Genomic DNA, 57671 nt, shown 5'->3' with positions numbered 1-57671 from the left:
TCTGGTCAGTATTTTAGTGGTCGTTTTGTTAGCGGAATGGGTTGTTGTTCGCGTACGCAAAAAATTAATCTAATCTGAATAGGGGGAGATGATAACTTCCCCCTTAAAAGAACAGAACATCGATTAATACAGGAACGGTCCAATGATTTTGAGAAACCAATATTATGTACTGCGTCACGGTCACAGTTTAGCCAACCAACAAAAGATCATCGTTAGTGATATTCAGCATGGGCAACATGCCTATGGTTTATCTCCGGTAGGTATCAATCAGGTTATCCAGACTCTGGAAAACTGGCCCTATCCCATTCCGGATCTCATTTTTCACTCCGACTTTAAACGTGCAGCAGAAACCGCCGGGATTGTCGCCGATTATTTTAATCGTCAGGCTAAATCTACCGCGGCACTGCGTGAACGCCATTTCGGCGAGTTTGAACTGCGGGATGACAGTCACTATCCACTCGTCTGGAAACAGGACGAAGAAAATCTGACGGATTCATTCGCTCAGGTAGAACAGCTCAGCGCCGTTTGTGAGCGTGAAATGGCGTTTATCCATGCGTTGGAACAACAATACGCTCAGAAAAAGATTTTGCTGGTTGGTCATGGCGATCCCTTACAGATTCTGCTGACCCACTTCCAACAGAAGCCTTTGAGCCAACACCGGGATTTAGCCCCACTTATGACCGCAGAAGTCAGGAAGTTAAACGGAGAATTACAATCACAGGCTGCATTGAGTAATGCCTGACAGGACCGGATTAAATTAACAGTGATGGTAATAAAGCAATCAGGGTGATGAAAAGTTAACGCTCTTCACCACCCTAAAATTTCATTAAATCAAACTGCTAACCAATAAATTCCGTCGTTGCCTAGCGCCCGTAGCGTTCAAAAATCTCTTTAGCCGCAGCATCATAGGCCTGAGCTTTCAGTTCCATTATCTGTTTCAGATCTTTTGAATCCCGATTATAGCGACCGCTAACCGATGAGTTTTCAAATACTTCCGGCGTAAATGTCACCCAACGTCCGCTCAGCACATCAATCAATGCGACCCGCAGCACAATGCGCATATGTTGCGTTTCATCTGGCAGCACCCCACCCACAAACGGTACCCAGGAAACCACTTTAGTCACTTCGTTCTCTGAACCGCTTTCTAACTGCCCCCAGTAAACGATGATCTTATCCTGCCCACCGTTGGCTGCGGTTAAACGCAGCAGGCGTGGATAATCCGTCGTCTCTTCCGTTACCGGCTGAGCGTTGTAACCACGATAACGTTGAGAATTTGGTGGAATCCCGGAGAATACCGCCACTGAATAATACTCTTTTAGCGCTTTTTGCATTTCAGCATCCGGCGTCATGGCCCCAGACTGAATCAGTAAAATGGAGGAGTCTTTCGGCAAACGGAAGGTATAGCGAGAATTATTCAGTGCAGTTTTAATATCTGCATCGCTGATACCCTGCTTTGGCATTGCACCCAGTACATCCTGATCCGATAACTCACCGGCATAAAACTGGTTACGCCCATTATCTGCATTAGAAATAGAGCGCACCGAACATCCTGACACTATCAGCGAACCTAAAACCACCAGCATCAATAAGCGACACTGTTGTGTTATCCATTGTTTCATTGTTATCCCTAATTGTCTTTTTTATAGCCAAAAATAATTGAGCTCAGAGGAAGTTTCGTCCACAAACAGTCTCGTGTATGAATAAACCTTAGCGCAGGTGGCCGAGCAGGAGGCGCTAAGGCGAGCGCCTCCTGCACCTCCGCGCCTTCGCACACGAATCCAGGTCGCTACGCGACTTCCCTCCGCCATCGTTCGGGCTTACGCACCGGCGCAGAGCCGCTCCCGGCGTCGCTGCGCCTCGACTGGCCTCCATGCCAGTCGTGCTACCATCTCTCAGTTGTCGGCTGAATTCCAGTGCTCAATGGAAAGGTCAAAACCAAACGACACGACCTTCAATTCAAAATACTTATTTCCTCGCGGCAAGCGATCTCAACAATACCCCAATGGTGGTTCCATTATGCAACAGGGCACTCAATGTCGGGGATAGTCGTCCCATCGCTGCTGCTAACATAATGGCGCTGTTAATCCACTCGGTTAGCTTAATGTTGCTGTTCACCAGCTTCATTGCATCAACGGCCAGCTCACGGGCCGTTACTACACCGTGCAGAGAGTCTTGCAACAGTACCGCATCCGCCGCCTGTTGAGCTAGTTCTGTGCTTTGGTTCATCGCCAGACCAACATCTGCCTGAGTCAGTACCGGTGCATCATTAACGCCATCGCCAACGAACATCACGCGACAGCCCTGTTCCTGCAATGACTGAACCACGCTAACTTTACTTTCCGGCGTTGCTTCAGCGAAGAACTGGTCAATGCCGAGATCTTTAGCCATTTGCTCGGCTTTGTGCTGTTTATCGCCGGTTAACAAAATAACATTCTTAATGCCTAACTCACGCAGTTGGCTGATGACCTGTGCAGCTTCATCGCGCACATTATCCTGCAGACCAATCATACCCACCAATTGCTCATTAAGACTAATAAACAACAGATGGCGGCCCTGCTCTTCCAACTCTTCGATTTGAGTCTGGAACGGAGAGAAATCAATATGGTAATGCTCTCGCAGGAAATGACGACTGCCGATCACCATGCGGTTACCATCAAGCTCGGAAATTAATCCGTGAGCAATCACATACTCCACTTCGCCGTGATTAATATGCGGCAGCTCGTGTTCCTGCGCCGCGCTTACTACCGCGCGCGCCAGAGGGTGATTGCTGTGTTCTTCTACCGACGCGGCGATTGCCAATAGCCGTTTAGCCCAGGTATGTTTCGGGTCAAAACTAACTACATCAGTTACCAGCATATCCCCGTATGTCAGGGTACCGGTTTTATCGAACACCACGGTATCGATATCTGCCAGTTGCTCAATGGCACGGCCTCCTTTGAGCAATAGCCCGGAGGTTGCCGCTTTGTACATTACCGATTTAAACGCAATTGGCGTACTCAGTTTTAAAGCGCAGGAGTAGTCGACTAAGAATACCGAGGCCAGACGATTCCAGTCGCGAGTCAGTGCAAATACGCCAGCACCCGCCCCCAGAGTAATAGCCACTCGGCGATCGGCCATTCTTTGGGTAACCTGTTGAGTTTCACTGCGCTGACCGAGTGATTCGGTAATAAAACGACGAATATTTGCCGTTGAAGACTCGTCCCCTACTCGCTCAGCACGTACCGCAATGTTACCGTCCTGAACCTGAGTTCCGGCAAATACCCAGGCACCGGCTTCACGGCGTACCGGCACGCTTTCTCCGGTCATGGATGCCTGATTAATTAAACCAATACCGCGCAATACGCTACCATCTGCAGGAATATTATCGCCAGGCCCCAGCAGCATGACATCGCCGTTTACCAGCTCTTCTGCATTGATTTCCTGACTTTCACCATCGCGTTCAACCCAAACCGAGTGATACTGCGGCTGCATCAGCTCAGACAGTAGTTCATCAGAATGACGGCTGGTTTCTTGCTCAAAATATTCCCCCAGCGTCAGCAACGACTGCGTCAACATTGCCGTTCGGTAATCACCGCGAGCAATCGACAGGCTAAGCGCCAGCGCATCCAGTACTTCAACCTTTAGTTCACGCTGGCACAGTGACTCAACGCCTTCGGCAATGGTGGGCGCCATTAATGCCATTGCTGGCAGTGCAGACCAGCGCTTAGGTAAAAACTGGGTTGCGGCCAAACCGGCCAGATTTAGCAAATTATCACCACCGCAATATTCCGCTTCGTACTCACTGTCAGTGGCTGAATCCCAATCAATGGCATTCAACTGTGCTAACAGCTTTTCCGCATCAGTTTTACTGGTGTGATAAGTTAATACGGCAGAAGCCGCTGCCGGGCGCAGGCGCACCATTTTCACTCCAGTGAAAGAGAGCAGATGGGTTTTAAGCCATCCGGCAACGTCCGGTTGCTCTCGCAACTGAACAATGCGCACTCTCAGTCGACCAGGTAGTTGGTGGACTGGCTTAACGGTATATGAATGGGTCATCGGGCAGTTACTCGCTGTCCTGATCTTTTTCGCGATAGTAATCCAGCTCTGCCTGAACATCCGCCAGACGCTCTTTCAGCTCTTCTACTTCACCACGAACCGCGCCCCAGGCTTTGTTAGCCGTTGCGCCAATGCTCTTTTGTACATTGCGGTTAGACAGCAGATAAGCAATCGCAGCACCGGCGACGATACCGGTAATCAGATGAGCCCGACTATTGTCCGCCCGATAAGGGGTTTGCGGTGCTGACTGGTCCATCGGATAAGGCGCGTAAGGATTGTAGTAAGGGTTATAGTAGTAAGGATTATTCGGCTGTTTCATCTGCGCCTCGCTTATTCATTGAGTCTAATAGGTACAGTCCGGCAGCACCTGCGCTGAGTACCGTCAATAATGTCAGTACCGGGCGGCCTGCGGTAGCGTTGGCTACCGTCATAGCAGCGCCACTGACCAAACCGGCTTTAGTGGCATCAATCAGAACTTTACTGGTTGCCTGTTCCAGCGTCTTCTCACCGCGCTGATACTGACGCCACTGCTCCACACCGGAAGCCGTTGCGCCAACCAGAGCACCGGCGATTAACGCCCGGCTGGCTGGGTTCATGCGATCGCTATTATTACTCATCCGCTTTCTCCTGCTCACGATGGCGTTCTACCGACTCCTGAAAGCCTTCTTTGCCAGCCTGAACCGTATCACGGAAAATAGCACCGCTGGTCATTACGCTCTCTTTCACGCTTTCAGCGGTGGTTTCCGCCTTCTCTTTCACTTTACTACCGCCGCTTTTCAGCATGTCGCCAGCATTAGCAAAAGTTTGCAGCAGCGTATTACGTACGCTTTCATTACCTAAAATCAGCGCTGCGGCAGCACCAATCATGGCACCTTTCCAAAACTCTTTATCATCAACACCAATGGTACTAATGATATTTTTGAATAATCCTGCTTGCTCTCCCATCAAGCCTTCAACCATACCTTGCGCCTGTCCACTCCAGTCAAAACCGGGGGCCATTTGCTGCGGGGCTGGCTGTTGGAACTGAGGTGGAAACTGTTGGTATTGTGGCGGCATGGGATAGCCCATTGGTGGCTGACCGCACATTGGATGCCACATTGGGGGATGAGGAGGCCACATCATCTGCTGAGGCATTGGTTGCCCCTGCTGCTGAGGATAGGGAGGATAATAAGGATAACCGTAAGGTCCGTAGGGTGGCATCCCTTGATATTCAGGGATCTCCTGATCGTTACTCTTTTTGTCTTTTCCCATCTTCAGTTCCTCACTTAATTAGATTCTGGCGGAGAGATAATTGGCAGAATTTCAGTCAACGCTTGCTCGGCAATCCGATCGTCATCACCAAATAGCTGTTCCAGTAATTTTGGCGGCAAACGTTTAGCGTCATACTCTAATAATAGACTTCCGGTTGCACTATTAAGGGTATAGCTGCGTAAACAATTATCTTTGCCACAAAGTTCTTCTAATGCAGATAACTTACTTTTACTCAGCCCGGCCACCAGCTTATTGGTAAAGCGCAGCCTGATGCGGCCAGGGATATGGTGGGCAAGCTCAACAAAACGGCGCAGCGCCATTAACCCACTAAAACTATCAGAACTCATTTCACATCCTAAAAAAATCAACCGTTCTGCCGGGGCAGAACGAAGGAGCCATATTAGTTACAGCTATCATATGATGTGACCTGATGATTTAAAACACTTAAACACACTTGTTTGGAAGTAAATCAGATTTATGCCGGGAAATAGAAAAACCGTAGCATCAAGAAGTAGAGATATTACGCAGAAATTGGTTAATAACAGTACTGGACAGTGCACAAAGCTTAATGTAAATTATTCTCGTTATCTTTATCATTCAGGTGGCCGCCATGAGTAGTCCATATGTTCATCAGACACAAAACCGTGTTCGCATTCGTTCTGATTATATTCAACAGCATGCTGCTGAAGTGACAGATTTGATTGCAAAACTGGAGTTAGTGCCGGGAATCACAGAGATTCAATACCGTCGCTACGCGGGTTCTGTGGCAATTCGTTTCGACAGCAAAGTGATCAGTGCCGCGGCCCTGTTGGAAACGGTAGAAAGCTATGGCTGGCTGGAAAACAGCGAAGAGCGCGATTTCATCAATAATGCAGTACGCCTGGGGGCTAAAACCTTGCTGAAAGGTATTGCCTTAACCACGTTGAAGCGCACACTAGGTGGTTCACTGGTTAGCGCTGTTGCCGCTATTGCCAGATAAAACGCGGTATTCTGCTGCTCCTGTTATATAGAAGGTCCATATTGATAAATGTGGGCCCTTTTAGTTAGCGCCCTTTTCGTTGCCACATGGCTAACCCAACAAAACTGTCCACGAATTCGTCTCCCTCCTATTTCTCTCTATCTCCACTTATCCTGTTTTCAGATATTAGATAAAGAAACTGCGCCTCCCGACACAGTCCTTTCCTGAACAGGAGGATATAATCGAGACCTACGTATTAATAACTCCCAACGATTTGAAAAATAAGAAGGATAAAATATGAAAGTAGGCGTTATCGGTGCTGGCGCAATGGGTGCGGGCATTGCTCAGGTGTTTGCTGCTGCGGAAGGCTTCACTGTGGTTCTCGCTGATATTAAGCAAGAATTTGCAGAGAAGGGAAAAAACAACATCGTCACCTCACTGAATAAACTGGTGGATAAAGATAAAATCGCAGCAGACCGTGCTAAAGCGATTGCCTCCAACATTGCTCCCGGTTTGCCAGAAGATGTTTCCGACTGTGATCTCATCATCGAAGCGATCGTCGAAAATATTGATGTTAAACGCCAGCTGTTTAACAACCTGAAAAACATCTGCCGACCTGACGCCATTTTCGCCTCTAATACCTCTTCACTGTCCATTACTGAACTGAGCGCCGGAGTGGATCGTCAGGTTATCGGACTGCACTTTTTCAACCCGGCCCCCGTAATGGCACTGGTAGAAATTGTCGTAGGTTTAGGTACCACCGATGAGATGGTGACCAAAATGCAGGAGATCGTCCAGCAGGTTGGTAAAGTTGCCGTTATCTCTAAAGATGCGCCGGGATTTATCGTTAATCGGGTGCTGATTCCTATGGTTAATGAAGCCATTGGCATCTATGCCGATGGTACCGCCAGCGCAGAGGATATTGATACCGCGATGAAGCTGGGAGCCAATCACCCTATGGGACCACTGGCGCTGGGCGATTTAATCGGTCTGGATGTCTGTCTTGCTATTATGGAAGTACTTTACTCAGAAACTGGCGACTCAAAATATCGCCCTCACATTCTGCTGCGTAAGATGGTCAGAGGTGGAGCATTGGGGAGAAAGAGTAAGAAAGGATTCTATAGCTACGCCTGATATTAAACTCCGGCATTCGTAGGCCTGATTGTAACGACAGTCGGGCCTTTGTGCTTTTATAGCGGTATTATCTTAATGCAGCTCGCATCAGTAAAAGCTATCCACATTAAGCAAAACGTTTAGCAGCACACTGACAAATACCACCACTTTTAGCCGGACAGCGCTTACAGGGTGGAGATTTAAAAGGTAAGCGTAAAATTGCCGGAGGTGCAATGGAATTGGGCTGAATGCGCATATTACCAGTGCTTCCGTTTCTCACTGGCTGGCGTGGTGTTGGGACGTTATAGCCGCCATGATCAAACCAGTCCAGCAGTGGCTTCAAAGGTTTTGATACTTCAACCAGCATGCTACCCATCACTTGCTGAGAGAGTTCACTCCAGATTGAATCAGAGGGTTCTGATTGAGTGCTGCGGGGGTGAGAACCCGGTAAAACCGCAGGACGGACAAGATTCTGAAGCGCACGATCCCCCGCCTTATTTTTGCTTCCTTGCTTAGACGCTTTTTTGTGTAACTTTTTCAGTGCCTTAAGGGCTGATGACATAAAATGGTGCGCCCGCAAACAATAATGAGAATGATTATCTATATTATTAAGCAGTTTTCAATACTTTTCCACCAACAGATGCTCACGTCTGACGCAATACTTTGCTAACATATGCCCAAATTTTAATTGTCACATATATCGACACGGGACTAGTTATGAACAATATCGATTTTCCAACCAACGCGACACCGGAAGAAATGGCCAGAGAGATTTCCGGTCTGAAAGCCATTCTGACGTTAATGCTGATCACTATGGGTCAGGCGGACGCAGGAAAAGTGATTCTAAAGATGGAAAGACTGATTGCCGATCATCCGGATATGGCGGAAGCCGAAGCCTTTAAAGGTATCGTTCAGCAAATGCGACAGGCATATCGTCAAGAGAAGTGCTGATAGGTTTTTTGGGTTTGAGAGCCCCGCGTTAGGTCTAACGCGGGGCTTTTTGTTGTTGATGAGTAGATTTTTTATATGAAATCGACCTCTGAGAATATTCCGGCCGTAAAGGCAATCGGCCCATATTATCATTGTGCTCGGCCGGTAGGCCATTGGTACTTGAGACCAAAGAGCGCCGAGCCTGAGTTGACTACGGGCAATTACAAAACACCGAAGGTGTTTTGACCTTCAGGCCAGCGCTAGCGCTGTTCAAACAGGCTTTGCCTGTTTGTCGTTGGCTTACGCCAAGTCGCCCCCACGGCACCCTCTCCCGACGATTAACTTTCTAATGTTTTGACCTTTATCTTTTGACCTTTATCTTTTGACCTTCAAGAGCACTGGAATTCAGCTGACGACTGAGAGAGGCCAGCACGACCCGCATGGATGCGGGTCGAGGCGCAGCGACGTCGGGAGCGGCTCTGCGCCGGTGCGTTAAGGCTGAACGAAGGAGGAAGGCAGTCGCCATCAGGCGACCTGGATTCGTGTGCAAAGGCGCGGGGGGGCATTCGCCCTAATGCCCCCCTGCTCGGCCACTCGTACAAATGCTAATCCAAACGCTGCACTATTTAGTGGACGAAACCAACACTAAACTCAATGCTTTTCATTACGTTGGCGATCATCCTCAAGAATATCATTCCTATAATTCACCCACCCATTAACCCCCAACGTCACCGCCAAAATCCCCCCTACCGTCCCCAACGAAACCGCAATCGGAATATGGTAGAAATCAACAATCAGCATCTTAATACCAATAAATACCAGAATCACCGCCAGACCATACTTCAACATAGTGAATCGTTCCGCTACGTTAACCAACAGGAAGTACATTGCCCGCAGGCCCAGAATGGCGAACAGGTTTGAGGTAAGTACAATAAAGGGATCGGTAGTCACTGCGAAGATCGCCGGAATACTGTCCACGGCAAAAACGACATCACTGATTTCTACCAGAATCAGCACCAGAAACAGCGGTGTGGCAAACAGTACGCCGTTGCGGCGGGTAAAGAAACGCTCACCTTCCATATTATCGGTCATGCGAATATGGCTGCGGATCCATTTCACCAGCGGTTTATCGCCAATGCTGGATTCATCATCCTCTTTCACCAGCGCCATCTTGATGCCGGTGAACAACAGGAAGGCACCAAACACATACAATATCCAGCTAAATTCAGAAATCAGCCAGCTACCGGTAAAGATCATGATGGCACGCAGGACAATAGCGCCTAACACGCCATATACCAATACCCATCGCTGTATGGCTACAGGAACAGAGAAGTAGCTAAATATCATCAGCCAGACGAACACATTATCTACCGCCAGCGCTTTTTCAATCAAATAGCCAGTGATAAAAGCCAAAGCCTGAGTATCAGCCACCTGCTGACCAGCAGTGTCTTTCAGATACCACCATAAACCAAGTGCAAATAGTAAAGAGAGCGTAATCCAAACGAACGACCAGGCCGCAGCCTGTTTAAAAGACATCGCTCCGCCTTTCTTTTTGCCCTGCCCAAACAGGTCAATCATTAGCATCACGATAACGATAAGTGTAAAACTTCCCCACAGTAACGGGGTTCCAATAGTATTCATTTGGGGTCTCCTCTGGCCTCTTATCTCAGCCTGCTGTTTAAAACTATAGTTGTTTTAAACAGCGTGACTAACAGATACAGAAACCTAACCTTCAGACATAAAAAAACGGCAACGTCGGAAGACGCAGCCGCTGTTTTAGCTAGCTATAAGCGCACCTCGCCTTCCGGCAAGGTCTCACTTACAACCGAAGGTTGCCTGGTAACCGGATGTATATGCATACATCGTATTGACGATTAGCCAGCTTGGAAGTTACTCCCCTTTGCAAAGCAAAAGATACGTATTCTCGTTACCAGAGTCAAGAGGGTGGAAAACTTAAATGATGCTAAGGTGAATAAAACTATCCATTGGGTTGGTGAAAAATGAACTGATAACCTGATGAATCATATTTTCTTATTTAATTATATTATTTATTTGCACTTATTTTCTTATTGGTTCTATAATAAATATATCCGATGGAAATATAATAAAGTATCAACAATGAGCCGTTAGGAAATTAAAAATATTAAATATCACTTTTGATTCTTTATATTTTTATAGTCAAATAAAATCCTCATGAAAAGTATCATTACTGGTCTGTAACCCCTCCCCTTAAAATAAAATATCAATTCTGATTCTTTAAAACTTTTTATTCAAAAATGGTTTTGTGATCGAGATTGAGCATTATTTTATTTTAATTTGTTAAAGTTCCTGCCGTGACGAACCCACGCATTATTTCTTAATAAAAAGTTAGTTTATCACCGGTATTAATTCAATGCCGCGGGACCATTTTAATAAAAATTTACTTTGGGGTATTTATGGACACTACTCAAACCACAACAACCACAGCAAGTATTGCGCCTGCTTCCAGTTTAGGCTGGCGTAAATCTGACACCATGTGGATGCTGGGCCTGTACGGCACAGCTATTGGTGCAGGCGTATTATTTTTACCAATTAACGCAGGTATTGGCGGTCTTATTCCATTAATTATTATGGCACTTATCGCTTTTCCTATGACCTATTTTTCTCACCGTGGATTAACGCGCTTTGTTCTTTCCGGTAAAAATCCTGGTGAAGATATTACCGAAGTAGTAGAAGAACATTTTGGTGTTGGCGCAGGTAAATTAATTACCCTGCTATATTTCTTTGCAATATATCCAATCCTGTTGGTTTATAGTGTTGCGATTACGAATACTGTAGACAGTTTTATTGTTCACCAATTAAATTTACCATCACCTCCGCGTGCTATTTTATCTTTAATTCTTATCGTGGGATTAATGACTATAGTTCGCTTTGGTGAGCAATTCATTGTTAAAGCAATGAGTATTCTGGTATTCCCATTTGTTGCCGTTCTGATGTTATTAGCTTTATATCTGATTCCAAACTGGACCGGTGCAATATTCGAAACAGCCAGCTTATCATCTACCGCTTCTGCAACCGGCAATGGTCTGTTAATGACCCTGTGGCTGGCAATTCCGGTAATGGTGTTCTCTTTCAACCACTCACCGATTATCTCTGCATTTGCCGTAGCTAAACGTGAAGAGTATGGTCAAAACGCAGAACGTAAATGTTCGCAAATTCTGGCTCGCAGCCACATCATGATGGTTCTGACCGTTATGTTCTTCGTATTCAGCTGCGTACTGAGCCTGTCTCCTGCGGATCTGGCGGCAGCGAAGGCACAGAATATCTCGATTCTGTCTTACCTGGCTAACCACTTTAATACTCCAGTCATTGCTTATATTGCTCCAGTGATTGCTTTCATCGCGATTACCAAATCATTCCTGGGCCACTATCTGGGCGCTCGTGAAGGTTTCAACGGTATGGTCATTAAATCTCTTCGCGGTAAAGGCAAGAGCATCGAACTGAGCAAACTGAACCGCATCACTGCCCTGTTCATGTTAATTACTACCTGGATCGTGGCAACACTGAACCCTAGCATCCTGGGTATGATTGAAACTCTGGGTGGCCCAATCATCGCAATGTTACTGTTCCTGATGCCGATGTACGCCATTCATAAAGTTCCCGCTATGCGTAAATACAGCGGTCACATCAGCAACGTGTTCGTCGTACTGATGGGTCTGATTTCCATGTCAGCCATTGTTTACAGCCTTATCAGCTAACAGTCGTCCAACATGATGTTGTAAGGAGATTCCATGATTAGCGTATTTGAAATTTTTAAAATTGGTATAGGTCCTTCCAGTTCCCATACAGTGGGTCCGATGGTAGCCGGTATCCGGTTTATTGAAGACCTGAAAAGTAAACAACTGGACAATCTGACCACCGATATTGTTGTTGATATCTACGGTTCTCTGTCACTGACAGGCAAAGGGCACCATACCGATATCGCCATCATCATGGGTCTGGCTGGCAACAAACCGGACACGGTAGAAGTCGATTCCATCCCTGGCTTTATTCAGCAGGTACATGACACCGGTACTTTACCTATCCGCTGTGCTGACAACTCGCTGCGTCGTGTTGGACTGACATTGAATTTCTCAGATAAGACGTTGCCCCTGCATGAGAATGGTCTGACATTCCATGCTTACGACAACAATATTCTGCTCAGCAGCAAAACCTACTACTCTACCGGCGGCGGTTTCGTGGTAGATGAAGAGAACTTCGGTAAGGAATCCACCGCTGAGGTAACGGTTCCTTACCCATTCTATTCAGCTAAAAACCTGCTTCGTCACTGCAAAGACAACTGTTTGTCCCTCTCTGCGGTGATGATGAAAAACGAAATTGCTCTGCACGGTAGAGAAGAGGTGGAGCGTTACATGGCACTGGTATGGGAAACCATGAAAGGTGCTATCCATCGTGGTATGAGTACTGAGGGTGTGTTGCCCGGTCCATTAAAGGTTCCGCGCCGGGCTTCTGCCCTGCACCGCATACTGCAAACTCATGACCGCTTATCCACCGATCCAATGACAGCGATGGACTGGGTGAACATGTTCGCCATGGCCGTCAGTGAAGAGAACGCCGCCGGTGGCCGCGTGGTTACTGCGCCAACCAATGGTGCTTGTGGCATCATTCCAGCGGTTCTGGCTTACTATGACCACTTTATTCAACCGGTGACACCCGAAGCTTATACCCGTTATTTCCTGGCGGCAGGTGCCGTAGGATTACTGTATAAGATGAACGCTTCTATCTCTGGTGCTGAAGTGGGTTGTCAGGGGGAGATTGGCGTTGCCTGTTCAATGGCGTCCGCCGGTCTGGCTGAACTACGGGGGGGTAGCCCGGAGAAAGTGTGTAATGCCGCAGAAATCGGTATGGAGCACAATCTGGGTTTAACCTGCGATCCGGTTGCCGGTCAGGTTCAGGTTCCTTGTATTGAGCGTAATGCCATTGCCGCCGTCAAAGCGATTAACTCTGCCAGCATGGCGATTCTGCGTACCAGCGAACCGCGTGTCTCTCTGGATAAAGTTATCGAAACCATGTACGAGACCGGTAAAGATATGAACGCCAAATACCGTGAGACCTCTCGCGGTGGATTAGCGATTAAGGTCGCGCTGTGTGAGTCCTGATAAAGACTAAATATTGATAATAAATATCCCCTATCCGGCATCACCGTACAGGGGATATTTTTTTGTCTGCTAACATGTTCTGAAGTAACGTGCTATTTCTTTTCCGGCTTAAACCACGGCCAGACTACATTACTTTTCGCTGCCAGGGTATACCAGTTGCTGTCGTCCTGTGGCACGTTTGACTCCAGTCCGGCGGGGTTTTTATCCCCTTCCCCTTCACTTTCGCCGCTCTTTTTGCGGATGCGTACCGGGGCTTTTTCCGCATCAGGGGTGATCTGAGCGTTAAACGCCCTGACTTCAGAATCAAATAAGATCCCTTCCAGCTGATGCAGGCGATCTAAACCACGAAGGATACCAATCAACGTACTTAACGTGACGGCTTCCCCCATTTCTACGCGCTTAATGGTAGCGATACCCACTTGCGCTCGTTCTGCCAGCTCAATCTGAGATAACCGCATGGCAATACGCGTCTCTTTAATTCTGCGGCAAAGCTCAGAAATGATTTCGCTATCGGATACGGTATTAAATTTCATGGCTGTACCTGATGTGTTGCAATTGTCTGTTGCTATTATACCTACTAACTGTGGTGTTATATAAAATGAATTAAATGAATGTGATCTTCCCCCTGCAGGAATGCTATTTCCCGGGAAATAACACAGCCTCACTACAGAGGAAAAATCACCGCTAACAACAATAATTATAGTTCACGACAGGCTTTCAGGCTTAGCTTTTGCTTACCGTTGCTGTCAAAGTTAGCTTCACTCAGCCAGCGCTCCATACCCGCTTTAATTACCGGCCATTCGCTATCCAGAATGGAGAACCATGCGGTATCACGGGTACGTTGTTTATAGACCACCGCCTGACGGAAAATGCCCTCGAAGGTAAAGCCTAAGCGTTGCGCTGCCGCACGAGAAGGGGCATTGAGGTTATCGCATTTCCACTCATAGCGACGGTATCCCAACTTGTCAAAGGCATAACACATCAGTAAATACTGTGCTTCAGTGGCAATTCGAGTTTGTTTCAGCAATGGAGAAAAGGTAACGTGCCCCACTTCCATCACACCGCTCACTTTATCGATACGCATCAAAGCAATAGTCCCTACCGCACGGTTAGTCGCCTGATCGACAATGGCAAAATGCAACGGATCGGTGGTGCCGGAAGCCTGCTCGACGTGTTGAAAATACAGCGCCTGATCCTCAAACGGACCATAGGCCATATAGGTCCAGTCACGACCATCAGGAGCCTGACTAAAAGCATAGAACAGGTCTTCTGCATGACGTGCTGCCTGTAGCGGCTCCAGACGGCAATATTCGCCAACGAGCTCAATACGCTGTGGGTGCTGGCGCGGTTGCCAGTCCGTAAGCGTTTCACCAACAGGTTGTTGATACTGATTCAAAGTGTGGGACACTGAAAGACTCCTTCGGTGTGAATTGGTGTTTTTATTACTTTAACCTCAGGTGATGACAATAGTAAGAGCCGATGAGTGAATTTTTAAACCATTATTTTATTCAAAACAAAACCGCCAGCATCAGAAAATGCTGGCGGTTAACCGATGAAGCAACAGTGAATCATTAACTGTCAGAGCTTTACAGCGTCACTCCACTTTTAAAGATAGCCAGCTCACGGAAATCATTCACTTCATTACAGGTTAACTTACCGTTGACCACGCTAACGGTGTAATCAATAAATTGACTTAACAGTTCGTCCATCGATACACCATACAACAGCTGTCCGGCATCAAAATCAATCCAGTGAGGCTTTTTCTTCGCCAACTCGCTGTTGGTTGCCAGCTTCATGGTAGGAACAAAACCACCATAAGGGGTGCCGCGACCGGTAGAAAACAGCACCATATTGCAGCCAGCACCGGCCAAAGCGCTGGTGGCTACCGCATCATTCCCCGGAGCGCTAAGCAGGTTTAAACCCGACGCTTTCAGGCGTTCGCCGTACTTAAGCACATCAACCACCTGACTGCTGCCTGCTTTTTGAGTACAACCCAGCGATTTCTCCTCCAGGGTAGAAATCCCACCGGCTTTATTTCCCGGCGATGGGTTTTCATAAATCGGCTGCTGATGGGCAATAAAATAGCTTTTGAAATCGTTAATCATACTCACGGTTTTCTCAAAGGTCTGCTGGTTGCGGCAATGATTCATCAAAGCCTGCTCGGCACCAAACATCTCCGGCACTTCGGTTAACACCGTGGTTCCACCGTGAGCAATCAGAAAGTCAGAAAAACGCCCCAGCAGAGGATTAGCGGTGATACCTGACAATCCATCAGAACCACCGCACTCCAGACCAAAGCGGACTTCACTCAGCTTGCCCGGTTGACGGCGGTCATGGCGCATCGCCTGATACAGCTCATTCAGGTATTCAACGCCCGCTTCCACTTCATCGTCATATTTTTGGCACACCATAAAACGGGTTCGTGATTCATCCACTTCACCCAGAGTACGGCGAAACTCATCGACCTGATTGTTTTCACACCCTAACCCAATCACCAAAACCGCACCGGCATTTGGATGGCGCACCATGTTCTGCAACATGGTGCGGGTATTTTGATGGTCATCACCGAGCTGAGAACAGCCAAAAGGATGGTTAAACAGGTAAACACCATCAATATCGTTTAAATTCGCATGTTGCTGTTTAAAACGCTGAAGGATCTGACGGGCAATACCGTTTACACAACCAACCGTTGGAATAATCCACAGCTCATTGCGGATCCCTGTCAGACCGTTGTTACGACGGTAAATCGCTACTTCAGGATCCGCCAGCGGAGAAGCGAGTGAAACCGCTACCGGATGGTACTGATAATTATCCAGCTCACCTAAGTTGGTTTTAAGATTTTGCGAATGTACATGCTCACCGGCAGCAATCGGTTGTAAAGCATGGCCAATAGGCAGGCCATACTTTATCACCTGCCCGTCAGCGGCAATCGCTTCAAGAGCAAACTTGTGTCCCCGGCTAATCGGCTGTTTAAGCACCAGCGATTGCCCGTCGACCTCAACGATGGCCCCATCCATTAAATCCTGTAGCGCTACGGCAACATTATCAGCAGGATGAATTTTTATCATGTGTTTCATAGTTGATCCTGACTGTCGTTCATTGGCTAAAACAGTACTGATTTAGCGCTGCTCTCATGCCGTTTTCCTGAATTGCCTGTAGCTGTTCAGCCACTAATGACACCAGCCCCGGAATAGCCGTTAAATCCTGTTCCCAGTGGGTGGTTTGAGACAACACATCAGTCACCAGATCGATTAGCAAAATCTGGCCGCTTTGCTGTTGTGACCAGAGGCTGGCATAGCGCGTTAACCAGATGTCGTCATCCTGTAATGGTGTTATCTCATCACCGCGTTTGCCGGTATAGAAAGCAATCAGCGCCGCCAGCGCAAAGGTCAGATGCGTTGGTAATTTTCCATATTGACGCTGATATTCCACCAGTTGAGGCAAAATACGGGTACGGTACTTAGTCATCCCATTCAGGGAGATAGACAGTAGTTGATGCTGAATAAAAGGATTCCGGAAGCGGCTAATTACCGCATGTGCAAATGAGTTCAGTTCATCTTTTGGCAGTGACAGCACCGGAACAATTTCATTAAAAATGGTTTGTTCCACAAAGCGATTGATCTGTTCGTCATCCATCGCCTGACCGACATAATCAAGACCAGCCAGATAAGCAACCGGCACCAGAGCCGTATGGGCACCGTTCAGAATCGCGACTTTGCGCTCTTTGTAAGGTTTAATGTCGTCGACAATCAGAATATTCAGCTTCAGCTTATCCAGACACAGCGTCTGTTCCAGCCAGCGAGGGCCCTGAATCACAAACAGGTAGAAATACTCGGCAGTATCCAAAAAGGTATCCTGATAGCCCAGCTCTTGCTGCAAAGCATCGACTTCATTACGCGGATAGCCGGTAACAATCCGGTCAACCAGCGTTGAACAGAAAGTATTGTGTTGTTCAAGCCAGGTCACAAATGCTGTCGGCAGTTGCCACAGGGTCGCATAACGCAATACTAATTCGCGTAGGGCATCACCGTTGTAATCAATCAGTTCGCAAGGGATCAAAATCCAACCCTTATCTGCCGCACCGTTAAAATGGACGAAACGCTCATACAGCAAACGGGTCAACTTGGCCGGATAGCTGGCTGGTGGTGCATCATCCAGTTTATCGTTCGGATTAAAGCTGATGCCCGCTTCGGTAGTATTAGAGAAGACGATGCGGATGTTTTCATCCTGCGCCAGCGCCAGATAGTCATTGAACTGCTGATAAACATTAATTTCACGGTTAACTGAACGAATTAAACGGGTTTCCCGAACGGTTTCCCCTTGCTCATTCAACCCACGAATAATCGTGGTATACAAACCATCCTGAGTACTCAGCGAAGGGGGAAAATCACTATCAATAGGACGAACCACAACAACCCCGGCATTCAGGTCAGTGTTTTCGTTTAATAAATCAATCTGCCAGTCAATAAAGGCGCGTAAAAAATTCCCCTCACCAAACTGAATAATCTTATCCGGGTACTGAGGGCCGGGAAAATTCTGACGATTTAAATTCTGCATAGTTTTACCCTAATTCTATTGACCGATGGGAGGAGAGCGCTACCGCACTCCCTCTGATTACGGATGACAAAAGTCCAATACGGACAGGCGGTAGCATTACTCAAGCTCGATGGCGAAATAGCGTTTAGCGTTGTCAAAACAGATGTTTTTCACCATTTCACCCAACAGTTGAATATCTGCCGGAGCTTCGCCATCCGCCACCCAACGGCCTATCATCTGGCACAGAATGCGGCGGAAATACTCATGGCGGGTATAGGAGAGGAAACTGCGGCTATCGGTCAGCATGCCAACAAAGTGGCTCAGCAAACCCAGCTGGCTAAGCTGCATCATTTGACGCTGCATGCCATCTTTCTGGTCGTTAAACCACCAGCCGGAACCAAACTGCATCTTGCCCGGAATACCTTCCTGCTGGAAGTTACCGCACATGGTGGCCAACACCTCGTTATCACGCGGATTCAGGCAATAAAGAATGGTTTTCGGCAGCGCATTATTCGCCGCTTGCGCATTGAGCAGACGGGACAAAGGCAAAGCCACAGGCGCATCGTGGATGGAGTCAAAACCGGTATCCGGCCCTAAGCGTTGCAGCATGAAGGCATTATTATTACGCAACGCGCCAATATGGTACTGCTGTACCCACTGACGCTGATGATATTGGCTACCCAAAAACAACAGTACGCCGGTTTTAAACTGGGCTACTTCTTCCGTTGATAGTGAGTGCCCCTGAAGCGCACGGGCCAGAATGCCATCCAACGTTGCTTCATCCGCTTGCTGGTATACCACTTCATCCAGCGCATGGTCGGCGATACGACAGCCGTGTGCGGCAAAATGGTCCAGACGCTTGTTTAACGCATCACACAATTCACTAAAACGATGAATAGAATTGTCTGCTGCGGCCTCCAGACGATGGATATATTCAACAAATGCCGGTGAATCAATATTGAATGCTTTGTCCGGACGCCAGCTTGGCAATACCTTAATTTTAAAGCTGCCATCCTGTGCAATCGCCTTGTGGTGCTCCAGTGAATCGACCGGATCATCAGTGGTTCCTGCCATTTTGACATTCATTTGTTGCATGATGCCGCGGGCAGAGAAGCGCTCTTGCTCCAGCAGTTGATTACAGCGGTTCCATAAGTCATCGGCAGTTGAGGAAGAGAGTAAAACGCCGGTAATACCAAAGGGACGACGCAGTTCTAAATGCGTCCAGTGGTAAAGTGGATTACCAATGGTATGGGGAACGGTAGCGGCCCAGGCTTTAAACTTCTCAAGATCTGAGGCATCACCAGTACACAAACGTTCAGCCACGCCGTGAGTACGCATGGCACGCCACTTATAGTGATCCCCTTTCAACCAGATGTCATATAGGTTTTTAAATTTGTAGTCGTTGGCGATTTGCTCTGGGGGCAGGTGGCAATGGTAGTCAAAAATAGGCTGTTCTGCCGCGTAGCCATGGTATAGCTGACGGGCGAACTCGGTATCCAGTAAAAAATCTTCAGTTAAAAATTGAGACATGGAATGATTTCCTTAGTCAGAGTGATTCGCTGTTTATATCATTCTATAAGTTGTTATACCAATATCAAAGTGAGTTAGATCTCATTTTTGTAATCTTCACCTTTTTACAGCCTGTCACATACCTTACCCTGTCGACTAATCATTAACAAACCCTACTATTAGCTAGTGGTTGCACGATGTTACCCATAATATTCTGGTTTTTGTGATATACCTCAACCAAGAAAGATATATGACAGGTTAACATAAGCTATCAACCAAAATACAAATTGATACCTTTGGCTCTACCTTAAACCTCCACTCAAAAAAGGAATAAGAAGGATGAAACTAAAACCACTATTAGCGAGTCTTTGCCTTTCAGTACCGCTGATGATGACCTCGATGAGCACTGTCGCGGTTGAAAAAATCACCCTGAAACTGGCTCACAATCTGGATCAGGAACATGTGGTTCATAAAGCAATGGATCAGATGGCAAAAGAGATACAAGAAGAGTCTGGCGGTAAGATGCGTGTACGCATCTATCCAAACGGTCAGATGGGTGGCCCACGTGAAACCATCGAAATGATGCAAAACGGTGCGCTGGATATGACCAAAGGTAGCGCCAGTGAAATGGAACCGTTTGCCAGCGCATTCTCCGTATTTAGCCTGCCATACCTGTTTAAAGATGATGCTCACTTTAAGCGCGTTCTTTACGGACCGGTTGGTCAGGAACTGATGAAGCAGACTGACAGCAAAGGATTTGTGGCTATAGCTGCTTACGTGGCGGGTACTCGCAGCTTCTATGCTAAAAAGCCAATCAACTCTCCGGCGGATATGAAAGGCATGAAGATCCGCGTGGTCTCTACTCCAACCACCAATAAAATCATCGAACTGTTAGGCGCTTCACCGGCACCCATTCCTTTTGGTGAAGTGTATACCGCCCTGCAACAAGGGGTTATTGATGGCGCAGAAAACAACGAGCCGTCTTACTTCCAAACCCGTCACGTTGAAGTCGCCAAGTTCTATACCGAAGACCAGCACACCAGCGTACCTGACTATCTGGTTATCGCATCTAAAGTCTGGAACGGCATGAGTGACGAGCAGCGTGCAATTATTACCAAAGCGGCCCGCAATTCTGAAGTGTATCAACAGAAGTTATGGGATGAAGAAGTCACCAATTCACGTAATAAAGCACAAGAGATGGGCGCTACCTTTATCACCGTTGATAAGACCCCATTCCGTGAAGCATTAAAACCGCTGTATGACGATTTCAGAAAAGACGCCAGCGTGGCGGAATGGATGACCAAAATCGAAGGCGAAGCAAACAAGTAATGTCTTTCCAATAGCGGTGCTGAAGGGGTTGATAAATGCCGTTGTTCAGCCCGCTATTTTTATGGAACAAACAACATGCCTATTGAAAAATTAAAAAAGCCAATTGATTGGTTTATCGCAACATTCTCAGTCGTCATGATGGTGATACTGGTGATTTGCGTCGTCTGGCAGGTGTTCAGCCGCTTCGTCCTCAATAGCCCCAGCACGATGACGGATGAGATTGCCCGCTTTAGTATGATTTGGGTTGGTTTATTAGGTGCCGCTTATACCGTTGGCCTGCAAAAGCACCTTTCCATTGACCTGTTTACCTTAAACCTGACCGGCATTAAGCGCCGTATCAGCAACATTATTATTAATCTTTGCATCTGCGGTTTTTCCGGCGGTGTGATGATTTGGGGCGGTTATACCCTGTTAGCAAAAGTGTATGAGTCTGGTCAGGTTTCCCCTGCCATGCAGGTACCTATGGCTTATATCTACATAGTATTACCAATAAGCGGCATCATCATGGTGTATTACAGCCTGCTGTTTATCATCGATGCTATCGTCAATCCCGGGACAACAGAGGAGAGTAAATAATGGAATGGCTCACTGCCTGGGAATGGTTTGTTCCCCTTGTTATGTTGATGACCTTTGTCATCCTGGTTTTTACCGGTGTCCCTATCTCTTTTGCTATTGGTATTGCCACGCTGGTCGCTGGCTCACTGATGTTGCCCACCGATGTTACGTTAACCATCTCCGGCCAAAAGATAGCCACTGGACTCGATAGCTTCTCGCTGCTGGCGATACCGTTCTTTATACTGGCAGGCTCGCTGATGAACAGCGGGGGCATTGCCCACCGCCTGATTAATCTTTCTCAAATTATGGTGGGTCGTATCCCGGGTTCTTTGGGGCACGTTAACGTGATGGCCAACATGATGTTCGGTTCGATTTCCGGTTCAGCGGTTGCCGCCGCGGCGGCGGTTGGCGGCACCATGGCACCCATGCAGAAAAAAGCAGGCTATGAGCCCTCTTTCACCGCTGCTATTAACGTCACGTCCTGTATCTCCGGCCTGCTGATTCCGCCGTCAAACGTGCTGATCGTTTATGCGTTGACCGCAGGCGGTATCTCGGTAGCCACTCTGTTTATGGCCGGTTATATTCCGGGCATTCTGATGGGCCTGAGCGTCATGTTAGTCACTTACATTATCGCCAAGCGCCGTAATTATCCGATGGCACCACGTCCTACCATGCAAATGGTAGTAAAAGCTTTTCTGGATGCGATCCCAAGCCTGCTGATGGTGGTGATCGTTATGGGTGGCATTTTGGGTGGTATCTTTACCGCAACCGAAGCCTCCGCCATTGCGGTAGTTTATACCTTTGTACTTTCGGTACTGATTTACCGCGAAATTAAATTTAAAGATCTGCCAAAAATCATTCTTGATTCGGTGGTCACTACCTCTATCGTACTGTTCCTGATTGGCGTTTCTGTTGGTATGTCATGGGCCATGACCAATGCAGATATCCCTTATATGATTAACGAAGCGTTAATCAGCGTATCGGATAACCTGATTGTCATCCTGCTGATCATTAACATTATTCTGTTAATCATCGGGGTGTTTATGGATATGACCCCTGCGGTACTGATCTTCACCCCGATCTTCTTACCTATCGTTAAATCGATGGGAATGGATCCGGTGCACTTCGGTATTATGATGGTATTCAACCTGTGTATCGGACTCTGTACCCCGCCGGTTGGCAGTGCCCTGTTCGTTGGCTGCTCGGTTTCTGGCGTGAAGCTGCAAGACCTGCTGAAACCCATGTTACCGTTCTTTGCTGCATTACTGGTTACACTGTTTGCCGTCAGCTACATCCCTCAGCTCTCCCTGTTCTTGCCGGGTCTGTTTGGCATGAAATAAGGTTCTGCTTCATCGCTGGTACTGTATTTGGTGCCAGCGATGAACAGCTAAAAGATAAAAACCGCGATAAACCAATACTCTTCATTGATTTCAACACAACATAGTGAACAAATTCTATAAGTGGTATGATAGCCTGATGATGTCCGATTAAGCCTTCAATCACTGGTTTTAACGATTAGAGTACTCAATATGCAAATGGCCGACAGTTCTCGCTTATATCAACAAATCGCTACCGAATTAAAACGTCGCATTGAGCAAGGTGTGTATGCCGTTGGTGAAAAATTACCGGCAGAGCGTCTTATCTCTGATGAAATGAACGTGAGCCGAACGGTGGTGCGCGAAGCCATTATCATGCTGGAAGTAGAAGGCTATGTGGATGTACGTAAAGGTTCCGGCATTCATGTTATCTCTAATCAGGCTAAAACCAGGGTGATGCCCCACAGCGGTTTGGAATTCGCCTCCTGCGGTCCATTTGAGCTGTTACAGGCTCGCCAGTTGATTGAGAGTAATATCGCTGAATTTGCCGCGACTCAGGTCACCAAAGAAGATTTGCTTAAGCTGATGGAAATTCAGGAACATGCCCGTAAAGAGGACCGCTTCAGGGATTCCGAATGGGATTTAAAATTCCACATTCAGGTCGCGATGTCCACCCACAATACGGCGATGGCCACCATTGTTGAAAAGATGTGGAGCCAGCGAGTGCTTAACCCTTACTGGCGTAAACTGCACGAACATATTGACGAGCGCTCCATCGAAAGCTGGTGCGACGAGCATGATAAAATCCTCAAAGCGCTAACCCGGAAAGACCCCTATGCCGCCAAAGTAGCCATGTGGGAACACCTGGAAAACACCAAACAGATGTTATTTAACGCCACCAGCGAAGACTTCGAATTTAACGTTGATCGCTATATGTTTGCTGAGAATCCGGTGGTACATCTGGAGCATGCTTCGGTGGTTGAGAAAAGAAAGTAAAACAACACTATTTCATCAACAAAAACGGCGAGATAATCTCGCCGTTTTCACGCTTATTCAGAAAAACCAATCGCTATCAGCGCTTGTCTTTTTCTTCTTCGGCTTCAACCTGACGGGCCCAGCGTGGATGGTGCTTTCTGGCCCATTTACGGCTGACTTTACCTTCAATCATGCCGGAAATAGAGCCCTTCACCCAGAATGCCATATAGATATGGATCAGAATGGCGTGAATCAGCACAATCGCCGCTACCGCGTGCAGTAACAGACACAAACGGATCGACCACATTGGGAACAGATGTGCAAAGTAAGGACGCCAGATGATAACGCCGGTAACCAGCAGCACCAGAATCAGGCTCATAATGCTCCAGAACATCATCTTCTGACCCGGGTTATATTTACCCACGTCCGCCACTTTGTGCTCATTGCCTTTCAGCACTTCCACAATATGCAGGAACCAGCCAATATCATCCTTCTTCGGAATGTTGTGCTTCACAAAGCGGAAGAACATCACAATCAGTACCAGGAAAATCAGTACACCAAAGAAAGGATGCAGAATCCGTCCCATTTGCGGCGTACCGAAAGTCTGCGTCAGCCAGTGTAGCGATGGGAAAAACATCGCAATACCCGACAGGGCAACCAGAAAGAAGCAAATCACTACCGTCCAGTGGCAGGCTCTGTCGATAAACGAGTTACGTTTAATCATCTTACTTTTCTTCATGATGATCTTCCTCGTCATCGCTGTCGACTTTATTAGGACCGACACCCACATAGTGGAAAATCAGACCGGCAAAGGTCGCTACAAAACCCAGAGCCGACAGCGGCTTCAGAATGCCTTTCCAGAAACCAACCACCGGACTGATGGTCGGATCTTTCGGCAGGCCGTGATACAGCTCAGGACGATCGGCATGATGCAGCACATACATCACGTGCGTACCGCCAACCCCTTCCGGATTATATAAACCGGCATTGGTATAGCCACGAGAGTTCAGCTCGGCAATACGCTCCTCTGCCAGATGAATCATGTCTTTCTTGGTACCAAAAGTAATGGCACCAGTCGGACAGGTTTTCACACAGGCAGGTTCCTGACCAACGCTAACGCGGTCAACACACAGGGTACATTTGTATACCCGATTGTCCTCTTTGTTCAGACGCGGAACGTCGAACGGACAACCGGCGATGCAGTAACCACAACCGATACAGTGTTCTGACTGAAAATCAACGATACCGTTAGCGTACTGTACAATCGCACCAGCAGACGGGCAGGCTTTCAGGCAGCCCGGCTCGCTACAGTGCATACAGCCATCTTTACGGATCAGCCATTCCAGCTTGCCGTTTTCCTCGACTTCCGAATAGCGCATAACGGTCCATGACTGCGGGGTCAAATCCGCCGGGTTATCATAAACCCCGACGTTATGACCGATTTCATCACGAATATCGTTCCACTCAGAGCAGGCCACCTGACAGGCTTTACAGCCAATACAGGTGGTGACATCAATCAGCTTTGCCACTTCTTCCTGGTGATGACGCACCTGTGGAGGCGGCGTCAAAACGTTGGTGGCGGAACGCTTCATAATGTCTTGAGATTGCATTGACATAATTGTTCTCCGTTACACCTTTTCCACGTTAACCAGGAACGCCTTAAACTCTGGCGTTTGTGAGTTAGCATCACCCACCGATGGCGTCAGGGTATTGGCAATAAAGCCGTTACGCGCCGCACCTTTAAAGCCCCAGTGAATTGGTATACCGACAGTTTCCACATCCTGACCATTTACTTTCAGCGTGCGAAGACGTTTGGTCACCACCACTTTGGTCTTAATCTCACCGCGTTTAGAACTCACCTTCACCATATCGCCATGCTGTACACCCACTTTCGCCGCCAGCCCTTCACTGATTTCAATGAATTGCTCTGGCTGAGTAATGGCATTCAGCTTCGAGTGTTTAGTCCAGGTGTGGAAATGTTCGGTTAAACGATAAGTGGTGCCCACGTAAGGGAATTCCTTACTGGTACCCATTTCTTTCTTATCGCTTTCAAACATCCGCACTGCCGGGTTAGACACTACGTTTGGATGCAGTGGGTTAGTACCAATCGGTGTTTCAATTGGCTCATAATGCTCAGGGAACGGCCCTTCCGCCATTTTATCCAGTGCAAACAGGCGAGCTACGCCCTCTGGCTGCATGATAAATGGACCGGTTTCCGAACCTGGTGCCGCGGTCAGGTTAAAGTCAGGCACGTCATTACCGCCCCACTTACTGCCATCCCACTCGATCAGAGTACGTTTTGGATCCCAGGCTTTGCCCTGTACGTCAGCAGATGCGCGGTTATAGATAATGCGGCGGTTAACCGGCCATGCCCATGACCATTTGGTGGTTAAACCTAAGCCTGATGGGTCAGCGTTATCACGCAGTGCCATCTGGTTACCGGCCTCAGTCCAGCTACCGGCATAAATCCAGCAGGCACTGGCGGTGGTACCGTCGTCCCTCAGATGAGCAAAGGTGGATAACAGTTGGCCTTTCTTCGCCAGTACATTACCGTTGGCATCCACAACATCCGCCAGCGCCCGACCGTTAAGCTCTTTCGCCACTTCTTCCGATTCCGGATGATGCGGACGAGAGTAGTTCCACTGCATATTAAGCAGAGGTTCCGGTGTGTTACCGCCTTCGGCGTTATACAGCTCGCGAATTTTAAACAGCAAAGCAGATAACATTTCACCGTCAGTTTTAGCTTCACCCGGTGGCTCTGCGCCTTTCCAGTGCCACTGTAACCAGCGACCGGAGTTAGCAATAGAACCATCTTCCTCAGCAAAACAGCTGGACGGTAAACGGAATACTTCGGTCTGAATAGCAGCAGGATCGACGTCGTTATGCTCGCCGTGGTTTTCCCAGAAGCTGGCCGTTTCGGTGGCTAATGGATCCATCACTACCAGGAACTTCAGTTTCGCCAGAGCACGGGCGGTTTTGTTTCTGTTTGGAGATGACGCCAGTGCGTTAACCCCCTGACAGATAAAGCCAGTTACCAGACCTTTGTCCATCCGTTCGAAATAGTGCATCCAGTCGTAGGATTGGTCCCATTTAGGCAACCAATCAAAGCCCCAGTCATTATCTCTCTGCGCTTTATCGCCATAGAAGCTCTTCATCATGCTAATAAAGAACTTAGGATAGTTACTCCAGTAGTTCACCTGACCTGGCAGTACGCTTTTCGGCGTAACCGCTGACAGGTAAGTTTCCAGATTAGCGTGTTTTTCTGAAGGCAGGGTCAGATAACCCGGCAGGCTTTGAGATAACAAACCAACGTCAGTAGTACCCTGAACGTTAGAGTGACCACGCAGTGCGTTTACGCCGCCACCCGCCATGCCGATGTTACCCAGCAGCAGCTGAATCATCGCCATCGTACGAATATTTTGTGAACCAACGGTATGTTCGGTCCAGCCTAATGCGTACAGGAAGGTGGTGGTTAAGTTTGGCGCACTGGTTTCCGCCAGCACTTCACACACTTTGGCAAAATCTGCCTGTGGTGTACCGCAGATGTTTTCAACCACATCCGGGGTATAACGGCTAACGTGATGTTTTAGCAGGTTCCATACACAACGCGGATCGCTTAGCGATGGGTCGCGCATTGGTTGGCCGCTGTCATCCAACTGATAGTTCCAGCTGGATTTATCATAACGCCCTTTCTGCTCATCAAAGCCGCTGAACAAGCCGTCTTCAAAGCCGAAATCTTCGCGAATGATATAGCTGGCATTGGTGTAATGCTTCACGTATTCCGCATTGATTTTATTATTTATCAGATACAGAATCACGCCCGACAGAAAAGCAATGTCGGTACCGGAACGGATTGGGGCATAAATATCAGCCACCGAAGCCGTTCGAGTGAAACGGGGATCTACCACAACAATTTTGGCATTGTTGTGTTTTTTGGCTTCCAGCGCCCAGCGGAAACCAACCGGATGTGCTTCTGCAGCGTTACCGCCCATCACCACAACCACGTTCGCATTTTTGATATCAACCCAGTGGTTGGTCATCGCACCGCGACCAAATGTTGGAGCAAGACTTGCTACCGTTGGTCCGTGTCAGATACGTGCTACTTGGTCGATTCCTAACATGCCGAGGGACCGGATAAACTTCTGAGTTAATAAACCGGTTTCGTTACTGGCCGCAGAGCCACACAACATACCGGTACTCAACCAGCGGTTTACTACCGTACCGGCGTCATTGGTATGTTGGAAATGCGCATCGCGATCTTCTTTCATTAATTTAGCAATGCGGTTTAATGCGTCATCCCAGCTCAGGCGCTGCCACTTATCCGAACCCGGCGCGCGGTATTCCGGATATTGCAAACGGCCTTCACTGTGAATGTAATCGATAAGCCCCGCCCCTTTCGGGCAAAGCGCACCGCGGTTTACCGGATGATCCGGGTCCCCTTCGATATGGAAAATACTACTTTTGGCGTTTTTCGCTCCGTCGCCCAGGCTGTACATTAACAGCCCACAGCCAACGGAACAGTAAGTGCAGGTATTACGCGTTTCACGGGCGTGTAATAATTTATAATTACGAGTTTCCGCCAGTGCCGCAGCGGGTGCAAAACCTAATGCCGCTGCAGTTGTACCCGCCATACCGCCAGCGCAGATTTTAAAAAACTGCCTCCTGCTGACCTGCATGGTTCTCTCCTCATTGATGACATACGAACTTAATCATTTACGCGCGGATTATAGAGGGAACAACCGTCTCACTTATTGATCTCGATCCTTAATTATCGATTTGTTTTTGTTAAAATCTTTACTACTTAATAGGTATTAATACAAAAATTCGATCAACTAATAGCATTATAATTTGCAAGGTTATTAAATTTAACATTTGAACAAAAAACAGCCATTCAGACGTGATTAAACCAACCATAAAAATGGTATTGATGACATATCACCCTGAAAGTGAAACATAATATATTGATAGACTAAAAATACACCTTAGATGTAAAAATTTGTAACTTGTTTTATTTTATAAAGAATTTTTACAATTCGACATATTTAACTACCTCTAAGGAAGTAATTTTTTTAACATTTAAATTAACATAAAAGTAGCGATTTTCTCGCGATTCCGAAGAGATGTTTTCTCCGTTTCAAATAAAAATTCTTCTCCTCCTTCTCCATTGGATACCACCCATTGACGTCATCAAAATGCCGCGTTAACTCACACTTACACATTAAATAATTTGCACATAAAGCAATATCAGCATCAATTATTTTGATTTAACAACCAAAGATATGATGGGTATCAAGCTGATAATGAGAGCTGGTTCTGATTATTTTTTCTGCGTCAAAAAATTTGTCGCTACGGTGGAAATCATTTTCCTGTCGGTTTATTCATTCCTCGCCTAGTCTGATCGGAGAAGCGACACTTAATCCCCTACCCATAATCATGGGACACAAGGAGCCTGACCTATGACACAACATACTTTTCGTGCTGAACCCTTTGCCCTGCCGTTTGATTTAAAAACTACTGCGCTGGTCATGATTGACATGCAGCGTGATTTCGTTGAGCCAGGTGGTTTTGGCGAAGCGTTGGGCAACGATGTTTCACTGGTTCGTACCGCCATTGAACCATGCAAAAAAGTGCTGAAAGCGGCACGTGACCATAAGATGCTGGTAATCCATACCCGTGAAGGCCACCGTGCCGATCTGACAGATTGCCCTCCGGCAAAATTAACTCGCGGTGGTCAAACCTTTATCGGTACCAAAGGCCCAATGGGTCGTATTCTGGTACGTGGTGAAGACGGTCATGACATTATCCCTGAGCTCTATCCGATTGCCGGTGAGCCAATCATTGATAAGCCAGGCAAAGGTGCGTTCTACCAAACCGACCTGCATTTAATTCTGCAAAATCACGGCATCAAAACCCTGATCGTCTGCGGTGTTACCACCGAAGTTTGCGTTAATACCACCGTGCGTGAAGCCAATGACCGCGGCTATGAGTGCATTATTCCTCAGGATTGCGTGGGTTCCTATTTCCCTGAATTCCAAAAATATGCTCTGGAGATGATTAAAGCTCAGGGCGCTATCTTTGGCTGGGTGAGTGACGCTAACGCCATCGTAGAAGGCCTGAAAGGGTAAGCCATCATGGAAGGGAGAACACAGGTTATCCACCCTTGCCTGACGGTACTCTCTGTGGGTTATCTTGCACAGCCTATTTTGCAAGGTAACCACTGTTTACCGGTGCACAGCGTGTTCTCCCGTGCGGTTAATTTGTCGCTGGTTAATGGCGGCCTGTTAACTCTGCTCAATAGCGAATATCAAAACCTGCCCTGCGCCGTAAGGATTGCGGCCCCGACGGGTTGGGACTGGCGCAATTACTGTCGTCGTTCCATGAATATCACCATCCAACAGGGACAGTTAATCGGTGGTGACTGGCAAGCCAACAGTACTCGGGCCAGCAACTGGCAACCGGCGAAGCTCAGCATGCCACCGGGGGTAGATAGCCAAATGATTGGCAACCACCACCGCGTATTAAAAACATTACTGATTGATTATTGCCAGCAACATCAGGTGAACAGCGCATTACAGCTGCTTCCCGATGGATCAACGGATGGACGACTCCCCTCGTTAGAGCTGGCACATAGCGATAGCCAATTACAGCAGCAGGTTGCTGGTTTAATCGGTTATGGCTCCGGTTTAACACCAGATGGCGATGATTATCTGTTGGGATATCTGGCCGCCCTTTCTCTGTGGCACCTGCATCCAACCGTTTCACGCCATATAACCAGCGTAAAAGCGGCAATAGCTCAGATGCTGACAAAAACCACGGATATCAGTAAGCACTATTTATCACTAGCACTACAGCAAGACTATTCCGAACCCGTTTACCGACTTTTAGGCTGTTTTTGTCGCCAGACCACGGAACAGGAATTGAAACTTGCCGGCCATCAGGTGATGCAGTTTGGTGCTGCTTCCGGCGTGGATTGTCTGGCGGGCGTATTACACGGTTTAAGGACCGTCAGTAGCGCGCACTAATACCCCAACTGGGGCCTATTTTTTAAATATTCATGTCGATATTTCCTAATATCGACACGTGATGACCTTGCCTGCAAAACCTGGCAGGCAGTAAAAGCACAGGTAATAAACATGAGTGTAAAACATAAAGTATTTGCCAATTTGTATCAGGATTCCGTCTCCCTGATGCAGATATCCGCTCAAATCAATAAGCTGCCCGGCATCGAGCAGGCGTCAGTGGTGATGGGAACAGAAACCAATCTGATTCAACTGCGCGACGCAGGTCTGGACAATGGCTGTCAGGCCGGTCCAAACGATCTGATTATTGCCGTTCGTGGTGAAGATGAAGCCTGTGATGAAGCCCTTGCGCTGGCGGAACAGCGTCTGAAAAGCAAACCGGAAGAGAGTAACAGCGGCGGTGTTTGCCCTCCGGTATTAACCAGTCTGGAAATGGCCAAAGAAACCGCCGAAGACGCCAATCTGGCGCTGATTTCTGTGCCCGGCGATTATGCCGCCGCCGAGGCGATTAAGGCCCTGAATCTGGGTATGAACGTGATGTTGTTCAGCGATAACGTCAGCATGGCCCATGAAAAACAGATCAAAGAATTAGCCCAAGAGAAACACCTGCTGGTAATGGGACCGGATTGTGGTACCGCCATTGTTAACGGTATGCCGCTGGGCTTTGCCAACGTGGTAAAACGCGGAGCCATTGGCGTCGTCGCCGCTTCCGGTACCGGATTGCAGGAAGTCAGCTGTCGTATCGATCAGTTGGGAGCCGGAATTTCTCAGGCTCTTGGCACCGGTGGACACGACCTGCACGAAGAGATTGGCGGCATTTCCATGCTGTTTGGTGTGGATGCGCTGGCAAACGATCCGGAAACGCAGGTGATTGTACTGATTTCCAAACCGCCTGCCCGCCCGGTAGCAGAACGCATTTTGCAGCAGGCGCAAAAAGCCGGTAAACCCGTCGTGGTTAACTTCCTGGGTGCCGATGCGCAAGAGTTCCATACCTCCGGCATCACCTTTGTTCACACGCTGGCCGATGCGGCAGAAGTCGCGGTGGCACTGCTGAATCAGAAATCCATTCCAGCTTCCGTGGCGCAAATTTCCCCTGCGGATGAAAAGGTACTGGCGGCTGAAAGTGTGCACTTACCTGCCCAGCGTCGTGAAATTCGCGGTGTTTTTGCCGGTGGTACTTTCTGTTATGAAGCGCAACTGCTGTGTAAGCAGCAAGGATTCTCAGCCTCTTCCAATACGCCGGTAAAAGGCAATACCCAACTCAGTGATATCTGGCACAGCCAAGGCAACACCATTGTCGATATGGGGGATGACGACTTCACCAACGGTCGTCCTCACCCCATGATCGACCCAACCCTGCGTAACCAACGAATTCAGGAAGAGCTTAGCGATCCTAAAACCGCCGTGGTGCTGTTCGATCTGGTTCTGGGCTATGGCGCATCAATGGAGCCAGCGGATGAACTGCTTGAGGTGATTGGTCAGGTGCGCGAGAAACTCGGTGCCAAAAATCTTCCCCTGTTAATTGCCCACGTTTGTGGAACCGAAGCCGACCCGCAAGTCAGGTCGCGCCAAATAGATAATTTACGTCAGGCCGGCGTTCTGGTCGCAGGCTGTAATGCACAGGCTGCGCTTTGGGCAAGTTATGTTGCTCGTCAGCAGGCAGAGAAATAATGGAGTCCCCAATGAATCAATTATTTAGTCAACCGCTGAAAGTGGTTAACGCAGGTCTGGCAAGCTTTGCTAATAACCTGCAACAGGCCGGTGGTGAAGTTATCAATCTGAGCTGGCAGCCACCCGCTATGGGCAACATTAAAGCAGGTATGGATCTGGCCTGGTTAATGCGTCATCCACTGGTAGAACAGGCCAACAAGCAGGCATTTGAGCAATATCTTAGCGCCCAGCCAGCGCTGGTTGACGTGATGTTTGCCCGTGAAGCTATCAGCGCTATGTCTCAGCGCAAGCTGATTCTGCATTCCGGTCCACCGATTAGCTGGGACAACATGTGCGGTCCGGTAAAAGGCGCGATTATTGGTGCCATTCTGTTTGAAGGCTGGGCCACCAGCCATGAAGCGGCAGAAAAAATGGTACTGGACCATCAGGTGGATTTGGAACCGTGCCACCATTATCAGGCCGTTGGCCCGATGGCAGGGATTATCAGTCCGTCTATGCCGCTGTGGGTGATTGAAAATAAAACCAACGGTGCCCGTTCGTTCAGTAACTTTAACGAAGGGCTCGGCAAGGTATTACGTTTTGGTGCCAACAATGATGAAGTGCTGCAACGCCTGCACTGGATGGCAAACGAACTGGCTCCGGCACTGAAAAAAGCCGTTGCCATCTTAGGCGACCTTGAACTGAAACCCCTGATGGCACAAGCGCTGCATATGGGTGATGAAGTTCATAACCGTAACGCCGCAGCCACTGGCCTGCTGATTAAGCGCCTGATTCCTGCCCTGCTGGAAAGCGGCCTGCCGTTAGATCTGATCCAGCGCGCTACTGCCTTTATCGTGGGTAACGATCACTTCTTCCTCAACCTGTCTATGGCGGCCTGTAAAGCCATGATGGATGCCGCCGCCAACGTACCGTTCAGCTCCATGGTTACCGTAATGGCACGTAACGGTGTCAACTTTGGTATCCGTTTATCCGGTACCGGTGACCGCTGGTTCCAGGCGCCTGCCAACCCGGTTGAAGGTCTGTTCTTCCCTAGCTATGGCGTGGAAGATGCCGCCGCCGATTTAGGTGACAGCGCCATTACCGAAACCGCGGGTGTCGGTGGCTTTGCCATGGCCTCTTCTCCGGCCATCGTGAAATTTGTTGGTGGTACACCGGATGATGCCACCAATAACAGCCGCCGGATGCAGGCCATCACGCTGGGGGGCAACCCGGCCTTTACGCTACCGGCGCTGAACTTTGCACCAACCGCTGCCGGTATTGATGCACGTAAAGTGGTCGATCGGGGCATTCTGCCGGTCATTAATACCGGTATTGCACACAAACAGGCCGGCGTAGGCCAAATCGGTGCTGGTATTACTACCGCGCCAATGCCGGGTTTTGTTGAAGCCATTTCTGCACTGGCAGAACAGGTCAGACTGCATGCAGAAAAACATCATGAAGGAAAAGCATCATGAGTAAGCCATTAGCCATTGTGGCAGTAGGCGGTAATGCGTTGATTACGGACGATAAGCACAACAGTATTCCTGACCAGTATCTGTCAGTAATTGAAAGCGTTAGCCATATTGCCGAAATGATCGAAGCGGGCTGGGACTTAGTGGTTACTCACGGTAACGGACCACAGGTTGGTTTTATTCTTCGCCGTTCAGAGTTGTCAAAACAGGAAGTGGCGCCGGTACCGTTGGATTACGCGGTTGGTGATACTCAGGGTGCCATTGGTTATATGTTCCAGAAAGCGCTGAATAACGAACTTCAGCGTCGTGGAATTAATAAGCCGGTGGTGACCATTGTGACTCAAACTTTAGTCAGCGCCGACGATAAAGCGTTTAGCCATCCCAGCAAGCCAATTGGTGCCTTCTTTGATGAAGCCACGGCCCGTCAGCGCCAGCAGGAACTGAACTGGACGGTGATGGAAGATGCCGGCCGCGGCTGGCGTCGTACTGTAGCCTCTCCTTTGCCACAAGAGATCATTGAACATCAGGTGATCGCCAGTCTGTTAGCTCAGGGCTGTGTGGTTATCGCCTGCGGCGGCGGGGGGATTCCGGTGGTACGTGATGCCAAAGGTCAGTTAACCGGTGTTGAAGCGGTTATTGATAAAGATCTGGCATCCGCCCTGCTGGCTCAACAGCTGGAAGCTGACCTGCTGCTGATCCCTACCGGTGTGAAGCAGGTAGCGGTCAATTTCGGTCAGCCGGATCAGCGTTGGTTAAGCAACCTGACCATGGCGGAAGCGCAAGAACTTATCGATCAGCAGCAGTTTGGCGCTGGCAGCATGTTGCCAAAAGTGGAAGCCATTATGGGGTTTATTGCTTACAACCAACAGCATGGCAAAACCGGCCGCGGGTTAATTACCAGCCCGGAAGCTATTCGTGATGCGCTGGAACACAAAACCGGCACCTGGATTACACCGTAGTAAACCCATTTTGAGCCCTGCCCTGGCGGGGCTTTTAGACAGAATAATTATTTAACAGGAGACAACACATGGCAGCAACAACCTTGCTGGCGGTCAACGGCACTCTAATGCGTGGACTGGAACTCAACCCGAATATGCTTAAAGCCGGCGGCGTATTTGTACGTGAAGATAAAACCGATGCGCACTACCGCATCTGGAGCATTAACGATCGTCACCCGGGCATGATCAGAGTGATGGAAGGCGGCACCTCGGTATCGCTGGAAATCTGGGAACTCCCATTAAGTTCATTCGCTGACTTACTGATGAGCGAACCTGCGGGTTTAGCCATTGGCAAAGTGAAACTGCAAGACGGCAGCGAAGTGCTGGGCGTGCTGGCAGAGCCATGGTTAACCGAAGGACAAAAAGAGATCACTGATTTAGGATGCTGGAGAAAATATACCGGGCATCATCACCTAAGCTAAACGCTATAGCGTAAAGGAATATCGTATGCGCAAAACGAGTGAAAATTTAAACACTGCTTCAGGGCTCCGTATCGCCATGATTTTGCTGGGTATCGCCGTTACACCGGTACTGCTTTCCTCATCCAGCTTAGGTAATCAGTTGTCCAGCTCTGAGTTGATTCAGGTGGTCAGCATTGGCGGATTAATTCTGGCTATTTTAGCGGCAATTACTATCAGCGTAGGGGAAAAGGCTCGCTTACCTACCTATGGCATCGTGAAATACGCCTTCGGTGAGAAAGGGGCTATTGCCATCAACATCCTGATGGCTATCAGCCTGTTTGGCTGGATCACCGTTACCGCCAATATGTTTGGTCATTCGGTTCATGACCTGCTGGCGCAATATGGTTTTAACCTGCCAACTCCGCTGTTGGTTGCTTTCGGTTGTATTATCTTTGTTGCCTCCACCGCGTTTGGTTTTGAAGTGCTGGGTAAAGTGGCGCAGTTTGCAGTGCCAATTATCGCGCTGGTGCTTTGCTATATTCTTTACGTGGCGGTTAACGGTAAAGTGCCGGTGGTTGAACATCTCAGCTCAATGAATATGGGGGTGGCCATCTCATCGGTGGTGGGTACCATTATTGTTTTAGTCGCCACCCTGCCGGATTTCGGCAGCTTTGTGCATAACCGTAAACACGCTATTATCGCTGCATTGCTGACCTTCCTGATTGCTTATCCACTGCTGTACTGGGCGGGCGCAACGCCGAGCGCACTGAGTGGTCAAAGCTCACTGTTAGGGGCTATGGCTCTGTTTGGCGCGGTATTACCGGCGGCCATTCTGCTGATTTTTGCTACCGTTACCGGCAACGCGGGCAATATGTTTCAGGGCACGCTGGTGGTTTCCACTCTGCTTACCCGTTTCCCTAAATGGCAAATCACCGTGGCTTTAGGCGTGCTGGCAGCCATCGTTGGCAGCATGGATATTATGGCGTGGTTTATTCCGTTCCTGTTATTCCTTGGTGTGGCCACTCCTCCGGTGGCGGGCATTTATATTGCTGACTTCTTTATCTATCGCCGTAATGGTTATGATGAAAGCCTGCTGGCTAAAGAATCTCAAATTAAAGTCACCACCTTTGTGGCATGGATTATCGGTTCACTGGTTGGCTTTATGACCATCAAAGGCATGTTTACCCTGACCACTATTCCATCGGTAGACTCCATTCTGGTGGCCTGTGTGTGTTACGCGGTGTTAAGCAAACTCACCTCTGCCAACAAATAAACCTCTGTTCGGCTATCTGCTCTGTCTGTTCTCACTCCCCTGACCGGGAGTGAGAATATATCCGCTTTAACACAAACGTTGACAGGCGGTTGCATCCGCTAATTAACTGCTTCATGATGCTTTTCAATTAATCGCGCCAATCTCCCGCAGGTTTAATATGTTTATTTCTGATGAGACTATTCGCATTGTCCGTCTGGTTGCTGAATATAAAAGCATTACCACCGCCGCAGAGCACATTAATAAAGTGCCGTCGGCCATCAGCTATACGGTTAAAAAGCTGGAAGAGTCATTCGGTATTGAGCTGTTTATTCGCAAGGGGCGCTATATTGAACTGACCCCCGCCGGTGAATATTTTATTCACCACAGTAAGACCATTCTTGACGATCTGGATGCGCTGAAGCGCAATACGGCATTGGTGCATGAAGGGGTTGAGCGCGAGCTGACGGTGGCGGTAAATAATATTGTCGCTCCTGGTGCATTGGTGGAGTTTATCAGTGAGTTTGAGCAGGCATTTCCCTCTACCCAGCTAAAAGTGAATACCGAAGTGTATAACGGCAGTTGGGATGCGCTGTACAGTAAGAAGGCCGACTTAGCCATTGGCGCACCCCACTCGGTTCCCAGTACCGAGGGCATTATTAGCGCCCCTATCGGGCAAATGGACTGGGATTTTGTGGTTGGCCCTACGCATCCGTTAGCCACGCAGGTTCATCCTTTGCAGAATGCCGAGTTGCGTAAATATCCGGCGATTTGTATTCGCGATACGTCGATTAATTTCACCCGGCAGCAGGCATGGTTACTTGAAGGCCAGAAGCCGGTGTTTGTGCCTGACTTTCATATTGCGATTGATTTGATTCGGCGAAATGTAGGGATTGGTTATATTCCTCATCATTTGTGTTTGCCGTTGCTGAATGCCGGTGAGTTGGTGAAGAAGCCAATGCAGGAGCATAAGCATGCTACTCAGATGTTTGTTGCTTATCGGTCGGATGGGATGGGGAAAGTTCGGCAGTGGGCGGCGGAGTTTTTGCTGCGGGCGGAGATGAAGGGGCGGTTGTGTGGCTATTTTTGATGGGTGTTGGTAGACCTGATTAATTAGCTTCTGTGGATATTCCGGCCGTAAAGGCGATATTGTGGGTATTGGCATTGTGCTCGGCCGGAAGACCATCTGTACTTTACTCCGGAGTGCGTCGGGCCTAGTCCGCCTACGGGCGCTTCGTTGGCTTACGCCAAGTCGACCCCAACGGCGGCCTCTCCCGACGATTGGCTATGTTTAGGAACATCTACCCTCATAATCTCTTTAAAACATTTTCTCCGAGTGTTTTGAATTTTGATCACACCACTCTCAATTGCTAACTATATTTCCTTCAACAACTGCTTTCGAGAATACAATTTACCCTGCTGTTTATCCTTTTCAGAAAGCGTCAAAATCTTGAGTATTGCTATCGCGTCATCTTTAAATTTTCTATCTTCAAAAGACTCGATAACATACGCGGGTATGTCGTTATGGGTTACCAATATTGGTTCAGAAAGATCTAAATCAGCGGCATGTTTTTTTATGTAGCTGATTGTTTTTATTTTCATTAGGTTTTGCCTTTCTGCTATTAAAAATTTACTTTCGAACCAGAGGCAAAGATAAGAATCTCTTCCTATCAATGCCCTGATTTCAATAATTTTTATACCTGCCCTTCGACCTCTGATTTCATTTCATCCTCCACACAATAAAGCGCACTAAACAGCGCTTCCATTTTTTCATGCAGGATAAATTGCAGTGACTCTTTTACCGCAGCTTCATTGATGTTGATGACTGCGCAGGTCAGCGCTAAGCATTGTTCTACCAGTTCCAGCGGATCTTTTGGGGTGGAGTCGATAAGTTTAAGCATGACGGCACCCTCCTTTTTTCAGCCAGTTTGCTGCAACAGGGGATCGTTTTTTCGATCCCGATCCGCAATTGGATCTTACTGCGAGTATAAATTCAGAGTGAATTTGGGTATGCTTCTTCACAGCCATGATGTTATCTCCGATATAACGTTGTGGTGAGAAACCCCGTATGTGTTCGAGCACTGCGGGGTTTCGCTATTTTGGCTGGCGGATAAAAAACCGGCAGCCAGAACACAGTATATTTGTACAGGGAGAGGGTCAATGGAGCAGAGGCCGAGTTGGTGGGTTAATTTTAAAATGTGGGGATGGTTCGCAAATATTTGAGAATGGGGTGAGAGTAGGGATTCTCAATTAGGATGAAATATTATGGAGATTGTTGAGGGATAATCTTAGCTATTGGGATCAGTTGATATTTAATTTGGTTGTCGAATAAGAGCGAAAAATGGATATAATACTCAACTTAACTGAAATTCCCAGCCATGTTAGATACTAAAAGTACCGTTTAAAGAATTAATTCCTCAAAGTTTCAAAAATGAAGAAAATTCATTAAGTCAGATATGTTTTATTTTATTGATATAAAAGTTTCACGGATATCCATTGATAAAAACTGAGGAAACTCTTCAATCACTTGTAATACTCCAAGTTTTAATCCTGAATCTCCATTTCTATTTGATATGGCATTTAGTTCTGGAATTTTTTTGAGCAAAAGTGTTTCCCAGTCATGTCCACGCATACGAAGAAACTCTTCAGGAAGAAGAATCGACCACCCGTTTTGCAGGACGCATGAAACAATTTTTTCAAGTTTTATCCCTGTAATAGAAATGAGATTATTTGAAATATTTTGAGCATCTCCTTCTGTGATCTTACTTATTTCAATGTTGGTATCCAAATCGCTTACAGAAAAGTCTACTAGCTTTTTCTTTCCCGCACGAACAAGTGCAAATGCAACATAAAGTGGATCGAGGAGATAGTTTTCAATTGAATACCTTCGACCTTTCCCTAAAATATATACAGGATATTTTTCTTTTCTTATACCATCCCAGTCGACGATTCCTCTTACAACATCATTTCCAGCTTCACTCAGCCTTGTAACAATTGATTCGACATCTGAACAATTCGAGGTGCCACTATGTGGTTCTAAAAAGATTGGTTGATAGTCCATAGGATCTGAACGATGAACGATCTGAAAGAGGCGCTGAAAATATAATACGTCATATTTACTTTCCACAAATATTTGTCGCCGATTATCGAGTGACACTTTGAGGTGAGGTATTCCATCTGTAAGAACCTCAATACCACGATTTGTACTAATCATCTCCGGAAGCTTTGTTTCTCTGTTCATTTCAAACAGCGAATTGTTGGGGCACATTGCCGCAGTGGAAGGCGAATGTGTTGTTAGAATAACGCGAACATCAGCCTTTTCTACCACTACATCTTTCAGAGTATCAATCAAAAGTTTTGAATATTGAGGATGAAGTGGGGCATCTGGTTCATCCAAAATTAGCAAATCTGGTTTTCCGGATGACTCCTGAGTGTTATATATCGCTAGAGCAAGTGACATTAGCACTTTCTCACCCGTCGATAAATCGTTTGCAGATATCTCAGTTCCATTAGATTTATCTATTAAATGTAGTTTATATGCTGAGTCTATATCAATCTCTTCAGGACTGACTACTTCATAAGAGAGGTCCGCTTTTGCAAGTATTTCATTTACTAAACACCATGGTTTTGGTCCATATATATTGAAGAACTGCTCATCGGTTAATGTTGAAATATTTGTTTTATTTCTTGCATTTCGAAATCTATTAAATTCATTCTTTATGTATCTAGTATGGTAGGTTTTGAATACGAGAGCTAATTGTGAAGCAAAGATTGTACCTGGAGTAGCATCTGCCAAATTAATATTGAAGTAGACATCATCCTCGGTCAGGGCCTCAAAAGGTTTTGATGTCTTGCTAATAATGCCCCTAACTACCTTTAGTATAGATTCATTATTTCCCGTTACTCTAGGCAGAAATTGTGTAATCGGATCAGAAAACGTTTCCCCCATGTTTTGAGCTTGTTTTAAACTAGTTTGATATTGTTGAATCTGCATCCACCAGTTTTTTGTATTTTGTGTAATCTGATGGGGTTCACATGTTTCGTCAATTTTAGGATTAAGGCCACCAAATCCAATTAGTTGAATTTTATTTATTGGGATGTTCGAGTCTGTAATGGTTGAAATTTTTATATCTGACATAGCCTCAAGCAGATGACTTTTTCCACTTCCATTTTTTCCAGTAATTATACAAAAATTTGGAAGATCGAACGATACATCCGCCGGAATGGATTTATATTTTTTATTGATTGAGACTTTCATCTTTTTTACCAAAGTGTATGGGCTGACATTATGTTTTCAAAATTGAGAGAAGGCGTATACATTCTTGCTGTTGCAGTCATATAGAAACAACATCCTAATAAAAAAACAAAGGAGTTTTCCTCCACAACCACCAATAAACCCCAAATCACCACATCAAATCATCCGGCACCTTAAAATCAGCATACGGATCTTCCTCATCCAACTCTTCCTGACTAAGCGCACTATTCAGCACAATACTATCCGCATCCCGCTGTGCAATCTTATCCGCCACACTCGCAGGAATAATCGCATATTGATTCTCACCGTTGCCATCAACCACCAAACGCGCAATTGCCAGACGACCGCTAATCAACTGCGTCTGAGTCAGCTTATCCACCGTCACTCTTTTAATGACATTGTCATCGGTGAAGTTAAAATCAATATCGCCTTTTGAAATGTTGATTCTGTTCATTTCAATAAGCTGTTTCACCTGAGCTTTATACTCTTTAGATAATGCAGCCTGTTTTTGTTGTTCGCTTAGCTGCTTATCACGCTCAAGCTGCGCCTTTTTATTTTCTTCTACCGCTTCTCTTGCTTCACGCGCCTGAACCCGTGATTTTTTAGCCGTTCGTTGAACTTTGGCCATCTTTTTGCTGTTTACTAATCCCGCTTTTAACAGCTGCTCTTGTAGGGTGAGTTTTGTCATCTTCGTTTCTAAACCAATTGAAAAATTTGTGGGATTATACCTGTAACCAACTCTTACATCATCCCCTCTTCCTCTACCGCCCGAGCCCCAACCGTCACTTTATCCACCCCATAAGCCTTCCTGACCCGCACCTGCAACGCCTCTAGCTGTATCTGAATTTCCTGCTTTAAATCTCCGCTATACAACATAGAGGTCTCCATGTTTTTATATCGCCCCTGACGCATAGCGCTCCCCCCAGTTATAGGAACCAACGCACATCACCTGCTCATCAGCCATCACAATCTTGCTATGCACCCGATTCATGACATAAACCTGAACGCCGCTATTACGCAATGCTTCACAACACTGCTTAAATGCTTGATCTTTTTCAGCATGGTATTGATTGTTATCGAAAGCATTAAAGTAATAGTCAGTATAAATATTTACCTCAATACCTCGCGTTACCGCTGCCTGCATGTGTTGAAGGAATCCGGAATCCGTCAGGCGAGCAAGCACCAGCCAAGGTGAGACCATATCTACTCGCTTGTGCACCATACTCAGCAAATTGAGAAAGAAAGGATCGTGCTCTTCAGAGCCATTAATTAATGTTGGTTTCGGACATAACTTCATTAAATCAGGGCGGGAGCCAATAGAGAAACTCAGTTCATTCTGTTCACAACTAAACAGATACTTCCCCAGCAGATGCCTTGGCGTTCCTCTACCGGCCGAAGAAATAACATCCATATCACCAAACACCAGAAAACTGTCTTTGGCCCGGGATACCGCAACATTCAACATAGAGGAGTCATTATCAATAAAACTGCCATCGTTGTGGCGGGAATAGACAGCAGAAAAGATCACCACTTTCCTTTCGGCACCCTGTAGCGCATGCACCGTGCCGATGGTCATTTCCCCTTCGCCTCGCCCAACCTTTATCCCCGCGGCCTCGCACAACTCGGCAATTAATCTCTCCTGCGCTTTAAAGGGAGTAATAACACCAACAATATCCTCTAATTTTGCGCCATACGTCGTTTCTAACTCGCTACGTTTTGCCGCCAGCCAACCGGCAACCGTCGCGGCTTCAAGCCGATTGATACGGCTTCCTCCCATAGGCGATTCAGCCATACCATCAATATGCAAATAGCCAAAGGCGGGGAGTGTTAGTTGATTATCACTTGATACGCGGTATTTTCCGCGCTTTGGAAGAAGCAATCCCTGATAACAAAGATCGTTACAGAAGGAGATAATCTCATCAAAACAACGACGATGTTCCCGAAGAAACATTCCCGGTTCCGTTTCGTCTAAATAACGATACCGACTGGCAGATTGTGCAATTCGCATCACGCTACCATCCACCACTGAACGCCCCCTCAGGCAGAGCTCGTTATACTCATCGCGGTGAGAAAACAATTGGTGCTGCATCATGTTGCCCACATCAACCGCCCGCGATTGATTACTCACCGGCTTGATTTGATGTATATCTCCAATCACTAATGCCCGTTTTGCCAGCGAAAATGATGCCGCTGCGGTATCGGGAGCAACTTGCCCTGCCTCATCAATAATCAGTAGATCGATTTCATTAACTAAATAGCTTTGGCTATATTCCTTCTCCCCCTCGTACACACTAAAGGTCATGCACCCGGGCAGAGAGTGAAGCGTAGAAACAATGCACGGCGTAAGCTTCATTCGCCGATACCAACGAGGACGAACCGATTTTAACCCGGTCTTTTCTTTACCCGTCTGGCTTAGCTTAAGCAGTTCATGTTCCAGTGCCCGACAATCAAGCAACCAACGCGCCTCCCAATAATGCACGGCAAGTTGAAATAATTTAAAGCGCAATGAGACATCCAGTGCTTTATCAAGCTCATCCAGCGTTTGAGTGGTATCCGCTGAGGAAATAAATCCCGATGCCAGATTAAACCAGCATCGTTCTGCGCTATTTCTTTTCTCCAGCAGGCTGTCCCAGCTATCCAGTAAGGCTTCGGTCTGAATAATGGTTTGCTGTTGAGCCGCTATCCATTGAGATAACGCAGTTTCCGGGTTGATATTTTCCGTGGTATCAATAATCTGACGCGCTATTGCACTTAAACGTTGCTCAATAAAAAGCTCTCGTTGAAGCTGACGTTTTCTTGCTATTGGCGGCAATACATTTAGCAGAGTCAACAGTATCGACTCATCGGCACAGAACTGTTTCCACTGCAGAAGATCGTGACTAATCAGATCGCATTCCTGCTTCATAATCAGCAGTTCAACCTGCTTTGCGGCTTTAGCCAATTCCGCATCGCTTCCCATCGCGTCATAACAATGCTTTTCAGCCTGCTTCAGTGCCTGCCAGGCGTGCTGTATGCTATTAAGCTGTTGATGATGATGGTTTAGTTCGGTATGCAGACGCTGTTGTATCTTAAGCACGCTGTCCAGCTGATTATCGCCAAATACGCGTTGAGCCTTCAGCAAAAACTCTGATTCTGCACGGTCGATATATTCAGGGTCTTCTAACGAGCGGTAAAAGGCCGCCGTCTGGTAATGTTTAGCCGCTTTGTTCTCCAGACTGGAAGCCGGGAAATAGCCACCGTAACTATTAATATCGGATAACCAACGACCACTAAAAGGATCGCTATTTTCTTCAAAGTCTTTACCGAATGCTTCAATGATATTGGTGACAGCCTGATTATTGGTAGAGGCCGCAATAATCAAAGGGGGCTCTTGCTGTTTAAGCGCGGCATCAACCCACATAGAGGCGACAACCGATAAGACAAAGGTGGTTTTTCCGGTTCCCGGCGGCCCATTGACGGCCAGAATATCCCCTTCCGGCATGGTCAGCACCTGAGCTAATGCATCACGTTGCGCATCCGCCAGAGGGAATTTTGAATTTGAATGACCGCTGCGTAATGATATGGCGGACAGCGCATCGACACAGGGTTGATAAGTTGTACAGCAACCTAAAGCATAATTATCCAGCAGCGGGAGCGGTTCCTGACAGCCATCCAGCCAGTCATAGAGCTTCAGTATATTGCGGGTACCATTACTGACATCATCACTCTTAATCAGATACCCTTTATCTTTCTTATTTTCATAACGTTCACGAAGTACCTGGTCGTTACATAACTCAATAAATAAACTGCGGGTAAAATAGAGATACTGCGTCCAATAAGATTCCAGCTCTTTATGGCTTTTAGCGCTTTTAAACAGTGCTATGGCTTCTTGTTCTGAAAACACCAGCAGTTCATGTTGATCTAAAAATTTATCCATCTCTCTGACGGATGAAAGGGTTAATTTATCATCATGCTGAGGAGATAACAGATCGCGGGGAATAACAGGCGATGATTCGGGCAAAAAGAAACCGTCACGACTTACCCAAAATATACAAATAACCGGCGTCAAGATTTCAGGAAAAGAACCGCTATATTTTTTCCCATGTTCAAATTTAAGTTTATATGCCGTCGGCCGATAGACTACTTTAACCAGCGATACATTTTCTGCTTCATTGTTAAACAGAGATTCAAGTACATCACTGTCTTTATCCAGATAACCATTTTTCAACGAATCCACAGGGACAGATAAATAGGTATGAAGTTCTTTTGACGTTAATGCACCTTTACCACTTTCAGCGTCCGCTAAAGAATTACGCCAATACCGCAACCATTGCCCTGTTTTGGTTGAATTCATGCCTGTCATCCCTTGCTCTGGCTCTCTTCTACAGAACTGCCATTTGTTTGATTTTAATATGCGGCAAACCGCCTGACATTCTAATATCAACCTTTACGGCAGAAATGAATTAGATAACAGGCAATGTATAACGCAATATTTATTGCCCATTACAATAACAGAGAGATAAAGCTTCGGCGTATTTTTGCAAAGTGATTTTTAATTTCTCCGCCAGAGAATAATTAATTTAAACACTAACCACACCGCCAATTAATACACATTGAATACAGTCAAACAGAGGTCAATTATCTTCTGTTCTCATATAAAGAAAATGGCTGTAAATTCTGACTCCATTTCGTGTTTAAATATCACCTGTAAAATCTTTTTTATACTTTAGTCTATTAAAGTAATTATTGCCTGACAGACCGTTAACCATACCAATTTAAGCCACAAGAGTAGCATCATCATCTGATTCGTAGCTAACAGCGTAAAAACACTAACGGCGCACAAGCATCCGGATGGGTAGAAACCCGTAAATCCGCATGATACAAGTCACTCAGCATCGATTCATTCAGTACTTCATCCGGCGTGCCATTGGCAATGATTCGCCCCTGATCCAACAGGATCATACGGTCGACGTACAGAGAGGCCAGATTCAAATCGTGTAATACGCAGCAGACGTTAAAGTTATCTTCTTTCACCAGCTTTTTCAGCAGCCGAAACAGCTGTTGCTGGTAGTGAACATCCAGCGCAGAGGTAGGCTCATCCAAAAACAGCCACTTGGGGTTATCCCGGTTTTGCCACAATTGAGCCAGTAAACGCGCCAGTTGTACTCGCTGCTGTTCACCGCCGGAAAGCTGAGAATAGTTACGCTTTGCCAGATTTTCACAGCAACACAACGCCATAATCTGCGCCAGTGATTCGTCTCGTTCCGGCCCTTTCTGAGAGAGGAAGCCCATTTCAATCACTTCCTGCACGCTAAAAGGAAAGGTCATGGCGGAATTTTGCCGCATCACCGCCCGCGCTTTTGCCAGTTCTTTCACAGACCACTGTTTCAGCGGTTTACCAAACAGCAGGCACTGCCCCGCAGTGGGTTGCAGATAACCGGTCAACTGTCGTAACAACGTTGATTTGCCTGCACCGTTTGGGCCAAGGATCGCGACAATTTCGCCCCCTGGCAGGGTCAAAGAAACGTTATCCGTCAGTTTACGGTGCTGAACGCTATACACCAGATTTTGAGCTTCAATCACGTAGCGACCTCCGGGTGCGTAGGATTAACCATAAGAAATAAGGACCGCCAATCAAACTGGTAAGCAGGCCCACCGGCATTTCAGCCGGTTGTACCAACGTGCGCGCCAGCGTATCCGCCAGCAGAAGTAAACAGGCTCCACCTAACGCAGAGCATGGCAGTAACCAACGGTGATTGGCACCAATGGTCATACGAACCAAATGAGGAATAACTAAGCCAATAAATCCAATAATGCCGCTGATTGCCACAGTAGCACCAACCAGTAACGAGCAGAGGATCAGCAGAACCTGCCGTTTACGTTTTACATTCACCCCTAAGTAATGGGCCTCTTCATCCCCCAATTGCAACAAGTTCAGGGTGTGCGCGTGATACCAGGTCAACGCCATGGCAGGGATAACTAATGAGGAGGCGATTGCCAGCGTTGACCACTGGGCCTGACCCAAGCTTCCCAGCATCCATAACGTCAGCTGGCGTAGTTGCTGCTCATCACCGACATAGCCCAATATACCGATGCCTGCACCACACAAAGCATTAATGGCAATACCGGCCAATAACAGATACATCATGCCATTCTGGCCGGAATCGCCACTTAAGAAGAAAATCACCAGACAGATAAAAAAGCTGCCAAGAACGGCAAAAAATATCTGTTCATACAGTACCAGTATCGCCGGTAATGCCACCGGGAAGACAATAACGATGCCAACCATGAGTGCAGAACCGCTGCTTACCCCTAACAAAGCAGGATCTGCCATTGGATTGCGGAATAACCCCTGCATCACGACGCCGGCCATCGCCAGCGCCGAACCGACCAGAACTGCCAGCAATACTCTGGGTAAACGAATATTCAGCCAGATGTCCCGGTAATACTCTTTTAACTCCGCATCCCATAGTGCGGCAAACGTCAGGTTAATGGCCCCCAGATTGGCTGCACACAGTGTTAATACAATAAGAAAAACCACCAATCCCCAGAAAAACTGGGGAGAAGAGAGTGAATCATTCATCACTCAATATCTCCATGACATACAAGACGTTCCGCGCCATAACGGCGCGGTATTTTTATTGATTGGTTGCCGGAGTTAATTCCGGTTGCACTAAGCTGTAGGTTTGATTGTTCAGAGCGGCTCCCGCTAACAGTTGCTGAACCACCTTCGCCACATCGCTACGGTAGACAAAACCATGGACTTCCTGATGCTGATAAAGCTGAGCCAAACCGGTTGCAGTACCATTCAGCAAACCGCCGGGGCGTACAATGGCAAAATCCAGCGAACTGGTTTGTAACCAGATTTCAGCTAATGATTTCTCACGCACCGCCTGCCCGAACGCTGCTCTCGCCCGTAGGGATAGCGTTGGCCAGCTATCGCCACAGCCTAATGAGGTCACCATCACCATTTGTGACAATCCGCATTTTTCAGCGGTGTCGACAATAATACGATGAGCCAGATAGTCCTGTGATCCACCAAGGGTGGAGATAATCGCCGCGGATTCTCCGGCAGTCAGACAGGCTTGCTCAACGGCATGTGGATCGCTGGCATCCCCTTCAATAACCGTTACGCCCATATCCCGCAGGCGCTGAGCCGCATCCGGCTTACGCACTAATGCCACTACCGGATGCCCCCCGGCAAGCGCCAGCTCGAGTACGCAAGCGCCAACCCCATTTCCACCGGCACCAAAAATTAACCAGGGCTTCACGCTGGCACCTTCCCCAGCTGAGCAGCCAGCGCGCGGAATGCCACTACTTGATCTGTCAGCAGTTGACGATGCTCATCACGACCGAGGAAAATTTTAAACATCGCGCTACCAGCCTCATTCAGGAACAGAATAGAGGCGGTGTCCATTCCCATAAACTGACGCTCAATTAACGCAATATGTTTGCAGTTTTCCGCTTTGATGTGTCCGGTCATCCCTTGCTTACCGCGCAGGTTGAAATAACCATGACGGTGAAAACCCGATGGCAACTCACCGGTAAACTCCAGAATCACATCAGAGGTATGTACTAACGTGGTCACTTTGCCCCACTCAACGGCGGCATCCCACACCGTATCAAACTGGTCACCGCTCACCAGCGTACGCACCGGTAAATGCTCAATCACGTCCAGCAACGTGGTATTAAATTGGCCTGCGATAGCTTCCAGCGTGCCATCAGGATTGGTTTTCATTAGTTCATGTAATCCAGCGTTCATGCTCATTCCTTATTGATATTGCCAGTCAATTATTGCTTCGCGTTAAGTTCTAAAATCAGTTCCTGCAAGGATTGCAGTAAATTGCTAGCCCAGAACCGACCTTCATTGGTCAGTCGCAGGCAGGTGGAGCTATCCAACGACAGACCAGACTGATGCCACTGTTCCAGTAGCGGTAATAAAACCTCAGCCTGTGGCGTCAGGGAGTCCAGCGGCACCCGTCCCACTTCAATACCGGCCTGCAGGTCGTGCCGCCATTGATATTGGGTATCTGTGCTTTGCGTCATCATCATGAGTGGCTTGGCACCGTTTTCGATACCCTGAAAATAGCTATCGAGGTTGCGTTCTACCATCCAGGAGTGACCATTCACTGAACCACCGCCGCCGGAGCCAAAGGCCAGACAGTCCGCCCCGCGCTTGATCAGCAAGTTATACAGATTCCGTTCCCGGGTAGTGCGCCCCCAGTGGCTGTTACTGATGCTGTGCCAGCCATTCTGATCCATGAAATCACAGCCCTGAAGGTAGAAGTCACGTCGCTCCGCCGGTGTTGGGACGGTGATACGATTGTTTTCCACCGCTTTGCCTAAGGTGGTATTCGGCAACAGGTTTAACGCATACAGATCGACGCCATCGAGGCCGATATCACGCACTGTGACTAAATCTTCCGCCCAGCTTTGCGTATCCTGTCCCGGTAAACCAAACAGCAAATCACAGACCACGGCGGCGCGATCCCGTCGGCACAGACCTTCCATAAACCGTCTGGCTTCCTGACCATCGGAGGTACGCGCCATGCGTTTGCGAATTTCACTGTTAAAGGTTTGAATCCCAATGGAGAAGCGATTTGCCCCCGCATCCAGACAAGCGTCAATGCGCTCATCATCAAAATTGAGCATTCGCCCCTCAATGGTAATTTCGCAGTCGGGTGCCAGCGGCAGACGCTGACGCAGGGTGGTGATAATGCGTGCTAAATCTTTAGCCGCCAGTGCTGATGGCGTACCGCCACCAAAATAGATGGCATGTATCGGAGCTGATTGATGCAGAGGGCTGTCCGCCTCCATCTCAATTTCACGCAACAGCGCATCGGTATATTTAGTGCAGTGATCTTCATCGTATCGGTTTTGATAAAAGCCACAGAAGCTACAGTGGGTGGCACAAAACGGGATATGAAGGTAGATCAATCTTTTGCGTGGTGGCGTGATGGTGTTCACCAGCGTATTCCAGGCCGCAGCCTGCTGCTCCTTTGGAACAGGCATTGCGCTACGCCAGGGCATCATGGCGCGGCGGTCACGAAAGGGTTGAGAACCCGACAGGGCAAAATGAGGAGTAAAATCCGGCTGTGGCAATTTCATTGTAGCGTCTTTCACGGTTATTTTAAGTTGTACCGACGACAGGTTAGTTAATACTGACTAACCCATCGCCAGCGTAAGTAAAAAGCTAAGGGTTATTTGGATAAAGCTGTTGATGTAGCTGCTCGACAGCTTCAACAATTCGTGGCCCCATACCCAGAATCAACGACTGATCCACTTCGATAATGCGCTGGTTTTTCCAGGCTGCCGTGTGGGCGATTCCGGCTACGTTTCCGAGTTTCTTTTTTTGAACATCTGATGCCATGCTCTGGGAAGTGACCACAATCACCTCCGGGTTAGCGGCAACAATAGCTTCACCGCTGTAGGCCTTATACTGTTCATGAGTGGCAACATTGGTACCTCCGGCCAGTTTCAGTACGGCTTCAGCCACACTCCCTGCACCTGCGACCTGAGGGGAATTACTGCCAACAGACAACAGGAACATCACCCGAACCGGCTGCTTTTGCTGAGCATTACTTTTGGCGACGGCCTCTAAACGGCTTTGAATACCATTAATGAGCGCCTCCCCCTGTTGCGTCCGTTTTAGTTCGCCGGACAACATACGAATATTCTGGTACATACGTTCAATGGTGGTCGGGGTGCGGGGCAAGTTAATCACTTTCACTTTATGGTGAGTTAACTGCTCCAGAACCAATTTAGGTCCGGCATCGCTCCAGGTAATAAAAGTGTCAGGACGCAGAGAAAGGATTCCCTCCACGTTTAGCTCTTTCCAGTAGCCAATTTGCGGTAGCTGCCTGGTCTCGGGTGGATAAAAAGTGGTTTGATCAACACCCACCACCTCACTACCCGCACCGATGGCATACACCAGTTCCGACAGAGAGCCTCCGGCAACCACTAACCGCTGCTCTGCGGCAACCTGACCACAAAGAAACAGGGCAAAAACAGCGGTAATCAGTCGTTTGATTATCATCATCAGAATTTCCACGTCAGGCCGACGGCGGCATTAATTCCCGCAGCCGGAATAGATTCATGTGCCGTTTGATAGCGCTTATCGGTGAGGTTATTCAGCTCAAGGTTTACCTGATATTGATTTTCAGGACCAAACTCACTGTTAAATGCCAGATTGAGCGTGGCCCAGCCCGGGTATTTTTGGGTGGTGGTACCGGTATTGTCGGTGGCTTTTGACGCCGCGCGAATATACAGATCGGAGGTCAGATCCAGTGCGCTCAGTGGCAACTGATACTTAACGCCAAAACGCCCGGTCACGCCTGGTTCACCGGTATCCCAGGTTTTCATATCCTGTCCAATGAACTGACGGCGCAGAATATTACCGCTGGCATAGGGCGAAACCGACCAGCCGTTATATTCAGCAGACAGCTCCATGCCGTAAGTTTTGGCCCTGTCGACATTGTCGTAATAGTAGTAATCGGCGCGGGCCGAACTGGTGTTGCCCTTACAAATACTTTGGCCTGAACAGGCGATAGAAGCGATATAGTCTTTGGCTTCTGAGTAATAGATTGCGCCATCCACATACCACATATTGCCGTTATAACGAGCGCCAACTTCGAAGTTATTGGAGTGCTCGGCATCCAGATTTTGATTGCCGTAGGTCATGCCGCCACCGGCTGAGGTATCCATAAACAGCTGGGCAACCGTCGGGAATACATAGCCCTGAGCAAATGCCATTCTTAATTCAGTATTGTCAAAACCGGAATAGCGCAGGCTGGTTGAGGTAACAAAGGCGCTATCACTGACTGAACGGCTATCCAGAGTGGTAAAGCTGTTGCCTGAAATAGTATGAGAAGCGCTTTCATTGCCGCTTTTCAGTTCCGATTCCAGCCAGTACTGACGGGCTCCCAGCGTCCATGTCCAGTTGTCACTCAGCTTCCATTCATCTTGCCCAAATATCGACCAGTTGGTTTGCTCAGACTTACTGTTAGCCTGCGTATTTTTGCTATAGTTCACCGCTGCCGGAAAACCTCTGGAGCTGCTGGATTCGGTTTTGCCTACCGATTCCTGAGTGACTTTATCCTGCTGATACTGTGCCCCTAGCACCAGACGGTTATTCTCAGAAAGTGAGAAATTTGACTGTAACGTCATACCATAAGTTTTTTGTTCATCTTCAGTACGGGTCTGGTTGGCAACGCTTAAATCACCAATCATCGGGCTACCGCTTGGAGTCACCACTTTCACTTTATTTTTAAAGTCGCGCTCAAGTTTCTGAGTGTAGCCATCAAGATGAATGCTCTTCAGATATTCACCGTCGACTGCGAAGTCATAAAATAGCCCGACCTTCTCACGTTCCAGTTTAGGAATGGCAACGCTGAACTCCTCGTAAGCGTCATCATCCAGATAGGTTTGAGTGGATAACTTGTAGCGATCCAGAGACAGGCCGAATTTATGTTTATCCAGCGTATAGCCTAACCACACACCCTGACTGTTATTTTCAAATCCGGTATCCGGTAAGCGCCCGTCCGGCGTGTCACGATCGCCGTGATCGGCGTAGCTGCCGTTAACCCGATAGTCAAAGTTACCCAGACTGCCCTGAAGGTTGGCCGATTCACGCCAGCCTTTCGTGGCCGAGTCATAAACCGCTTTCACCGTGCCGCCAATCGGACTGTCGCCCCCCTTACGGGTGATGAAGTTCACTACTCCGCCAATGGCTTGCGAACCGTAGAGCACCGAATAGGGGCCTTTCACCACTTCGATACGCTCCAGAGAGGAGTCATCAATCAGAATACCCGGACCAAAGTTCTGCCCTGCCCGTTGATAGGTCACTTCCTGTCCATCAATCAGAATCAGTACTCGTGAGGAGGCCTCTCCACGAATACGAATTTGTTTGCGTCCCGCTAAGGCATTATCGGTCACTTCAACACCAGGAATATCCTGCAATTCATCAGCCAGAGATAAACGTGTGGATTTTTCTAACTGTTCGCTATTAATGACCTGAATTGTTGCCGGACTGTTCCACAACGAAGTTTCTGAACGCGTCGCGGTCACGACTAATTCATTTTTTTCTTCCGCAATAGATGAACCGGAAGTCGAAGGTGTTGCAGCGGTTGCGCTTTGAATAACCAGAAGCGTTAAAGAGGAGAGTAAAAAGTACCCGTTCCTTGTGCGTAATGCCATGCCAAAACCTTAATAAGAATGATTGTTATTATCATTCTAGTTTACGTTAGCATTTGCAATTAAGTCTATACGAAAAGGTACCGTTCAAATACATGATTGACTTACATCAACAAAATTAGTGGGTTGCATCAAGGAATTGAGATGTTGATCAAACTTTTGGCTGAGCCATGTTAATCCTAATTAAGGCATGGACTGAATGTTATAGATCCCCACCAAAATCAACGGGTGGATAATTCAATATATTAATCAATGTATTGCAAAATTATATTCTATTGAACAAATTATCCTGCAAATAAAGCCAATCCGTTTTACTAAATTCGACGGGGGGTAAAGCTGTAATTTTCACTTTTAGTTTTAATCACCAGCATCCTGTTATCTGTATTAAAAATATCAATATCGGCAATCGGGATGGTGATATTGGCAAAGCGTTTTCTGCGCATATTTCTAAAAGCCACACACTCAATAATAAGATGTGAATCATCGAGTGTAAGCTCAGTAAAGGTTTTGCTATCAAATCGGGCCGATATGATAAAAGAGAGCATCAGCACAACAATCAAACCGGTAAAGATCCAGGAATATCCACCCAACTTTAAAACCAGTTCTGTCATCATCAGGCTGGCCAACAGCAGAAAGGTAATGGCAATCACCGAATAATGATAAAACATGGTTCTTTTTTGATAGGCCAGATTGGTAATTTTTCGGAAAGATTCAACCGGCTCTTCCCTTAATTTCCCCTGTTTTGCCTGCAAAAGCGTTTCATAGATTTGATCTAACGCGTAATTAAACTGGTCAAACAGGTTCAGTGGTTTCTTTTTCCTGCCGGGCAAGGCGTAAGGAATAATTCGGATCGATTTATCCTTTCTCTCTATGGCCTCGATCTCACTCCACGACGCACAAAACGGTTTACCGATTTCAAAAAAATTAAATTCAATTCCCTGATTGGTAACAATAAGGCTAAACCTTTCACCCGCTAATTTTCGGTAACCGTGCCAAAGAGCAAGAATGGGAACAGACAGCAAAACAACACAGCCTAAAATTAACAACAGCCACAACAAAGGCGGACGAAGCTTATCCAGCATAAATAATGCCGAGATAAAGAAAAATTGGATCGGTGTCAGCAGCGCCACACACAACAGAAATAATACTTTGATGGAGCTTTTAAAGCGGGTCGAATAGCTGAATTTCATACCAACAATCCTTTGAGCCAAATCCCTGACGAGTACCAAACATAGCTTAATGTAAATGCTTCAGATTCAGGTAATGATATTACTTCTTCTCCGCATAGCAGCGCGCTTTCAGGTCGGCGTTATTGATAGCAATGCAACTGCCCTGCCCCTTTTTAGCATTGCAATACGCTCGCTGATCCTTATCTTTAATCGTTATGCAACTGCTCTGCTTTAACTCAGCGTTGCACTGCGCTCTTAAATCCGAATCATTAATGGTTATGCAGCTACTATTATTTTTTCTGGCATTGCAATAAGCCCGCTGATCCCTGTCTTTAATCGATATACAGCTACCCTGCCCTTTTTCCGCATAACATTGAGCCTTCAGATCTGCGTTATTAATTGAGATACAACTACCATTGCCCTGTTTGGCATTACAGTAAGCACGCTGGTCTTTATCATTAATGGAGATACAGCTGGCAGCCTGCGCCACACCACCAAAACAGACAAATAGTAACATCAATAAACAGCTCATTTTTTTTATCATTGTGGTTCTCCTTATTGGACAGATTGGAGCAAAACTCATATTACCCTATTCTTTTGGTTTCATGGCGTTCAACGAATAAAGCGTGAAATGACACCCCCTTCAGACTGCCTGATAGAGGTTAAATGGCTTGTGTTATATCCATCACACTTTTATTAATAATCTGCCAGCGAAACAAGGGAAACTCAGATTCTCATTTTTATGACCGGTTAATTGGACCAGACTTTCCGCTATTAATTAATACGGAAACAAACGTCAATGATGTACGGATTATCGTTCATCCAGAGCTACACAGGAGTCAATAATGCGAGGCAGCCATAGTTCAGTCTTTGATTCAGAGCTGTATTCATCTCTGTTTACCCAGCCAGAAATGAAACAGATTTGGTCCGATGAAAACCTCATTCGTTGCTGGCTGGAGTTTGAAACCAGCGTGGCCCGTGTGCAGGCTGAACTGGATATTATTCCTGTGCAGGCCGCCGAAGAGATCGCGGCGACCTGCGGTTCTCTTAACGTAGACTGGCCTCGACTGGCGACAGAAACCCGTTCCGTTGGTATGGCTATCAAACCGCTGGTGGACCAAATCACCGATGCTGGTACACCATTAGTGAAAAAGTACCTGCACTGGGGATGTACCACTCAGGATCTGCTGGATTCTGCACTGGCCATGCGTATGAAGCAAACGCTGCAATTAGTACGCAGCCAGCTTATCGCACTGGGTGATGCGCTGAAAAGTATGACGCTGGAACACAAAACCACCGTGATGGTCGCCAGAACCAACTCCATGGATGCCTCCGCGACCACCTGGGGATTACAGGTGAGCAGCTATTTAAGCGAATTAAGCCGCCATATTCAGCGTCTGGATGCTCTCTATCCCGGCGCGATTACTGGTCTGTTTGGTGGTGCGGTAGGAAATCTGGCATCCGTTGGTCATCATGGTATGGAAACACGTAAAAACCTGATGACGGCGCTGGGCCTATCCACGCCCATTGGCATGATGAATGCCAGTCAGGATAATGTGGTGCAGGTGGTACAATTTTTCGCCCTGGTACACGGTACCCTATGTCGGATAGCCAATGATGTTGAAACCATGGGGCGAGCCTCCATCGCAGAAGTCAGAGAAGGTGAAGGGGGCGGAGGTTCCAGTACTATGCCGCATAAAACCAACCCTCGCGCCAGCAATATGATACAAACGCTGTCCCGTATGGGCTGGACCTATGCCTCCGGTGCAACCAATTTGTTAGACCAACAAGATGTACGCGCCGCGTCAATGCGCGTGCTGAACTGGAGTCTGATACCTGAATCAGCATTAACCCTCTCTACCAGTCTTGAACGCGCCTGTCGTCTGATAACGCATTTAGTCGTCGATAAACAAAAGATGCGGGACAACTTCAGCGCCTCCAAAAATTTCATTATGTCGGAATCGGTATCGATGAAACTGGCAGAGAAGATTGGCCGCGATCGGGGCTATAACATCATGAAAAAGCTATTGAAAGAGGCTGATGGCTCGCAAAACCTACAGCAACTGGCACTCAATTGTGACCTTATTCGTGAGACGTTAACGGAAACAGAAATTATCGCCGCCTGCGATCCATCCTCTTATCTGGGATGCAATGATGCATTGATTGATGAAACGGTGGCATTTTTTGATTCGGTAAGAAATGCCAACCGCTGACAGACAGAAAACCCGCCCCGGTATATTCTCCGGGGCGGGAGAATGACTTATTTCGGCAGCGGTGAAAAGGTTTCAAAGAAGGTAAACAGCTCTTCTAACTGTTCGAAATTACCCTCGCCTTCGCCTTTCTCATACGCCAGATGCAGCACTAGCTCCACAAAGAAGAAGCCAATGATTCGGCTTTTAAATACTGATTGTGTATCACTGGGCAAGACAAATTGCAGGTTGCTGAATTTACCGTAGGGATTGGATTCCGAATTAGTGATCAGTACCACTACCGCCTCTTTTTTGCGGAACCATTCGGTGACTCTAATCACCACCCGATTAAAGCGATAATAGGAGAACACAATCAGTACATCCTGACTCGATATATTCAATAAGGCTTTAGGTAAATCGCCGGTATCAACCGACAGCAGCGTTACCCGATCGCGAAAATATTTAACCAGAGTAGAAAAATGTTTCGCCATAGCATGAGACGACGCAGGCCCAATAACATAGATATGGCGCTCGGTATTCAGGATGAGTTCGATAAACTCATCCAGACTTTCAATATCAATATTGTTCTTGAAGTTTTCAAACAGCATCGTCACGTTTTTATTGAACTCAGAGACAATATCCGCCGTGGTTGCAGTGACTTTTCCCTGAGCTCTTGATGCCAGTTCGAACGGCGGGATCAGATTTTGTTGAGACAACGTATTTTCCAGCACCCGACGAAAGGCAGAATACCCGGTATACCCGAGCTTATTTAAAAAGCGCCCAACGGTTGCCTTACTCACCATGGCATTGCGGGCCAAATCCACAATGCCATGAAATGGCAATTCATTAAAATGCGCCTGAATATAGTTATCCAGCCGATGCTCTGACTCTGTCAGTGAATGCAATTGTGCTGTTTGAGAAATATAATCTTCTAATGTCAACGCGTTGTTATTGTTCATTCGTTTTGCCCCGGAGCATGACAACCGACTCGCCAGTATTAATGATGTTACCAAAAAAACCTTCGCTGTGACCAAAGCCATAATTATTGCAGTTAAGCGTTGTTATCACTGCTTTGGTGTTATGCGATCCTGCGCACAATTTATTGTGAGAAAAGCATTTTCTCATACAGTCATCAGCGCCTTACTTCTACTATGACCGCCTGACAAGCCGGCATGCAACACCATTTGTTGCCACCAGATTTTCTTAAGCGCGATGTTATTAAACAGTAGGTTTTTCTACCCGGAAAAACAAATAAAAGGATACACCACATGACTGCATTTATAATCGCCATAGCGATTACTATCATTGCCGCATGGTTAATTATTAAGAATTACCAACCTCAAACCGTGCTGTTGCTGGCTGGTCTGGCTTTACTGACAATTACCGTGATTCTTCATCCGGAAAAAAGCATTTTATACGGAAAAGCGACCACGACCGGCTCAACCTGGCTGGA

Annotated in this window: 53 protein-coding genes (2 of these 53 cut by a window edge); 21 read left to right on the top strand and 32 right to left on the bottom strand. The window is 47.4% G+C overall.

Going from position 1 to position 57671, the window contains the following annotated elements; translation table 11 throughout:
• On the top strand, positions 1-73 hold the 3' portion of the coding sequence (gene phnE / locus EKN56_RS03740) for a phosphonate ABC transporter, permease protein PhnE (RefSeq protein WP_210405331.1). 731 nt of this gene lie to the left of the window's left edge; the window shows 73 of its 804 coding nt (coding positions 732-804); its start codon lies off the left edge, out of view; the stop codon is at positions 71-73.
• 69 nt (positions 74-142) lie between these two features.
• Complete coding sequence (locus EKN56_RS03735) at positions 143-742, top strand: histidine phosphatase family protein (RefSeq protein ID WP_130590580.1); 600 nt, start codon at positions 143-145, stop codon at positions 740-742.
• Between the two features lie 121 nt (positions 743-863).
• On the opposite strand, the gene EKN56_RS03730 is transcribed toward EKN56_RS03735, so the two are convergent.
• The 6 genes from EKN56_RS03730 to EKN56_RS03705 form a co-directional block, all read right to left on the bottom strand.
• Positions 864-1619, bottom strand: a complete 756-nt coding sequence (locus EKN56_RS03730) for an aminopeptidase (RefSeq protein WP_130590579.1) — start codon at positions 1617-1619, stop codon at positions 864-866.
• A 346-nt stretch (positions 1620-1965) separates the two neighbouring features.
• Positions 1966-4035 carry a heavy metal translocating P-type ATPase gene (locus tag EKN56_RS03725; RefSeq protein ID WP_130590578.1) on the bottom strand — a complete coding sequence of 690 codons (2070 nt, stop codon included), beginning with the start codon at positions 4033-4035 and terminating at the stop codon, positions 1966-1968.
• A 7-nt stretch (positions 4036-4042) separates the two neighbouring features.
• Entirely contained in the window at positions 4043-4354 is a 312-nt protein-coding gene (locus EKN56_RS03720; RefSeq protein ID WP_130590577.1) for a YtxH domain-containing protein, read from the bottom strand.
• A complete protein-coding gene (locus tag EKN56_RS03715; protein WP_130590576.1) occupies positions 4338-4652 on the bottom strand; it encodes a hypothetical protein in 315 nt (104 codons plus the stop codon). Before EKN56_RS03715 ends, EKN56_RS03720 begins: the two co-directional genes overlap by 17 nt.
• Positions 4645-5286 (bottom strand): YtxH domain-containing protein, encoded by a 642-nt coding sequence (locus EKN56_RS03710; RefSeq protein WP_246019959.1) that lies wholly within the window; start codon positions 5284-5286, stop codon positions 4645-4647. The genes EKN56_RS03715 and EKN56_RS03710 overlap by 8 nt, the downstream gene beginning before the upstream one ends.
• Positions 5287-5300: 14 nt before the next feature.
• Positions 5301-5633, bottom strand: a complete 333-nt coding sequence (locus EKN56_RS03705) for an HMA2 domain-containing protein (protein WP_130590575.1) — start codon at positions 5631-5633, stop codon at positions 5301-5303.
• 263 nt (positions 5634-5896) lie between these two features.
• On the opposite strand from EKN56_RS03705, the gene EKN56_RS03700 reads away from it, so the two are divergent.
• Positions 5897-6265: an HMA2 domain-containing protein gene (locus EKN56_RS03700; RefSeq protein ID WP_130590574.1), complete on the top strand. Its 369-nt coding sequence runs from the start codon at positions 5897-5899 to the stop codon at positions 6263-6265.
• A 276-nt stretch (positions 6266-6541) separates the two neighbouring features.
• On the top strand, positions 6542-7378 hold the full coding sequence (locus EKN56_RS03695; protein ID WP_130590573.1) for a 3-hydroxyacyl-CoA dehydrogenase NAD-binding domain-containing protein: 837 nt from the start codon (positions 6542-6544) through the stop codon (positions 7376-7378).
• A 106-nt stretch (positions 7379-7484) separates the two neighbouring features.
• On the opposite strand, the gene EKN56_RS03690 is transcribed toward EKN56_RS03695, so the two are convergent.
• Entirely contained in the window at positions 7485-7919 is a 435-nt protein-coding gene (locus EKN56_RS03690; protein WP_130590572.1) for a hypothetical protein, read from the bottom strand.
• A 155-nt stretch (positions 7920-8074) separates the two neighbouring features.
• Here EKN56_RS03690 and EKN56_RS03685 point away from each other — a divergent pair, with 155 nt between their 5' ends.
• The gene (locus tag EKN56_RS03685; protein WP_130590571.1) at positions 8075-8308 is read left to right on the top strand and encodes a DUF2594 family protein; all 234 of its coding nucleotides are present in this window, start codon (positions 8075-8077) and stop codon (positions 8306-8308) included.
• A 630-nt stretch (positions 8309-8938) separates the two neighbouring features.
• Here the strand turns inward: EKN56_RS03685 and EKN56_RS03680 are convergent.
• Entirely contained in the window at positions 8939-9928 is a 990-nt protein-coding gene (locus EKN56_RS03680) for a TerC family protein (protein WP_130590570.1), read from the bottom strand.
• 794 nt (positions 9929-10722) lie between these two features.
• On the opposite strand from EKN56_RS03680, the gene EKN56_RS03675 reads away from it, so the two are divergent.
• Positions 10723-12024: an HAAAP family serine/threonine permease gene (locus tag EKN56_RS03675; protein WP_130590569.1), complete on the top strand. Its 1302-nt coding sequence runs from the start codon at positions 10723-10725 to the stop codon at positions 12022-12024.
• 33 nt (positions 12025-12057) lie between these two features.
• Positions 12058-13425 (top strand): L-serine ammonia-lyase, encoded by a 1368-nt coding sequence (locus EKN56_RS03670; protein WP_130590568.1) that lies wholly within the window; start codon positions 12058-12060, stop codon positions 13423-13425.
• A 92-nt stretch (positions 13426-13517) separates the two neighbouring features.
• On the opposite strand, the gene EKN56_RS03665 is transcribed toward EKN56_RS03670, so the two are convergent.
• The 5 genes from EKN56_RS03665 to uxaC all read right to left on the bottom strand — a co-directional run bounded on the left by EKN56_RS03665 (position 13518) and on the right by uxaC (position 19491).
• Positions 13518-13958, bottom strand: a complete 441-nt coding sequence (locus EKN56_RS03665; protein WP_130590567.1) for a helix-turn-helix domain-containing protein — start codon at positions 13956-13958, stop codon at positions 13518-13520.
• A 164-nt stretch (positions 13959-14122) separates the two neighbouring features.
• A complete protein-coding gene (locus EKN56_RS03660; protein WP_130590566.1) occupies positions 14123-14833 on the bottom strand; it encodes a GNAT family N-acetyltransferase in 711 nt (236 codons plus the stop codon).
• A gap of 178 nt (positions 14834-15011) precedes the next feature.
• Positions 15012-16502 (bottom strand): UxaA family hydrolase, encoded by a 1491-nt coding sequence (locus EKN56_RS03655; RefSeq protein ID WP_130590565.1) that lies wholly within the window; start codon positions 16500-16502, stop codon positions 15012-15014.
• Positions 16503-16521: 19 nt separating this feature from the next.
• Entirely contained in the window at positions 16522-17982 is a 1461-nt protein-coding gene (locus tag EKN56_RS03650; protein ID WP_130590564.1) for a tagaturonate reductase, read from the bottom strand.
• 96 nt (positions 17983-18078) lie between these two features.
• The gene (uxaC, locus tag EKN56_RS03645; protein WP_130590563.1) at positions 18079-19491 is read right to left on the bottom strand and encodes a glucuronate isomerase; all 1413 of its coding nucleotides are present in this window, start codon (positions 19489-19491) and stop codon (positions 18079-18081) included.
• 318 nt (positions 19492-19809) lie between these two features.
• Between uxaC and EKN56_RS03640 the strand changes: the two genes are divergently transcribed.
• The 4 genes from EKN56_RS03640 to exuR all read left to right on the top strand — a co-directional run bounded on the left by EKN56_RS03640 (position 19810) and on the right by exuR (position 23666).
• Positions 19810-20799, top strand: coding sequence for a TRAP transporter substrate-binding protein (locus EKN56_RS03640; RefSeq protein WP_130590562.1), 990 nt, complete (start codon positions 19810-19812; stop codon positions 20797-20799).
• 75 nt (positions 20800-20874) lie between these two features.
• On the top strand, positions 20875-21375 hold the full coding sequence (locus tag EKN56_RS03635; protein WP_130590561.1) for a TRAP transporter small permease: 501 nt from the start codon (positions 20875-20877) through the stop codon (positions 21373-21375).
• Complete coding sequence (locus EKN56_RS03630) at positions 21375-22694, top strand: TRAP transporter large permease (protein WP_130590560.1); 1320 nt, start codon at positions 21375-21377, stop codon at positions 22692-22694. Before EKN56_RS03635 ends, EKN56_RS03630 begins: the two co-directional genes overlap by 1 nt.
• A 189-nt stretch (positions 22695-22883) precedes the next feature.
• Positions 22884-23666 (top strand): transcriptional regulator ExuR, encoded by a 783-nt coding sequence (gene exuR, locus EKN56_RS03625; protein ID WP_130590559.1) that lies wholly within the window; start codon positions 22884-22886, stop codon positions 23664-23666.
• 76 nt (positions 23667-23742) lie between these two features.
• Here exuR and fdnI read toward each other — a convergent pair whose 3' ends face one another.
• The 3 genes from fdnI to fdnG are packed head-to-tail and all read right to left on the bottom strand — an operon-like array spanning position 23743 to position 28321.
• Complete coding sequence (fdnI, locus tag EKN56_RS03620) at positions 23743-24387, bottom strand: formate dehydrogenase-N subunit gamma (RefSeq protein WP_130593588.1); 645 nt, start codon at positions 24385-24387, stop codon at positions 23743-23745.
• A complete protein-coding gene (gene fdxH, locus EKN56_RS03615; RefSeq protein WP_130590558.1) occupies positions 24371-25261 on the bottom strand; it encodes a formate dehydrogenase subunit beta in 891 nt (296 codons plus the stop codon). The genes fdnI and fdxH overlap by 17 nt, the downstream gene beginning before the upstream one ends.
• A gap of 12 nt (positions 25262-25273) precedes the next feature.
• Positions 25274-28321 carry a formate dehydrogenase-N subunit alpha gene (gene fdnG, locus EKN56_RS03610; protein ID WP_142665286.1) on the bottom strand — a complete coding sequence of 1016 codons (3048 nt, stop codon included), beginning with the start codon at positions 28319-28321 and terminating at the stop codon, positions 25274-25276.
• Between the two features lie 780 nt (positions 28322-29101).
• On the opposite strand from fdnG, the gene EKN56_RS03600 reads away from it, so the two are divergent.
• The 8 genes from EKN56_RS03600 to EKN56_RS03565 all read left to right on the top strand — a co-directional run bounded on the left by EKN56_RS03600 (position 29102) and on the right by EKN56_RS03565 (position 37524).
• Complete coding sequence (locus EKN56_RS03600) at positions 29102-29770, top strand: cysteine hydrolase family protein (RefSeq protein WP_130590555.1); 669 nt, start codon at positions 29102-29104, stop codon at positions 29768-29770.
• A 6-nt stretch (positions 29771-29776) separates the two neighbouring features.
• Positions 29777-30667, top strand: coding sequence for a DUF2877 domain-containing protein (locus tag EKN56_RS20855; RefSeq protein WP_168189598.1), 891 nt, complete (start codon positions 29777-29779; stop codon positions 30665-30667).
• 111 nt (positions 30668-30778) lie between these two features.
• A complete protein-coding gene (fdrA, locus tag EKN56_RS03590) occupies positions 30779-32335 on the top strand; it encodes an acyl-CoA synthetase FdrA (RefSeq protein ID WP_130590554.1) in 1557 nt (518 codons plus the stop codon).
• Positions 32336-32346: 11 nt separating this feature from the next.
• A complete protein-coding gene (locus EKN56_RS03585; RefSeq protein ID WP_130590553.1) occupies positions 32347-33789 on the top strand; it encodes a YlbE family protein in 1443 nt (480 codons plus the stop codon).
• The gene (gene arcC / locus EKN56_RS03580; protein ID WP_130590552.1) at positions 33786-34745 is read left to right on the top strand and encodes a carbamate kinase; all 960 of its coding nucleotides are present in this window, start codon (positions 33786-33788) and stop codon (positions 34743-34745) included. Before EKN56_RS03585 ends, arcC begins: the two co-directional genes overlap by 4 nt.
• A 68-nt stretch (positions 34746-34813) precedes the next feature.
• Positions 34814-35206 (top strand): allophanate hydrolase-related protein, encoded by a 393-nt coding sequence (locus EKN56_RS03575; RefSeq protein ID WP_108901462.1) that lies wholly within the window; start codon positions 34814-34816, stop codon positions 35204-35206.
• A gap of 25 nt (positions 35207-35231) precedes the next feature.
• Entirely contained in the window at positions 35232-36458 is a 1227-nt protein-coding gene (locus EKN56_RS03570) for a cytosine permease (protein WP_130590551.1), read from the top strand.
• 157 nt (positions 36459-36615) lie between these two features.
• Positions 36616-37524 carry a LysR substrate-binding domain-containing protein gene (locus EKN56_RS03565; RefSeq protein ID WP_130590550.1) on the top strand — a complete coding sequence of 303 codons (909 nt, stop codon included), beginning with the start codon at positions 36616-36618 and terminating at the stop codon, positions 37522-37524.
• Between the two features lie 284 nt (positions 37525-37808).
• Here the strand turns inward: EKN56_RS03565 and EKN56_RS03560 are convergent, their stop codons facing one another.
• From EKN56_RS03560 to EKN56_RS03495, 15 genes are all read right to left on the bottom strand, one after another.
• Entirely contained in the window at positions 37809-38036 is a 228-nt protein-coding gene (locus EKN56_RS03560; protein ID WP_130590549.1) for a type II toxin-antitoxin system Phd/YefM family antitoxin, read from the bottom strand.
• Positions 38037-38128: 92 nt separating this feature from the next.
• The gene (locus EKN56_RS03555; RefSeq protein ID WP_130590548.1) at positions 38129-38335 is read right to left on the bottom strand and encodes a hypothetical protein; all 207 of its coding nucleotides are present in this window, start codon (positions 38333-38335) and stop codon (positions 38129-38131) included.
• 560 nt (positions 38336-38895) lie between these two features.
• A complete protein-coding gene (locus tag EKN56_RS03550; protein WP_130590547.1) occupies positions 38896-40692 on the bottom strand; it encodes an AAA family ATPase in 1797 nt (598 codons plus the stop codon).
• Between the two features lie 145 nt (positions 40693-40837).
• Complete coding sequence (locus EKN56_RS03545; RefSeq protein WP_130590546.1) at positions 40838-41377, bottom strand: DUF2058 domain-containing protein; 540 nt, start codon at positions 41375-41377, stop codon at positions 40838-40840.
• Between the two features lie 53 nt (positions 41378-41430).
• Entirely contained in the window at positions 41431-41565 is a 135-nt protein-coding gene (locus EKN56_RS21435) for a hypothetical protein (RefSeq protein WP_260676954.1), read from the bottom strand.
• Positions 41566-41581: 16 nt separating this feature from the next.
• Positions 41582-45022 (bottom strand): AAA domain-containing protein, encoded by a 3441-nt coding sequence (locus EKN56_RS03540; protein ID WP_168189597.1) that lies wholly within the window; start codon positions 45020-45022, stop codon positions 41582-41584.
• Positions 45023-45480: 458 nt separating this feature from the next.
• Positions 45481-46251, bottom strand: a complete 771-nt coding sequence (locus EKN56_RS03535; protein ID WP_130590544.1) for a heme ABC transporter ATP-binding protein — start codon at positions 46249-46251, stop codon at positions 45481-45483.
• The gene (locus tag EKN56_RS03530; RefSeq protein WP_210405330.1) at positions 46244-47254 is read right to left on the bottom strand and encodes a FecCD family ABC transporter permease; all 1011 of its coding nucleotides are present in this window, start codon (positions 47252-47254) and stop codon (positions 46244-46246) included. The genes EKN56_RS03535 and EKN56_RS03530 overlap by 8 nt, the downstream gene beginning before the upstream one ends.
• Positions 47255-47306: 52 nt before the next feature.
• On the bottom strand, positions 47307-47939 hold the full coding sequence (locus EKN56_RS03525; protein WP_130590543.1) for an SDR family oxidoreductase: 633 nt from the start codon (positions 47937-47939) through the stop codon (positions 47307-47309).
• A complete protein-coding gene (gene hutX / locus EKN56_RS03520; protein ID WP_130590542.1) occupies positions 47936-48430 on the bottom strand; it encodes a heme utilization cystosolic carrier protein HutX in 495 nt (164 codons plus the stop codon). The genes EKN56_RS03525 and hutX overlap by 4 nt, the downstream gene beginning before the upstream one ends.
• A 29-nt stretch (positions 48431-48459) precedes the next feature.
• Positions 48460-49776 carry a heme anaerobic degradation radical SAM methyltransferase ChuW/HutW gene (gene hutW, locus EKN56_RS03515; RefSeq protein WP_130590541.1) on the bottom strand — a complete coding sequence of 439 codons (1317 nt, stop codon included), beginning with the start codon at positions 49774-49776 and terminating at the stop codon, positions 48460-48462.
• Between the two features lie 85 nt (positions 49777-49861).
• Positions 49862-50707: a heme/hemin ABC transporter substrate-binding protein gene (locus tag EKN56_RS03510; protein WP_130590540.1), complete on the bottom strand. Its 846-nt coding sequence runs from the start codon at positions 50705-50707 to the stop codon at positions 49862-49864.
• Complete coding sequence (locus EKN56_RS03505) at positions 50707-52863, bottom strand: TonB-dependent receptor plug domain-containing protein (RefSeq protein ID WP_130590539.1); 2157 nt, start codon at positions 52861-52863, stop codon at positions 50707-50709. Before EKN56_RS03505 ends, EKN56_RS03510 begins: the two co-directional genes overlap by 1 nt.
• Positions 52864-53174: 311 nt before the next feature.
• Positions 53175-54050, bottom strand: coding sequence for a hypothetical protein (locus EKN56_RS03500; RefSeq protein ID WP_130590538.1), 876 nt, complete (start codon positions 54048-54050; stop codon positions 53175-53177).
• A gap of 79 nt (positions 54051-54129) precedes the next feature.
• Positions 54130-54573, bottom strand: coding sequence for a hypothetical protein (locus EKN56_RS03495; protein ID WP_210405329.1), 444 nt, complete (start codon positions 54571-54573; stop codon positions 54130-54132).
• Positions 54574-54874: 301 nt separating this feature from the next.
• Between EKN56_RS03495 and EKN56_RS03490 the strand changes: the two genes are divergently transcribed.
• Positions 54875-56242: a class-II fumarase/aspartase family protein gene (locus tag EKN56_RS03490; RefSeq protein WP_130590537.1), complete on the top strand. Its 1368-nt coding sequence runs from the start codon at positions 54875-54877 to the stop codon at positions 56240-56242.
• Between the two features lie 47 nt (positions 56243-56289).
• Here EKN56_RS03490 and EKN56_RS03485 read toward each other — a convergent pair whose 3' ends face one another.
• The gene (locus EKN56_RS03485) at positions 56290-57177 is read right to left on the bottom strand and encodes a MurR/RpiR family transcriptional regulator (protein WP_130590536.1); all 888 of its coding nucleotides are present in this window, start codon (positions 57175-57177) and stop codon (positions 56290-56292) included.
• Positions 57178-57486: 309 nt separating this feature from the next.
• On the opposite strand from EKN56_RS03485, the gene dcuC reads away from it, so the two are divergent.
• A protein-coding gene (gene dcuC / locus EKN56_RS03480; protein WP_130590535.1) for a C4-dicarboxylate transporter DcuC crosses the window boundary here: on the top strand, positions 57487-57671 show its beginning. Its footprint extends 1186 nt past the window's final position; 185 of the gene's 1371 nt are visible here — the first part of the coding sequence; the start codon lies at positions 57487-57489; its stop codon lies off the right edge, out of view.

The organism is Limnobaculum zhutongyuii, assembly GCF_004295645.1.
GTDB lineage: Bacteria > Pseudomonadota > Gammaproteobacteria > Enterobacterales > Enterobacteriaceae > Limnobaculum > Limnobaculum zhutongyuii.
This window is presented reverse-complemented; position numbering and strand designations above follow the sequence as displayed.

Coding starts and splice junctions, on each gene's coding strand:
- hutX (WP_130590542.1), bottom strand. CDS start 48,430: ATGAACGCTGGATTACATGAACTAATGAAAACCAATCCTGATGGCACG.
- EKN56_RS03690 (WP_130590572.1), bottom strand. CDS start 7,919: ATGTCATCAGCCCTTAAGGCACTGAAAAAGTTACACAAAAAAGCGTCT.
- EKN56_RS03650 (WP_130590564.1), bottom strand. CDS start 17,982: ATGCAGAATTTAAATCGTCAGAATTTTCCCGGCCCTCAGTACCCGGAT.
- EKN56_RS03585 (WP_130590553.1), top strand. CDS start 32,347: ATGAATCAATTATTTAGTCAACCGCTGAAAGTGGTTAACGCAGGTCTG.
- EKN56_RS03550 (WP_130590547.1), bottom strand. CDS start 40,692: ATGAAAGTCTCAATCAATAAAAAATATAAATCCATTCCGGCGGATGTA.
- EKN56_RS03655 (WP_130590565.1), bottom strand. CDS start 16,502: ATGAAACACATGATAAAAATTCATCCTGCTGATAATGTTGCCGTAGCG.
- EKN56_RS03600 (WP_130590555.1), top strand. CDS start 29,102: ATGACACAACATACTTTTCGTGCTGAACCCTTTGCCCTGCCGTTTGAT.
- EKN56_RS03735 (WP_130590580.1), top strand. CDS start 143: ATGATTTTGAGAAACCAATATTATGTACTGCGTCACGGTCACAGTTTA.
- EKN56_RS03635 (WP_130590561.1), top strand. CDS start 20,875: ATGCCTATTGAAAAATTAAAAAAGCCAATTGATTGGTTTATCGCAACA.
- EKN56_RS03485 (WP_130590536.1), bottom strand. CDS start 57,177: ATGAACAATAACAACGCGTTGACATTAGAAGATTATATTTCTCAAACA.
- EKN56_RS03725 (WP_130590578.1), bottom strand. CDS start 4,035: ATGACCCATTCATATACCGTTAAGCCAGTCCACCAACTACCTGGTCGA.
- EKN56_RS03490 (WP_130590537.1), top strand. CDS start 54,875: ATGCGAGGCAGCCATAGTTCAGTCTTTGATTCAGAGCTGTATTCATCT.
- EKN56_RS03685 (WP_130590571.1), top strand. CDS start 8,075: ATGAACAATATCGATTTTCCAACCAACGCGACACCGGAAGAAATGGCC.
- EKN56_RS03715 (WP_130590576.1), bottom strand. CDS start 4,652: ATGAGTAATAATAGCGATCGCATGAACCCAGCCAGCCGGGCGTTAATC.
- EKN56_RS03710 (WP_246019959.1), bottom strand. CDS start 5,286: ATGGGAAAAGACAAAAAGAGTAACGATCAGGAGATCCCTGAATATCAA.
- EKN56_RS03705 (WP_130590575.1), bottom strand. CDS start 5,633: ATGAGTTCTGATAGTTTTAGTGGGTTAATGGCGCTGCGCCGTTTTGTT.
- EKN56_RS03570 (WP_130590551.1), top strand. CDS start 35,232: ATGCGCAAAACGAGTGAAAATTTAAACACTGCTTCAGGGCTCCGTATC.
- EKN56_RS03630 (WP_130590560.1), top strand. CDS start 21,375: ATGGAATGGCTCACTGCCTGGGAATGGTTTGTTCCCCTTGTTATGTTG.
- fdxH (WP_130590558.1), bottom strand. CDS start 25,261: ATGTCAATGCAATCTCAAGACATTATGAAGCGTTCCGCCACCAACGTT.
- EKN56_RS03555 (WP_130590548.1), bottom strand. CDS start 38,335: ATGCTTAAACTTATCGACTCCACCCCAAAAGATCCGCTGGAACTGGTA.
- EKN56_RS03640 (WP_130590562.1), top strand. CDS start 19,810: ATGAAACTAAAACCACTATTAGCGAGTCTTTGCCTTTCAGTACCGCTG.
- EKN56_RS03500 (WP_130590538.1), bottom strand. CDS start 54,050: ATGAAATTCAGCTATTCGACCCGCTTTAAAAGCTCCATCAAAGTATTA.
- EKN56_RS03545 (WP_130590546.1), bottom strand. CDS start 41,377: ATGACAAAACTCACCCTACAAGAGCAGCTGTTAAAAGCGGGATTAGTA.
- EKN56_RS03675 (WP_130590569.1), top strand. CDS start 10,723: ATGGACACTACTCAAACCACAACAACCACAGCAAGTATTGCGCCTGCT.
- uxaC (WP_130590563.1), bottom strand. CDS start 19,491: ATGTCTCAATTTTTAACTGAAGATTTTTTACTGGATACCGAGTTCGCC.
- EKN56_RS03575 (WP_108901462.1), top strand. CDS start 34,814: ATGGCAGCAACAACCTTGCTGGCGGTCAACGGCACTCTAATGCGTGGA.
- EKN56_RS03540 (WP_168189597.1), bottom strand. CDS start 45,022: ATGAATTCAACCAAAACAGGGCAATGGTTGCGGTATTGGCGTAATTCT.
- fdrA (WP_130590554.1), top strand. CDS start 30,779: ATGAGTGTAAAACATAAAGTATTTGCCAATTTGTATCAGGATTCCGTC.
- EKN56_RS03560 (WP_130590549.1), bottom strand. CDS start 38,036: ATGAAAATAAAAACAATCAGCTACATAAAAAAACATGCCGCTGATTTA.
- EKN56_RS20855 (WP_168189598.1), top strand. CDS start 29,777: ATGGAAGGGAGAACACAGGTTATCCACCCTTGCCTGACGGTACTCTCT.
- EKN56_RS03720 (WP_130590577.1), bottom strand. CDS start 4,354: ATGAAACAGCCGAATAATCCTTACTACTATAACCCTTACTACAATCCT.
- EKN56_RS21435 (WP_260676954.1), bottom strand. CDS start 41,565: ATGTTGTATAGCGGAGATTTAAAGCAGGAAATTCAGATACAGCTAGAG.
- EKN56_RS03565 (WP_130590550.1), top strand. CDS start 36,616: ATGTTTATTTCTGATGAGACTATTCGCATTGTCCGTCTGGTTGCTGAA.
- arcC (WP_130590552.1), top strand. CDS start 33,786: ATGAGTAAGCCATTAGCCATTGTGGCAGTAGGCGGTAATGCGTTGATT.
- EKN56_RS03680 (WP_130590570.1), bottom strand. CDS start 9,928: ATGAATACTATTGGAACCCCGTTACTGTGGGGAAGTTTTACACTTATC.
- hutW (WP_130590541.1), bottom strand. CDS start 49,776: ATGAAATTGCCACAGCCGGATTTTACTCCTCATTTTGCCCTGTCGGGT.
- EKN56_RS03700 (WP_130590574.1), top strand. CDS start 5,897: ATGAGTAGTCCATATGTTCATCAGACACAAAACCGTGTTCGCATTCGT.
- EKN56_RS03495 (WP_210405329.1), bottom strand. CDS start 54,573: ATGATAAAAAAAATGAGCTGTTTATTGATGTTACTATTTGTCTGTTTT.
- EKN56_RS03505 (WP_130590539.1), bottom strand. CDS start 52,863: ATGGCATTACGCACAAGGAACGGGTACTTTTTACTCTCCTCTTTAACG.
- EKN56_RS03730 (WP_130590579.1), bottom strand. CDS start 1,619: ATGAAACAATGGATAACACAACAGTGTCGCTTATTGATGCTGGTGGTT.
- EKN56_RS03665 (WP_130590567.1), bottom strand. CDS start 13,958: ATGAAATTTAATACCGTATCCGATAGCGAAATCATTTCTGAGCTTTGC.
- exuR (WP_130590559.1), top strand. CDS start 22,884: ATGCAAATGGCCGACAGTTCTCGCTTATATCAACAAATCGCTACCGAA.
- EKN56_RS03695 (WP_130590573.1), top strand. CDS start 6,542: ATGAAAGTAGGCGTTATCGGTGCTGGCGCAATGGGTGCGGGCATTGCT.
- EKN56_RS03510 (WP_130590540.1), bottom strand. CDS start 50,707: ATGATGATAATCAAACGACTGATTACCGCTGTTTTTGCCCTGTTTCTT.
- EKN56_RS03670 (WP_130590568.1), top strand. CDS start 12,058: ATGATTAGCGTATTTGAAATTTTTAAAATTGGTATAGGTCCTTCCAGT.